Here is a 53703-nt window from a genome sequence, read left to right on the forward strand (position 1 = left end):
CACCGCCGCGCTCGAGGCGGTTCAGCCGATTGGAGCACCCGATGCGTTTCAGCCGTTTCGCCATTTCCACCGCAGCCGTTCTGGCCACTGCATCGCTCGCCGCCGCGGCCGAGCCCGCGTCCTGCAAGACCGTCCGCTTCTCGGACGTCGGCTGGACCGACATCACCGCCACCACGGCGGCCACATCCCTGGTGCTGCAGGGGCTTGGCTACACGACTAAGACAGACGTGCTCGCGGTGCCGGTCACCTACACCTCCATGAAGAACAAGAACATCGACGTGTTCCTGGGCAACTGGATGCCCACCATGGAGGCGGACCGGAAGCCTTATGTGGACGACAAGTCCGTCGAGGTCGTCGGGGTCAACCTGGAAGGCGCCAAGTACACGCTGGCCGTTCCGGCCTACACCTATGACGCCGGGCTGAAGACCTTCGGGGATATCGCCAAGTTCCAGACGCAGCTCGCCGGCAAGGTCTACGGCATCGAGCCCGGCAATGACGGCAACCGGCTGATCCTCGACATGATCAAGGACAACAAGTTCGACGTGAAGGGCTTCGAGCTCGTCGAGTCGAGCGAGCAGGGCATGCTCGCCCAGGTGGAGCGCGCCACCCGCCGCAAGGAGCCGATCCTGTTCCTGGGCTGGGAGCCCCACCCGATGAACACCAAGTACCAGATCAAGTACCTGGCCGGCGGCGACGACATCTTCGGCCCGGACCTCGGCGGCGCGACCATCTACACCAACACGCGCGCCGGCTACTCGGCCGAGTGCCCCAATGTCGGCCAGCTGCTGAAGAACCTGAAGTTCACCCTGCAGATGGAGAACGAGATCATGGGCGCGATCCTGTTCGACAAGCAGGAGGCCGACAAGGCCGCCGGAGACTGGCTGAAGAAGAACCCCGCCGTACTGGACGGCTGGCTCAAGGACGTCACGACCCTGGACGGCAAGCCCGGGCTGGCGGCCGTGAAGACCGCGCTCGGGGTGAAGTGACGGCGGAGCCGTCATCCCCGGCGACCTGCGCAGCAGGTCGGGAAGAGGATCCAGGGCCGGTGTGACGCTGCTCTGGATCCCCTTCCCGCGCCTTGGGCGCGCCGGGGATGACGGCGCGGAGGTAGAAAGAGCGCGCCATGGAGAGCTGGTTCACCGGGGCCGACAAGAAGATCCCGCTCGGCAAGTGGATGGAAGCGGCCGTCGGCGCGCTGAACGACCACGCCCAGGCGATCTTCGACGCCATCTCGTTCGGCCTCGGCGCGGTGATCATGGCCTTCACGGCTGCGCTGCTGTGGTTTCCACCCGTTGTGCTGATCCTGGCGTTCGCCGGCATGGCCTACGCGCTGCACCGCTCCTGGGGATTGAGCCTCTTCATCGCTCTCGCCTTCGCGCTGATCGTCAACCTGGGCTACTGGAAGCCCACCATGGAGACTCTCTCGCTGGTGCTCTTCGCCACGCTCACCTGCGTGCTGATCGGCGTCCCGATCGGCATCGCGGCGGCTCACCGGGCCTGGCTCTACACGGCCATCCGCCCTGTGCTCGACCTGATGCAGACCATCCCGACCTTCGTGTACCTGATCCCCACCCTGATCCTGTTCGGCCTCGGCGTCGTGCCGGGCCTGATCTCCACGGTGATTTTCTCCCTGCCGGCGCCCATCCGGCTCACCTATCTGGGCGTGTCCTCCGTCCCTACCCAGCTCGTCGAGGCCGGCGAGAGCTTCGGCGCCACGCGCCGCCAGCTCTTGTGGAAGGTGGAGCTGCCCTATGCGCTGCCCACCATTATGGCGGGCGTGACGCAATGCATCATGCTCAGCTTGTCCATGGTGGTGATCGCCGCCCTCGTGGGCGCCGACGGCCTCGGCAAGCCCGTGGTGCGGGCGCTGAACTCGGTCAACGTCGCCATGGGCTTCGAGGCCGGCCTCGCCATCGTGATCCTCGCCATCGTGCTGGATCGGCTGTTCAAGCAGCCCGAACGCCGGCGGGGGAGCTGACGCATGGAGGCGAGCGCCACGGCGGTCGAGTTCCGCAACGTCGACATCATCTTCGGCGACCGCCCCAAGGAGGCGCTGCGGCTCCTCGACGAGGGCCGGACCCGCGCCGAGATCCAGGCCGCCTCTGGCCAGGTGCTGGGCGTCGCCGGGGCGTCGCTCGCCGTCCGGCAAGGCGAGATCTGCGTCCTCATGGGCCTGTCCGGCTCCGGCAAGTCGACGCTGCTGCGGGCCGTCAACGGCCTCAACAAGGTCACGCGCGGCGAGGTGCTGGTCCGGCACGGCGGCCGCATGGTGGATGTCGCCTCCATCGACGCCGACACGCTGCGGGCCGTGCGCACCACCAGCGTCGCCATGGTGTTCCAGCAGTTCGCCCTGCTGCCCTGGCGCACCGTGGCCGAGAATGTCGGCTTCGGCCTGGAGCTGCGCGGCGTGCCCTGGGCCGAGCGCGACCGCATCGTCGCCGAGAAGCTCAGGATGGTCGCCCTCGACGCCTGGGCCGACCGCTACGCCAGCGAGCTTTCGGGCGGCATGCAGCAACGCGTCGGCCTGGCGCGCGCTTTCGCGACAGACGCCGACATCCTGCTCATGGACGAGCCTTTCTCGGCGCTCGACCCGCTGATCCGCACCAAGCTGCAGGACGAGCTGCTGGATCTCCAGCGCAACCTGAAGAAGACGATCCTGTTCGTCAGCCACGATCTCGACGAGGCGCTCAAGATCGGCCAGCACATCGCCATCATGGAAAGCGGCCGCATCGTCCAGTTCGGCACGCCCGAGGACATCGTGCTGCGCCCGGCCGACGACTATGTCCGCGAATTCGTGGCCCACGTGAACCCGCTGAACGTGCTCACCGCCTACAACGTCATGCGCGACGCGCGCGACCTGGAGAGCGCCGGGGACGGCTGCGTCTGGCTGGACCGGCGGCGCACGACGCGCTTCCAGGTCGACGCCGGCCGCAAGGTCACGGCCTGCGAGCGCGACGGCGCCCCGGCGCAGTGGCAGGACTGCAACTCCGACCCGGCGAGCTGGCTGAAGCATCCCGCCCTCGCCTTCTGGGCCCGCCAGGACACGCCCCTGCGCGACGTCATGCTGGCCATGCAGCGCAACGCCGCGCCCGTGGCGGTCTTCGACGCCGAGGACCGCTTCGTCGGCGCGATCGGCGTGCGGGACGCCCTGAAGGGCGTTCTGCGCCGAAGCGAAGAAGATTAAGCGCGAAGGCGCCGAGCGTCCCCTCTCCCTGGAACAGGGAGAGAGCGGCATGTCGTAAGACTCGCAGCCGACATCGAGCCTGATCGGACCACCCTCACCCCAGCCCTCTCCCTGTTCCAGGGAGAGGGGGCGCGCCGCCGCCCTACCGCTGCGCCGTCTCCCACTCGGGATGAATGAAGGCCGGCGCGTTGCTGGCCGGGAGCGGCTCGCGGCCGCGGATCAGGTCCGAGGCCTTTTCGCCCAGCATGATGGCGGGCGCGTTGAGGTTGCCGGTTGTGATGATCGGGAACACGGACGTGTCCGCCACGCGCAGGTTCTCGACGCCGATCACCCGCAGGTCCGGGTCCACCACCGCCATGGGGTCGTCCGCCGCGCCCATCCGGCACGTGCCGCAAGGGTGGTAGGCGCTCTCCAGCTTGTCGCGCAGGAAGGCGTCGATCGCCTCTTCCGAGACTACGTCGGCCCCCGGCTGCAACTCCTCCCCGCGATAGGGCTCGAAGGCCGGCTGCGCGAAGATCTCGCGCGTCAGCCGCACGCAGGCGCGCATCTCCTCCCAGTCGTCCGGATGGCTCATGTAGTTGAAGCGGATCACCGGCTTGGCGAAGGGGTCAGGACCGCGCAGCCGCACATGGCCCCGGCTCTTGGACCGCATCGTGCCCACATGCGCCTGGAACCCGTGCGCACTGGCGAGGCTCCTGCCGTCATAGGTGATCGCCAGCGGCAGGAAGTGGTACTGGATGTCCGGCCAGCGCACGCCCGCCCGGCTGCGGATGAAGCCGCAGCTCTCGAAATGGTTCGTGGCCCCGAGCCCGTCCTTGAAGGCCAGCCAGCGCAGCCCGATCAGGGCCTTGGACCAGAGACTCATGGACGAATACAGCGTGATCGGCTGCCGGCTCGCGACCTGGAAGTAGAATTCCATGTGGTCCTGCAGGTTCTCGCCGACCCCCGGCCGGTCGACGAGCACCGGCCCGCCCGCCCCCGCCAGCTCCGCCCCGGGCCCGACGCCCGACAGCTTCAAGAGCGCCGGCGAGTTGATGGCGCCGCCCGCCAGGATCACCTCGCGCCGCGCCCGCACCTGCCGCTCGGGTCCGCCTGGGCCGCCGACCCGATACGAGACCCCGACGGCGCGCCGCCCCTCGAACAGGACACGCGTCGCCATGGCGTGCGGCGTGACCCGGACATTGGGCCGGGTCATCGCCGGGCGCAGGTAAGCGTTGGCGGCGCTCCAGCGCCGGCCCGCGTGGATGGTGCGGTCCATCCGGCCGAAGCCCTCCTGGCGATAGCCGTTGATATCGTCCGTCTGGGCGTAGCCGGCCTGCTTGGCGGCTTCGATGAAGGCCCGGTAAAGCGGGTTCTTCATCGGCCCGTAGCTGGTGTGGAGGGGCCCATCCGCGCCCCGATAGGCGTCGCCGCCTTCCTCCCGCGTTTCGGCGCGCCGGAAATAGGGCAGCACCCGGGCGTAGTCCCAGCCGGTCGCCCCCTGTTCGGCCCAGCCGTCGAAGTCCTGCGCGTTGCCGCGCACATAGACCATGCCGTTGATCGAGGAGGACCCGCCCAGCACCCGCCCACGCGGGACGTGCAGCACGCGCCCGCCCAGATGCGGCTCGGGCTCGCTCTCGTAGCGCCAGTCGTAGCGCGGCGAATTCATCGGGATGGAGAGCGCGCTCGGCATCTGGATGACGGGGGAGCGGTCGCCGCCGCCCGCCTCCAGCACGGCCACGGTGGCGCGGCCGTCCTCGCTGAGCCGGTTGGCGAGCACGCAGCCGGCCGATCCCGCGCCGACGATCACATAGTCGAACGCCTCGTCCTGCGTCGGTCCTGGCATCCGCTACGACAGCCCTTCGATCTCTCCGGCGGAGTCGAGCCGGATGTGCTCCGCCGATGGCGTCCGGGGCAGGCCCGGCATGGTCATGATCTCTCCGCAGATCACCACCAGGAAGCCCGCCCCCGCCCGCAGCCGGACCTCCCGGATCGGCACCACATGGCCGGTCGGGGCGCCGCGCAGGTTCGGGTCGGTGGAGAAAGAATACTGCGTTTTCGCCACGCAGATCGGCAGGCGTCCGAAGCCGGCCCCCTGCAGATCGCGGAACTGGTTGCGCACCGACTGGTCGGCGATGATCTCGGAGGCGCCGTAGATCTCCGTCGCGATCAGCCGCATCTTGTCCCAGAGCGGCAACTCGTCGGCGTAGAGCGGCTGGAAGCCGCGCCCGTCCAGCGGACGGCTCGCCTCCGCCAGCTCCACCACGCGCTGGGCCAGTTCCTGCGCGCCCCTCGAGCCCTCGGCCCAGTGGCTGCACACCACGGCCTCGACGCCGAACTGGTTGCGGCAGGCGTCCTGGATCAGCCGGAGCTCCGCCTCGGTGTCGGTCCCGAACCGGTTGATGGCCACCACCGCCGGCACGCCGAAGCGCCGGACATTGTGCAGGTGACGGCCCAGATTGGAGAGGCCCTTGTGGACCGCTTCGAGATTCTCCGGGCCGAGATGGTCCTTGGCCACGCCGCCATGCATCTTGAGCGCCCGCACGGTCGCCACCACCACGGCCGCGCAGGGGTTCAGGCCGGCCTTGCGGCACTTGATGTCGAAGAACTTTTCGGCCCCGAGATCCGCCCCGAAGCCGGCTTCCGTCACCACATAGTCGGCCAGTTTGAGGGCGGTGCGGGTCGCCACCACCGAATTGCAGCCATGGGCGATGTTGGCGAAAGGCCCGCCATGCACGAAGGCGGGCGTGCCCTCCAGGCTCTGCACCAGGTTGGGCTGCAGCGCGTCCTTGAGCAGCGCCGTCATCGCGCCGGCCGCCTTCAGGGCCGCCGCCGTGATCGGCGCCTTGTCGCGGGTGTAGCCGACGATGATGGCGCCCAGCCGCTCCTCGAGGTCGGCGAGGTCCCGGGCCAGGCAGAACACCGCCATCACTTCGGACGCCACCGTGATGTCGAACCCGTCCTCGCGGGGATAGCCGTTGGCGACCCCACCCAGCGAGCTGACGATCTCCCGCAGCGCCCGGTCGTTCATGTCCAGCACGCGGCGCCACGCGATGCGGCGCGGGTCGATGCCGAGTTCGTTGCCCCAATAGACGTGGTTGTCGATGAGGGCCGCCAGCAGGTTGTTGGCGGAGGTGATGGCGTGGAAGTCGCCCGTGAAATGCAGGTTGATCTGCTCCATCGGGACGACCTGGGCGTAGCCGCCGCCGGCCGCCCCGCCCTTCATGCCGAAACACGGCCCGAGCGAGGGCTCGCGCAGGCAGATCATGGCCTTGCGGCCGATCCGACCGAGCGCGTCGCCCAGGCCCACCGTGGTGGTGGTCTTGCCCTCGCCGGCCGGCGTCGGGCTGATGGCGGTGACCAGGATCAGCTTGCCGTCCGGCCGGTCGCGCAGGCTCTCGATGAAGGGAAATCCCAGCTTGGCGATGTGCCGGCCATAGGGGTGGATGGCGTCCTCGGGCACGCCCAGCCCCGCCGCGATCTCGCCGATCGGCTTCAGCCTCGCCGCCCGGGCGATCTCCAGATCTGTGGCCATTCCGGCTCCCCCGCCCCGGCCGCATCGCCCGGTCTCGGCCGGCATTCTGGACGCGGCCCGCGATCCGCCCGCGAGCCGATCCGTCCTGTTCTGGCCAGAATGCGTCAGCGCCGACCGCGCGACGGCTCAGTCGAGACCCTCGGGCGAGGCGCCGCCGTAGCAGGGCTTGCCGTCCGTGATCTCGTCATAATCCGACCGGTCGTCGCAATAGATGTGGCGGATCACCTTCAGGCCGGTCGGAGGGTCGAGCGCGCCCGCCATGATGCTGGTCGCCTCGGCGCCGGTGCGCCGCCAGAACAGGTTGCCGCCGCAGCGGCTGCAGAACCCGCGAGCCGCCTCGGCCGAGGAGGTGTGCCAGGTCAGCGTCGCATCTGAGGTGAAGCGGATGTGCTCCGTCCGCGCCTTGGTGGCCTCGACCCGGCTGCCGGTCGTCTTGCGGCACTGGCCGCAATGGCACACGACGACGCCCCTGAGCGGCCCTTCGATGGTGAAGCTCACGCCCCCGCACAGGCACGAGCCCGTCGCCCGCGCCGGCGTCACTGCAAGCCCCGCCGTTCATGCGAGGGAGTGCGGCCGAAATGCTCGCTGTAGCACTTGGAGAAATGCGACGCGGAGACGAACCCGCAGGCGAGCCCGATGGTCAGGATCGGCATCGAGGTCTGGCGCAGCAGGAAGCGGGCCCGGTTGAGCCGCAGGCTGAGATAATATTTCGTCGGCGCCTCTCCGATGTATTTGCGGAACAGCCGCTCCAACTGGCGGGTGGACAGCCCGACCTCGTCGGCCAGCTCGGAGCAGGAGAGCGGCGTCTCCAGGCTCTTCTCCATCTCCGACACCACGGCCAGCAGCTTGGGATGGGCGACGCCCAGGCGGGCCCTCAGCTCCATGCGCTGGCGCTCATGCGCGTCGCGCTGCCGGTGGTGAATGAGCTGGTCGGTGACCTGCGCGGCGATGTCCGCGCCCTTCTGCTTGGCGATCATCGACAGCATCATGTCGATGGCGGCGGTGCCGCCCGCGCAGGTGAAGCGGTTGCGGTCGATCTCGAACAGCTCCTGGGTGACCTCCAGGTCCGAGAACTCCTCCCGGAAGCTGTCGTTGTTCTCCCAGTGGATGGTGCATTTGCGGCCGCCCAGGAGTCCCGCCTTGGCGAGCACATGCGTGCCGGTGCAGACCGCTCCGATCTGGACGCCGTAGAAGGCCAGCGTCCGGAGCTTGGCGATCAGCTCGCGGTGTTCGAACCGGTGGACGTCGATCCCGGAACAGACGACGACGGCCGGCATGGGGCCCACATCCGCATAGCTGCCGTCGACCGCGACGCTGATCCCGTTGGAGGCCGTCACCGGCTTGCCGTCCGGCGAGAAGATGCGCCAGCCATACAACATGCGCCCGGAGCAGCGGTTCGCCAGCCGCAGGGGCTCGATGGCGGACGTGAAGGCGATCATCGAGAAGTCGGGCACCATCAGGAACCCGAAGGTGTGCACGCTCTCCTGCGTCCCGCCGGGCGCCACGCCGGACGGAGCTGGTGCGGGCGTCTCGCCGCCAGGCGACAAAGATGGAGTCCGGAACATCGTGACGTTTCCCCTCAGCGACATCACGTATTCAGCTTCGGCCCGATTGGATCACGAAGCCGTTCGCTTGGCGACATCATATGTCGCCTGGGGAACAGGACGAGGGTCTGCGGAGGCTCGGTTAACCCGACGCCGCCGGCTTGGCTGGCTCGGATCCGACAGTCGTGAGGCGCGCGCGCCGGCGCTCGGGCCGGGACGGGTCCGGCGCGGAGAGCCGCGGCTCCTCCTCGGCCGCCGTCCCGGAAGACGGCTCGACCTTCCGCAACGCCTCCAGCTCGCGCTGCAGGGCGCGGCGCTCGTTCCGGGTCCGCTCCAGCGCGCCGTCGGCCGCGGCCTTCTCGGCCCGCAGCCGCTCCACGGCGTTGGAGAGGTCCTCGGCCTTGGCCCTCTGCCGCTCGTCCTCGGCCCGCCTCTCGGCCTCGACCCGGTCGGTCGCGCTCACCAGCGCCTCGCGGGCGGCCGCGTGCTCCGTCCGCAGCGCCGCCAGGTCCTCGGCCGTGCGGGCGTGCTGCGCCTGCAGCGCCTCCAGGCGCGCGTCCGCCTCGGCCTTCTCCTGGGCGAGCGCGGCCAGCTGCGCCTCCAGACCGGCCCGGGCCTGATCGAGCTGGTCGAGCCGGTCGTCCTTGGCCACGATGGCGCTTTGGGCGTGGGAGAGGGTGCGCTCCAGTTCGGAGATGCGGGCCCGCAGGCTCTCGATCGAGGTCTCGAGCGTCGAGATGACCAGCCGGCGCTCCTCGGCGGTCTCCTGAAGGCGGCCGTGTTCGCCCTGCAGGGTCGCGAGGTCGGCGCGGCGCACGAGCAGCTCCTCGCTCGCCAGCGTCAGGTCCGCGCCGGTGCGCTCCAGCGTGCCCGACATCGCCTCGATGGCCTGCCGGGCGGCGCCGAGGTCCCGCTCGAGGCCCGCGATGGCGTTGGAGCGGCTCACCACGTCGGCCTGCAGGTCGGCGATCAGCACTGCGCGCCGTCCGAGCTCGGCCATGTCGTCGGCCCTCGCCCGGGCGGCGGCCTCGCTTTTGAGTTCGATCCGGCGCGCCTCGACGGCGATCTCGGCGCGCAGATGATCGCGCTCGGCGGCGATCTCCGCCATGGACAGCGGTAGGCGCGCCTCGACGCGTCGCCGCGCCAGACGTTCAGCCCTCCGCGACAGCGCGGGAAGGACAAGCAATGCAAGCAGGGCCGCCGACAGGAAGCCCAGGGCGAACACCATGATCGTTTCGATCACCGCCGAGGGCCCCCTCACTCAAACTCGGTGCAGGAGCATCGCATGACGGCGCGCTCCCTTCCAAGCCGGATTCCATCATCATTCCGCAACCGAACACCCGGTCCGCAACCGTCCCGGTGGGGAACGGCAGGGTTCAGAAGGGGTTCCACGTCGAGGCGGGCGTGAACTTCAGATAGCCCACATTGACGCCGAGCCGGGCGCCCACGCCCGAACTGATCGGGACGACCACCATCTGGTCGGCCACCAGCGCCGTCATGCCGAAGCCCCCGACCACATAGGCGGAGCCGTCGAGCCCGCCGAAGCGCTGGAAGATCGCGTCGGTGGCCGGCATGTTGTAGACGAGCATCATCGTCCGGGCGCCCTGGCCGCCGAAGTCGAAGCCGAAGGACGGCCCCTGCCAGAACACCCGGCGGTCGCCCGCGTTGCGGGTGTAGAGCACGCCTTCTCCGTAGCGCAGGCCGCCCACGAAGGCGGCGCCGCCCTCCTGGCCGAGGATGTAGCCGTTCGGCTGGCCCCAGCGGCGCGTCGCCTCCTCGATGGTCAGCGCCAGACCGCGGGTGATGTTGCCGAAGAAGCGGTGCCCGGAATTGACCAGCTCGTCCGGCGAATAGGCCTCGGGCTGGACGGCCGTGCGGCGGGCCTGGGCGGCCGCGGTCCCGGCGGCGGTCCCGGCCAGGGCCAGGGCGGCCAGCGCGAAGGCGAGGGCGCGCGCCATGCGGCGCATGCTGATGATCATGAAAACCTCCCGCCGCGCGCGGCTAGGCGCCGCAGCCTGAACGCCGTCAACGCAACCGCAAGCGTCGTCATGCTATGCGGCCGGGCGGCCGCAGAGTGACCGAATCAAAACAATGATACAGTCCGGGCGAAGTATGACGCAGACAAGGCCCTTTCGCGCCGCCATCTTGGCCTTGGCGCTGGCCGCCGGCTGGGCCGCTCCGGCGCGCGCCTTCGAATACGGCCTGACCACGCAGCGCGTGCTCGCGGACCAGATGTCGGGCATCGCGCTCTATGGCTACGACCCGGTGGCCTATTTCGTCGACAGGGCGGCCCGGCCAGGCGTGCAAGCCTTCGAACTGGACTGGGGCGGCGCAACCTGGCGCTTCGCCACGCAGGCCAACCGCGAGGAGTTCCGGCGCTCCCCCGAGGTCTTCGCGCCCGCCTATGGGGGCTACGACGCCGACAGCGTCGTCAGGGGCTTCGCGGTCGCGTCCGATCCCACGGTCTACAGCGTCGAGGGGGACAGGCTGTTCCTGTTCCGCTCCGAGGAGGCCCGCGCGCGCTTCTTCCAGGAGGGCGGCCCCGCGGCGGCGGACAGGGCCTGGCCCCAGGTGCTGAAGGAGATCGGCCCCTGAAGGCCCGGCTCCGCGTCGGGGCTCCGGCTTTCGTCCGCCTTCCGTGATCGGCGTTCCCGGTGTATTCGCCTAGTCTGCGGCTTCCGCCGATTCGGCTGGGGACGGCGGAGACTTGTCATGACGGCCATCACTCTCGATGCACTCGACCTTGCGGCGCTGCTGTGCAGCCGGGTCTGCCACGACGTCATCAGCCCTGTCGGCGCCATCGTGAACGGGCTCGAAGTGCTCGAGGACGAGAAAGACGAGTCGATGCGCGGCTTCGCGCAGGACCTCATCAAGAAGAGCGCGCGCCAGGCCTCCGCCAGGCTGCAATTCGCCCGCCTCGCCTTCGGGGCTGCCGGCTCGGCCGGCGCGGCGATCGACACCGGCGACGCCGAGCAGGTGGCGCGCGGCTTCATCCAGGACGACCGCACGACCCTGACCTGGAACGCGCCCCGCGTCCTGCTCCCCAAGAACCAGGTGAAGCTGCTCCTCAACCTCCTGGTCATCGCCACCACGGCGGTGCCGCGCGGCGGCGTCATCGACGTCACCATGACGGTGGAGAACGACAAGGGAACCTTCGTGGTCGCCGCCAAGGGCATCAACGCCCGCATCCCGCACTCCGTGCCGGGGCTGCTGGCCGGAGCGCCCGAGAGCGGCACCGTCGACGCCCACGGCATCCAGCCCTTCTACACCGGCCTGATCGCCCGGGCGGCCGGCATGGACGTGGCGCTGACCATCGACGGCGACCTGGTGACGATCTCGGCCACCCAGAAGCCCGCCTGACGTTTCTTTTCACGCATTCCAGCTGAAGACGGCTGCGCCTCAACCGATCATCAACGGTTGACGGGCATCAATGACCGGTGGCGCACTACGCGGCGCACAGTCGGGATGCCTCATGGACGACGTTCTGCGCGAGTTTCTGACCGAGACCCTGGAAACGGTCGAGAACGTCGACCGCCAACTCGTGCAGTTCGAGCGTGAGCCGAACAACGCGACCATGCTGGCGCACATCTTCCGCCTGGTGCACACCATCAAGGGCACCTGCGGCTTTCTCGGCCTGCCGCGCCTGGAGGCGCTGTCGCACGCCGCCGAATCCCTCATCAGCCGCTTCCGCGACGGCGCGCCCGTCACCACAGAGGCGGTCACGCTCATCCTGGGCACGATCGACCGGATCAAGATGATCCTGCGCGTGCTGGAGGAGAGCCAGGCGGAGCCCGAAGGGGCCGACACGGACCTGATCGAACGCCTGAACGCCCGGGCCGAGGAGCCGGCCTCGCCGATGGCGATCGCTCCGGCTCCGGCCCCGGCCCCGGCCCCAGCCCCCGTTCCGCTCGTCATGGACGAGCCGGACGACGCCGGCGAACTCCCCCCCGTCCCGGCCGCGCCGCAGCGCCGGGACGAGGCGGAGACGCCGATCCAGCGCCAGAGGCCGCCAGGCGCCGCCAAGCAGCCCGGTTCCCGCGTCGTCCAGGGCGGCGCCGCGACGGCCCAGTCCATCCGCGTCGGCCTCGACACGCTCGAAGGGCTGATGACGATGGTCTCGGAGCTGGTGCTGACCCGCAACCAGTTGGTGGAGCTGGCCCGCCACGACGAGAACAGCGACTACAAGGCCCCCCTGCAGCGCCTCTCGAGCGTCACCGCGGAGCTGCAGGAGCGGGTCATGAAGACCCGCATGCAGCCGATCAGCACGGCCTGGCAGAAGCTGCCGCGCCTCGTCCGCGACCTGTGCGCGGAGCTCGGCAAGGACATCGAGCTGGTCCTCACCGGCGCCGAGACGGAACTCGACCGCCAGGTGCTCGAGCTCATCAAGGACCCGTTCACGCATCTCATCCGCAACGCCGCCGACCACGGGCTGGAGACGCCCGAGGAGCGCCGACTGGTGGGCAAGCCGCCCCGGGGCACGATCCGGATCTCGGCCATCCACGAGAGCGGAACCATCACGATCGAGGTGGCGGACGACGGCCGCGGCCTCGATGTCGGGCGCATCGCCGCCAAGGCGCTCGAACGCGGGCTCGTGACCCCAGCCGAACTGGAGCGGCTCAGCGACGAGCGCATCGCGCGCTTCATCTTCGAGCCGGGCTTCACCACGGTGCACAATGTCTCCCACGTGTCCGGGCGGGGCGTCGGCATGGACGTGGTGCGCTCCAACATCGAGCTGATCGGCGGCTCGGTGGACGTGCGCTGGGTGCCGGGCGAGGGCTCCACCCTCACGATGAAGATCCCGCTGACGCTGGCCATCGTGGCGGCGCTCATCATTGAGACCGCGGGCCAGCGCTTCGCCATCCCGCAGGTGGCCGTGGTGGAGCTGGTGCAGCCGCGCTCCACCTCCGAGCACCGGCTGGAATCCATCAACGGCACTTGGCTCTTGCGCCTGCGCGACACGCTGCTGCCCGTCGTGCGCCTGGGCGCCATCCTGGGCATCGACCCGCCGAACCGGAAGCTCGACCCGGAGGCCGGTTTCATCGTCGTCCTGAAGCTCGGCAAGCGCTCCTTCGGCCTCGTCGTCGACAAGGTGTTCCACACCGAGGAGATCGTCGTGAAGTCGATCTCCAACCTGCTGAAGCCGATCAACGTCTTCTCCGGCAACACCATCCTGGGCGACGGCCGCGTGATCCTGATCCTCGATCCCAACGGGATCGTGCAGCGGATGGGCCACACCCCGGCGCCGACCCGCTCGGAGCGCGACGAATCCGCGCCGCGCCGCAGAGTGCAGGAGGACAAGAGCTCCTTCCTGATCTTCCGCGCCGGCGAGGGCGAGCTGAAGGCCGTGCCGCTGGCCGCCGTCACCCGCCTGGAGGAGTTCGAGGTTTCGCAGATCGAGACCGTCGGAGGACGCTCCGTCGCCCAGTATCGGGGCGACCTGATCCCCATCGTGCAGGCCGTCCCCGGCGCGCCCATGCACGCCAGCGGCATCCAGCCGGTGCTGGTGTTCTCCGAAGGCGACCGCACGGCCGGCATCGCCGTGGACGAGATCGTCGACATCGTCGAGGACCACCTCGACATCAAGTCGACCGGCCAGGCGCCCGGCATCGTCGGCTCGGCGGTGATTCGCGGCCGCGCCACCGAGATCATCGACGTCGCCCATTTCCTGCCGCTGGCCTATCCGGACTGGTTCGACAGCTCCGCCCCGGCCCCCAGCACGCGGTCCAACCGCGTGCTGCTGGTCGACGGCGCGCCGTTCTTCCGCGGCATGCTCGCCCCAGTGCTGAAGGCGGCCGGCTACGACGTGGTGGCGCTGGCGGAGGTCGACGCCGCCCTGACGCTGGCGCAGCGCAGCGCCGAGAGCTTCGCAGTGGTCGTGGTCGACATCGAATCGCGCGGCCGCAACGGCTTCGACCTCGCCGAGGGCTTCCAGGCCGACCGGCGCACCGCGGAGCTGCCGGTCATCGGCATCGCCTCGCGACTGCACCCGGCCGCCGTCGAGCGGGCCCGGGCGCTGGGCCTCTTCGACGTGGTCGCCAAGTTCGACCGCGCGGGGCTGCTCGAAGCCATCGCCGAGGCGATCGAGGCCAAGGAGCCCGCAGCCGCATGACCCTGATGCCCCGCACCGGTTTCGAGGACGTCGAGACCAACCCCGAGATGCGCGAATACGTGACCGTGCTGGTCGACGGCCAGCTGTTCGGCCTGCCGATCGAGTGCGTGCACGACGTCTTCATCGCGACCGAGATGACCCCGGTCCCGCTCGCCCCGCCCGAGGTGGCCGGGCTCTTGAACCTGCGCGGGCGCGTCGTGACCGCGATCTCGCTTCGCCGCGTGCTGAAGCTGGAGGACGGCGGCCAGAGCGCCGGCCGCATGGTGGTGGGCGTCGAATATAGCGGGGATTCGTTCGGCCTGGCGGTCGACGGCGTCGGCGAGGTGCTGAGCCTGGCGCTGGCCGAGATGCAGCCTCCCCCGATGAATCTCGACCCGCGCTGGTCCACCATCGCCAAGGGCGTTCACTGGCTCGACAACGGCCTCCTCGTGGTCATCGACATCCACGCCGCCCTCGGCCCCGCGATGATGTCCGAAAGCCCTCGCACGGCCGCGTTTCCCATGCAGAAAGGTTTTCACCCATGATGAATTGCCTGGTGGTCGACGACTCGCCCGTGATCCGCAAGGTGGCCCGCCGGATCCTCGAGGGCATGGATTTCCACGTCGAGGAGGCCGAGGACGGCCAGCAGGCGCTGGCTCTGTGCCAGCGCAACATGCCCGACGCCGTGCTGGTGGACGCCGTGATGCCGGTGATGGACGGCTACGAGTTCCTCAAGACCCTGCGCCGCACGGCCGGCGGAAGCGCCCCGAAGGCGCTGATGTGGAACACCGAATACGACGTCGCCCTGGTGGCGCGCGCCATCCATTCCGGCGCCGACGACGTGCTCATGAAGCCGTTCGACCGCGCGCTCGTGGCCGAGAAGCTCGCCCAGGTCGGCCTCGCCTGAACGGGCGAGGCGACGAGAAACCCCGCCGGGGTGCGGCGGGGCTTTCAGGATACCGAAAGGCTGGAGGGAGCGCCCGGTCAGGCCGGGATGCGCTCCTCGGCGTCGTTGGGCTCGCGCAGCACGTAGCCGCGGCCCCAGACCGTCTCGATGTAGTTCTTGCCCTGCGACGCGTTGGCGAGCTTCTTGCGGAGCTTGCAGATGAACACGTCGATGATCTTCAGCTCCGGCTCGTCCATGCCGCCATAGAGATGGTTGAGGAACATCTCCTTGGTCAGCGTGGTGCCCTTGCGCAGGCTCAGGAGCTCCAGCATCTGGTACTCCTTGCCGGTCAGGTGCACGCGGGCGCTGGCCACCTCGACCGTCTTCTGGTCCAGGTTGACGATGAGGTCGCCGGTGGTGATGACCGACTGGGCGTGCCCCTTGGAGCGCCGCACGATCGCGTGGATGCGCGCCACGAGCTCGTCCTTGTGGAACGGCTTGGTCAGGTAGTCGTCGGCGCCGAAGCCGAGGCCGCGCACCTTGTCCTCGATGCCGGCGAGGCCGGAGAGAATCAGGATCGGGGTCTTGACCTTGGCCACGCGCAGGCTGCGCAGCACCTCGTAGCCGGACATGTCCGGGAGGTTCAGGTCCAGCAGAATGATGTCGTAGTCGTACAGCTTGCCGAGGTCGATGCCTTCCTCGCCGAGATCCGTCGTGTAGACGTTGAAATTCTCGGACTTGAGCATCAACTCGATGCTCTGGGCGGTAGCGCTGTCGTCTTCGATGAGAAGTATGCGCATTTCAGGTCTCCAAGCTCGTCCCTTGGTCCGCAACCGCAGCATCGACCGGCGGGACCCGGCTGAAGCTCTCAGGCGCCCCGAAGCGCGCCCTGATGATCTCGTTTTCCAACGTTACGCCGCAATGGTTAACAAAACCTGATTCTGATCCGCAAGCACCATTGCGCCCGAACTTCGCGAATCGGGATAAAATGTTGCCTGTGCAGCAGAAAAGGCGAATGTTGGATCTCATGTAGCGGATTAAGCTTCTGTCCTAACCGACTCACCTGACTCACCCTTCGGAGCCCAGCTTCCGAAACTGTGGGACACACGAGTTCAGCCTGTGCATTCTTAATGGGACCGGTAAACGAATCGTTACGGACACGGCATGAGCCTTCATGATCACGATCGGCTGCATGCGCTGCGCGCAGACCTCGCCAACCTGGACGAGCTGACCGTCTATGGCCGCGTCGCCAGCGTTCGCGGCCTCATGATCGAGGTGGCGGGGCCGCTCTCGGCCATGCATGTCGGCGGGCTGCTCGACGTCGAGGTTGCGCCCGGGCGCAGCGTGCCGTGCGAGGTCGTCGGCTTTTCGGGCGACCGGGCGCTGGTGATGCCCTTCGGCGGCGTCGACGGGCTGCGGCGCGGATGCCGGGCCGTGGTGCGCTCCGCGCCCGGGGGCGTGCGCCCCTCGCGCGGCTGGCTCGGGCGCGTGATCAACGCCATGGGCGAACCCGTGGACGGCAAGGGGCCTCTGCCCGCCGGCCCCGATCTCGTCCGGCTGCGGGAGGAGCCTCCGCCGGCCCACGCGCGGCGGCGCGTCGGCGAGCCGCTCGACCTCGGGGTGCGGGTGCTGAACACCTTCACGACCTGCTGCCGCGGCCAGCGCATCGGCATCTTCGCAGGCTCGGGCGTCGGCAAGTCCGTGCTGCTCTCGATGCTGGCCCGCAACGCGGGCTCGGACGTCGCCGTCATCGGGCTGGTCGGCGAGCGCGGACGCGAGGTGCAGGAGTTCCTGCAGGAGGACCTCGGCGAGGCCGGGCTCGCCCGCTCCATCGTGGTGGTGGCGACCTCCGACGAGCCGGCGCTGATGCGCCGCCAAGCCGCCTACCTGACCCTGGCGATCTGCGAGTACTTCCGCGACGAGGGCGCGGACGTGCTGTGCATGATCGACAGCGTCACCCGCTTCGCCATGGCGCAGCGCGAGATCGGCCTGGCCGCCGGCGAGCCGCCGACCACCAAGGGCTACACACCGACCGTCTTCACCGAACTGCCGAAGCTGCTGGAGCGCGCCGGCCCGGGCGTCGGCGAGGGGGCCATCACGGGCCTGTTCACCGTGCTGGTGGACGGCGACGACCACAACGAGCCGGTGGCGGACGCCGTGCGCGGCATCCTCGACGGCCACATCGTGATGGAGCGCGGCATCGCCGAGCGCGGCCGCTACCCGGCCGTCAACGTGCTGAAATCGGTGTCGCGGACCATGCCGCGGTCCTGCGACCCCGAATTCTGGCCCGTCGTGCTGGCGGCGCGCCAGAACATGGCGACCTACGCCGACATGGAGGAGCTCATCCGGCTCGGCGCCTACCGGGCGGGATCGTCCGAGGAGGTGGACCGCGCCATCGCGCTGAATCCCGCCCTCGAAGATTTCCTCCGCCAAGGTAAGGAAGAAGCAACCTCGTTGCGCGAAGGTTATCTCCGTCTCGCGGGGATCATGGCTGGTGCATGACGCCAGGATCGCCAGTGCAACTCGCAGCCGCCCCGAACGGCTGCGCAGCGTGAGTAGAGTGGATGAAATCGCGGGATACCGTCATGCGCCTGAAGCGCTTCCAGGTCGACGAGAAGCGTCGACGGGTGGCGCAGATCGAGATGATGATCGCCGACTTCGAGCGGATGGTCCATGAGCTCGAACGCGAGGTCGCCAGCGAGGAGCAGAAGTCGGGCATCTCCGACAAGGCTCACTTCGCCTACCCGACCTATGCGCGCGCCGCCATGACCCGCAAGGAGAACCTGCAGCGTTCCGCCGACGAGCTGAAGACGCAGCTGGAGGACGCGCGCGCCGAGCTGGAGGCGGCCTTCCAGGAGCTCAAGAAGTTCGAGATCCTCGACGACCGCGAGCAGGCCCGCGAACGCGCCGCCGAGTCGGCGCGCGAGCAGTCCGACCTCGACCGCATCGGTCTCGCCATGCGGGCGGGCTTCGCCCGCGCCTGAGCCGGGGGGTCCGGCCCGCCGCCCGGTCACGCCCCGCGGGTGACCGGGATGTCGGGAAAGCTGTCGGGATCGAGAAGGCCGGCGATCCTCGGATCGTCGGCGACCTCCACGGCCAGCCTGTAGGGCGCGAAGCCCGAGCGCCTGTAGAAGGCGATCGCGCCCGGATGGTCCAGCGTGCAGGTGTGCAGCCAGACCCGGCGGACCGCCTGGCCCCAGGCGAGCTCCAGCGTGCGGTCCATCAGCCGCCGGCCCAGCCCCTGCCCCGTCGCCTCGTCCACCAGTCCGAAATAGACGATCTCCGCCTCGCCCTCCTGGCGCAGGTCGATCTCGACGAGCCCGATGTCGCGGCCGCCCTGCGTCGCCGCGAAAGCCATCACGCCCGGATCGCCCAGCACGGCCGAGACCTCTTCGTCCGACGCGCCCAGCCGCGAGAACCAGAACCACCGCTCCCCGATCGCCCGGTAAATCCGCTTGTAGCGCGCCGCCTCGCCCGGCCCGAAACGCTCCAGCGCCAGGTCCGCCGTCTCCGGCCGCGGCGCCCGGGGGGCGGGCGGAGCGCGCATCTCCAGATAGGTCACCACGGCCGCGATCTTGCCGGCGGGAACGTCGGAATAGCCGTCTTGGAGGGGGGCGCCGTTTGACATGGATCCGCGCAATTCCAGATAGAAGGCCCCTACCCTAGGGCGTCACGCCCCGTCCGTCAGGAGATCCCGATGAAGATTCTGTCCGCCGCCGTCATTCTCGTCCTGGCCGCCGGCGCGCCGGCGCTGGCCCAGCAGGGCCACGCCGGCCATGGCGCGCCCGCCCAGAAGGCGCAGGCGCGGTCGCCCTCCGACGCCGGCTACAAGGCCGCCATGGACCGGATGCACAAGGACATGGCCACGCCGCTGACCGGCGACGCGGACGTGGACTTCGTACGGGGCATGATCCCCCACCACCAGGGCGCGATCGACATGGCGAAGGTGGAGCTGGAACACGGGAAAGACCCGGCGCTGCGCAAGATGGCGGAGGAGATCGTCAAGGCCCAGGAAGCCGAGATCGCCGTCATGAAGGCCTGGCTCGCCAAGCGCGGCAAATAGCGCCCGCAGGAATTGACGAGAGACAAACGCATCCTGACCAATTGTTGGTGACAGTTCCGGCGATCTGTCCCACTGTCTCCCGAACAGGGGGCGAGGCGGGATGGGGGTCGCGGGCGAGTTGCGCTTCGAGCGCATCGTCAAGGCGTTCGGCGGCGCGCAGGCGCTGAAGGGCGTCAGCCAGTCCGCGAGACGTGGCGAGGCGCTCGCCCTCTTGGGCGAGAACGGCGCCGGGAAGTCCACCCTCATCAAGATCCTGGGCGGCGTGCCGCCGCCCTGTGGGCCTTCGCCGACGCCGGCGGCAAGCCCGGCGTGGTCATCTTCACGGATTCGACCTACGCGATCGCGATCGCCAAGGCCAACAAGATCCGCGACGTCGTCACGCAGGCGGGCGGCGCGGTGCTCGAATATGTCGACACCCCGATCGCCGACACCTCGACCCGCATGCCGCAGCTGACGACCTCGCTGCTGCAGCGCCATGGCGCCAAGTGGACGCATGCGCTCGCCATCAACGACATCTATTTCGACTTCATGGGGCCCTCGCTGGCGGCGGCGGGCGTCAAGGGCGACGGGGCGCCGAAGGCTGTCGCGGCGGGCGACGGCTCGGAAAGCGCCTATCAGCGCACCCGCTCCGGCCAGTACCAGGCCGTGACGGTGGCCGAGCCGCTGAACCTGCAGGGCTGGCAGCTCGTCGACGAGCTCAACCGCGCCTTCGCGAACGAACCGTGGTCCGGCTACACCCCGCCGCTGCACGTCGTCACCAAGGCCAATGTGGAGTTCGACGGCGGCCCGAAGAACGCGTTCGATCCCGAAAACGGCTACCGCGACGCTTATCTGAAAATCTGGGGCAAGTAGGCGTCTCCCTCCCGAGCCGACCCGGCGGCCCTCATCGGGCCGCGCGGGCGGCGCGTTTCGGCGACCTTCGCGGGCGCGCGCCTCGCCGCGCCTGCGATCATGCTTGCGGGCGTCGGCCGCTTCGTGCAGGAGATGGCCGCCAACGAGGCCTGCAGGGGGGCGACCAGGTCGTCAGGCATGAAACGCATCATGGATTTCATCTGGCCCCTCGTCGGGCTGGTCGCCGTCGTCTGGTCGGTCGAACTTCTCTACAAGAAGCTGAAAGCCGAAGCTGCGGTCGATCCCGCGGTCCGGGCCCTGCTGGAGCAGGGCGGCGTCTGGGACAACATCCGCACCATCGCGGGCGTCATCGCGGCCAAAATCGTCGCCATTCCGCCCCACGCCTATCTGCTGTGCGGCCTGTCCACCCTTGTCGCCTATGCGGCGCTGGCCTGGTACGACCGGATCGCCCTGATCCACCTGAAGCGGCAGAAGGGCATCTCCTGGTTCTACATCGCGACCTGCTCCTTCGTGACCTACGCGCTGTCGCACAATATCGGGGCGTCGGTCTTCTCGGGCGGCATGGTCCGCTACAGGGCCTATACGGCCAAGGGCCTTTCTGCCGCCGAAGTCGCCGTGCTGGTGGCGCTGTGCTCCTTCACCTTCGCGTTCGGCACCATCCTGCTGCTGGGCCTCGTGCTGGTCGGCGAGCCGCACATTCTGCGGCCGCTGGCGAGCCTGTCGCCCTGGTTCGCTGTCAATGAGACCGCCGCCCGCCTCGTCGGCTTGGCGATGCTGGCATTCTGCCTGCTCTACACCGTCGGCTCGTGGCTGCACTTCAAGCCGATCGCGTTCGGCAAGCTGGAGATCGTCTATCCGCGTCTGCCTATCGTGGCGCGGCAGTACGCCGCCGCGCCGCTGGAGCTGATCGGCGCCGCCGGCATCATCTATTTCGCCCTGCCGGATGGAAGCCCGAGCTTCTTCATCGTGCTCGGCGCCTTCCTGATGTCGTTCTCGGCCGGCCTGCTGTCTCAGGTGCCGGGCGGCGTGGGCGTCATGGAGGCCGTGTTCCTGGCCATCATGCCCACCGTGCCGGCCCCGGCGGTTTTCGCCGCGCTGCTCGTCTGGCGGCTCTTCTACCTCATCCTGCCGCTCGTCTTCGCGCTTCCGGTGGTGCTGCTGTTCGAGCGCTCCCAGCTGGCCCGGGCGGCCGCGCCGCTGGAGCCCAGGCCTCCCGTCTGAGAGCCGTGGGCGGGCCGCCGCCTCAGATGCTCCCGACCGTCTTCAGCCGCGCCCGGGGGTGGATCTCGGACTGCGAGATCACCGGCGTCTCGCGCCGGAAGCGCTCGATGATCGAGCGCACGAAGGGGCGCGCATAGGCGGACGTAACCAGCACCGGGATCTCCCCCTGGCGGGCCGCGTCCTCGAAGCGGTCGCGCACCAGGATGACGAAATCCTGCAGGCGCGAGGGCTGCATCGCGAGGTGCCGGTCGTCGCCCTGGCCGACGATCGATTCCGCGAAGGTCGTCTCCCAGGCGGGCGACAGCGTGATGATCGGCAGCTGGCCCTGCGGGTTGGAGTACTGGGCGCAGATCTGACGGGCGATGCGCTGGCGCACCACCTCGGCGATGTCGCGCGGGTTCTTGGTGATGTTCACCGCCTCCGCGACGCCTTCCAGGATGGTCCCGAGATCGCGGATGGAGACGCGCTCCCCAAGCAGGATCTGCAGCACGCGCTGGATGGTGGTCATCGGGATCTGGCTCGGCGCCAGCTCCTTGACGAGGTCGCCATGCTCCTTTGGCAGCTCCTTCAGGAGCTTCTGCAGCTCCACATAGGACAGGAGCTCCCCGACATTGGCCTTGAGGATCTCGGTGAGGTGCGTGGAGATCACCGTGGCGGCGTCCACCACCGTGTAGCCCCGGATCTGCGCGTCGTCGCGCAGCGACGCGTCGATCCAGGTCGCCGGAAGCCCGAAGGTGGGCTCGATCGTGTGCTGCCCGGGCAGCTGGATCGAGCCGCCCATGGGGTCGATCGCCATGAACTGGCCCGGATAGACCACGCCCTGGCCGGCGTCGACCTCCTTGAGCTTGACCACGTAGTTGTTGGACTCGAGCTGAACGTTGTCGAGGATGCGCACCGACGGCATCACGAAGCCCATCTCCATCGCGAGCGTGCGCCGCAGCGCCTTGATCTGCTCGGTCAGCCGGTCGCCGCCATTCGGGTCGTTGACGAGGGGCAGCAGCGCGTAGCCGATCTCGATCTTCAGGTCGTCGATTTTGAGGACCTCGGCCATGGTCTCTTCGCGCTGGGCCTGCGCCTCGCCGGCCTTGGCGGTCGCTGCGTCGGCCGTGGCGGTCGCCGCGTTCTCCAGACGCGACAGCCGGCGGGCGAAGAAGGCGGCGCCCGCCGCGAGCCCCAGAAAGGGGATCATCGGAATGCCCGGCAAGAGGCCGATGATCCCCATCACGGCGGCGGACATGCCGAGCGCCTTCGGCATGGTGGCGAGCTGCTTGGACAGCGCCTTGGCGGCCGAGCCGCTGACGCCCGCCTTCGACACCAGCAGGCCCGCCGCGGTGGAGACGATCAGGGCGGGGATCTGCGACACCAGGCCGTCGCCGACCGTCAGGAGCGTGTAGCTCTGGCTGGCCTGCGCGAAGGTCAGGTTGTGCTGCACCACGCCGATGATGATGCCCCCGATGACGTTGATGAACGTGATCAGCAGGCCCGCGATGGCGTCGCCGCGCACGAATTTCGACGCGCCGTCCATGGCGCCGAAGAAGGACGATTCGTCCTCCAGGTCCTTGCGGCGCTTCTTGGCGGTGGCCTCGTCGATCAGCCCGGCCGACAGGTCGGCGTCGATCGCCATCTGCTTGCCCGGCATGGCGTCCAGCGTGAACCGCGCGGCCACCTCGGCGATGCGGCCGGAGCCTTTCGTGATGACCACGAAATTGACCACCAGCAGGATCGCGAAGACGACGATCCCGATGACGAAATTGCCCGCCATCACGAAGCTGCCGAAAGCCTCGATGACATGCCCGGCGCCGCTCGTTCCGGTATGGCCGTTGGACAGGATGAGCCGCGTGGACGCCAGGTTGAGCGCCAGCCGAAGCATGGTCGCCATCAGCAGCACGGTCGGGAAGGCGGAGAATTCGAGCGGCGCCTCGATGAACAGCGCCGTCATCAGGATCAGCACCGACAGGATGATCGAGACGGCGAGGAACAGGTCGAGCAGGAACGCCGGCAGCGGCAGGATGAGCACCACCAGGATGCCCATGACGGCGATCGCAAGCGCGATGTCGGGCCGGATGAGCGTCGCGCCCATCTTGCCGAAGTTCAGCCCGGCCCCGGCCGGCCGCGGCCTGGCCTGCGGCGCTGCGCCGTCGATCACCGAAACGTCGGTCATGCCCGCCCGAACCCCACGCGACTGCGGCCGGCGGAAAACCGGGCGCACCCCTGGGCAATTTCTGCCGGGTTGATGGTTAGCGCGGGGTTAACGGCGGCGGCCTGGCGCAGGGCTAGCCGCGCATCCGCGCGCCGTCGAGATCGAACAGCGGGACACGCTGCGGCGCGGCCCGCCGCTTCTCGCCGATGATCTCGATGGTGAAGCCGTCGTCCACGTCCGCGAGCGCCCTGGGCACGTAGCCCATGGCCACCGAGGCGCCCGCCGCATGCGCAAAGCCGCCCGACGTGACCCAGCCGACGGCCTCGCCGCCGTGCCAGATGGGCTCGTCCCCGATCGCGTCGGCGTCCGCGGCGTCCACCGTGAAGGTGAGGAGCCGCAAGGAGCCGCCGCCGGCCTTCTCCTCCAGCGCAGCCTCGCGTCCGATGAACTCGCCCTTCTGCGGGTGCACGAACCGCCCCAGCCCGGCCTCGAGCGGGCCGTAGATGGGCCGGTACTCGCGCGCCCAGGTCCCAAAGCTCTTCTCCAGCCGGAGCGCGTTCAGCGCCCGCAGGCCGAAATGGCCGATCCCGAGGTCCTCCCCGGCGCTCCAGAGCGCGTCGAACAGCGCGCGCTGGCAGTCGGGCTCCACCCAGATCTCGTAGCCGAGGTCGCCCGTGAACGAGATGCGGCCCACGATGGCCGGCACGGGGCCGACATCCATGGCGGCGATCGACAGGAAGGGAAACGCGGCGGTCGAGAGGTCCTGCCGGACGAGCCTTTGCAGCAGGTCGCGCGCCCGCGGCCCGGCGATGCTGAGTCCCTGCATCCGCTGGCCAAGCGGGTCGATGCGCACGCCCTCGGCCGGCGCGTGCTGGAGGAACCAGCGCATGTGATATTGCTCGGCCGGGCCCGAGCCGATCACCAGGAAGCGCTCCGGCCCGAGCCGCCCGACCGTGAAGTCGCCGATGAGCTTGCCGCGCTCGTTCAGCATGGGGGTGAGCGAGATGCGCCCCTGGGCCGGCATGCGGCCGGCCAGCACGCGGGCCAGGAAAGCTTCGGCGCCCGGTCCCGTCACCTCGTATTTAGCGTAGCCGGAGGTTTCCAGCACCCCGACGCGCTCGCGCACGGTGCGGCATTCCTCGCCGATCGGCCCGAAGGCGTTGGAGCGCCGGAACGAGAACACGTCCTTCGGCTCCGTCCCGACTGGCGCGAACCAGAGCGGGTATTCCAGTCCGTAGCTCTCGCCCATGACGGCGTTGTCGGCCCTGAGCCGGTCATAGAGCGGCGTGGTGCGCAGGGGCCGCCCGGCCTCGAGTTCCTCGTTGGGGAAGCGGATGCGGAAACGCCGCGAGTAGTTCTCCTTCACGCGCGCGTTGGTGGTCGCCAGCGTCGCCCAGTCGCCGTAGCGGGCGACGTCCATGGCCCACACGTCGAAGCCCGGATCGCCCTGCGTCATCCAGTTGGCGAGAGCCAGCCCGACGCCGCCGCCCTGGCTGAAGCCCGCCATGACGCCGCACGCAACCCAGTAGTTGCGCAGGCCCCGCACGGGCCCGACCAGCGGGTTGCCGTCCGGCGCGAAGGTGAAGGGGCCGTTGATGATCTTCTTGATGCCGGCCCGGGCGAAAGCCGGGAAATGCTCGAAGCCGACCTCCAGCGACGGCGCGATGCGGTCGAGGTCCGGCTCCAGCAGATCCTGTCCGAAATCCCAGGGCGTGACCTGCTCGGACCAGGGCTTGCCGGCGCGCTCATAGGTGCCCATCAGCATGCCGCCGCGCTCCTGGCGGGTGTAGATCTCGCCCTCGAAGTCGAGCGCCGTGATCACCTCTTTGCCGGTGGCGGCGTTGACCTCCGCCACCTCGGGCATGTCCTCGGTGAGCAGGTACATGTGCTCCATGGCGAGCACCGGCAGCTCCAGCCCGGCCATGCGGCCGCATTCGCGCGCCCACAGCCCGCCGGCGTTGACCACGTGCTGGACGTGGATGGTCCCCTTCTCGGTGACGACGTCCCAGGTTCCGTCCGGGCGCTGGATCGTGTCCACCACCCGGTTGCGCAGCACGATCTCGGCGCCCTTCAGCTGAGCCGACTTGGCGTAGGCGTGGGTGGTTCCGTAGGGGTCGAGATGGCCCTCCAGCGGGTCGTACATGGCGCCGAGGAAGCGGCTCTCGTCGATCAGCGGCATCAGCCGCTTGGCCTCGGCGGCCGAGATGATCTCGGTGTGCATGCCGAGATAGCGCCCCTTGGCGTGCGCCATCCTGAGCCAGTCCATGCGCTCGGGCGTGCCCGCCAGCATGACGCCGCCGGTGAGGTGGAGGCCGCAGGAGACGCCCGAGAGCGCCTCGATCTCGCGGTAGAGCTCCACCGTGTATTGCTGCAGCTTGGCGACGTTCGGGTCGCCGTTGAGCGTGTGGAAGCCGCCCGCCGCGTGCCAGGTGGAGCCGGAGGTGAGCTCCGCCCGCTCGACGAGCACGATGTCCGTCCAGCCCGCCTTGGCGAGATGGTAGAGCACCGAGCACCCGACGACGCCGCCGCCGATGATCACGGCCTGGGCTTGGGTTTTCATGGCTTGATCCTGATGCCGCAAACTTGACAATCGGCGCAACTATGCGCATTTATTTGCGCATTGTTTGAGCCATTGCCGTGCCAAAGTTCGAGTTGGACGGGCGCCGCATTCGCGCGCGGCTGGAGGCCGGAGGCTGGTTCATTTATCGCCAGGACGGGCCTCACGACGTTTATTGACACGCCTCCAAGCCCGGCCGTGTCGTTGTCCCGCGCCATTGCGGCGACCTGCTTTTCGGGCTGGCCCGATCCATCGCCAAGGCGGCGGGGTGGGCGTGATGCGTGGCGCAACGGAAAGGTGACATGACGCGGTTTGTTGCGATCGTCGAGAGCGGACAGCCGCGCCAATACGGGGCCTGGTTCCCGGATGCGCCCGGCTGTGTGTCGGTGGGCGCGACCTTCGACGAGGCGATCGCGAACGCCACGCAGGCGCTCAGGCTTTGGGCCGAAGACGCCATGGCGTCTGGCGAGGACCTCCCCGCGGCACGGGATCCGAAGACCCTGCTCGGTGAAGCGGACGTCAAGGAATCCATCACGCGGGGCGCGGCGTTCGCATTCGTTCCGTTGCTGGTCGACTCCGGCCGGCCCGCCCGCGCCAATATCTCCCTCGACGCGAACCTGCTGCAAATGATCGACGCCGCCGCGAAAGCGCGCGGGCTGACCCGCTCCGCGTTCCTGGCGTCGGCGGCGCGCGAGAAGATCCTCGCCGAGGCGTGAGCCTGCCCGTTGGAACGGACCCATGATCATGGCCCTCAATAATCCGTCGGCGCGCCGCCCTCGGCCTTGCGGCGGGCGACGAAGGCTTCGAGCTCTTCCCTGACGGCGGGATCAAAGGCCGGCTCATGGTAGTTCGCCAGGCGCTGCTTGTAGAGCCGGTTGGCGGTGTCGTAGGCGGTCGGCGAGCCGGCCTCCCGCCAGCTCTCATAATTGCGCCAGTCGGAGATCATCGGGGCGAAGAAGGCGGTGCGATAACGCGCCTGGGTGTGGGCGCAGCCGAAGAAGTGGCCGCCCGGCCCGACCTCTCGCATCGCCGAAAGCGCGAGTTCGTCCTCGTTCACCCGCACGGGACGCAGGAACTCCGACACCATGTCGAGCAGGTCGGCGTCCAGCACCATCTTCTCGAAGCAGGCCTGCAGGCCCCCCTCCATCCAGCCCGCGCCGTGCATGAGCAGGTTGGTTCCGCCCATGATCGCGCCCCACAGCGAGAACACGCTCTCATAGGCCGCCTGGGCGTCGAGCGTGTTGGCCGCATTGGCGTTGGAAGAGCGGTAAGGCAGCCCGTAGCGCCGCGCCAGCTGTCCGCCGAGCAGCGCCGCTTTCATGTATTCGGGCGTGCCGAAGGCGGGCGCGCCGGACTTCATGTCCACATTGGAGGTGAACCCGCCATACACGAAGGGCGCGCCGGGCCGGACGATCTGGCACAGCGTGAGGCCGGCCAGCGCCTCGGCGTTCTGCTGCGCCACCGCCCCCGCCAGGGTGACCGGCGCCATGGCGCCGGCCAGGGTGAACGGCGTCAGCACCACCACCTGGTTGCGCTTCGCCATCTGGATCACGCCCTCCAGCATCGGCCCGTCGAGCCGCAGCGGCGAGGACGAGTTGATGATGGTGAAGACGGAGGGCTCGCGCTCCAGCGTCGCGTCGTCGATCCCGCGCGCGATGCGGATCATCTCGATCGCGTCGAGATTGCGCTCGCGTCCCAGCGAGTAGGCATGGATCGGTTTGTCCGACAGGGTCAGCATGTCGTAGAGCGCGTCGAGGTGGCGCACCGACGCGTGGATGTCCGCGGGCTCCACCGGATAGCCGCCCCACAGGTGGACGGCGTCGAGCCCCTGCCCGAGCTTCAGAAAATTCTGGAAATCGGCGCGGCAGCCGGGCCGGCGCCCGCCGTCGCGGTCGGCCGCGTTCGGCGCGCTCGCGACCGAGCAGAAGGCCAGGGCGTCGCCGCCCAGCGTCACGCTGCGGGCCGGGTTGCGGGCATGCAGGGTGAACACGCGGGGCGCGAGCCCGATCTGGGCCTCCACCAGCGCGCGCGGGAAACGCACCCGCTGCGACGACGGATCGACCTCCGCGCCCGCCTCGCGCAGGATGCGCCGGGCGCCTTCGTGCAGGAAGTCCATCCCGATCTCTTCCAGGATGGTCAGGGAGGCCTCGTGGATGGCCTCCAGTTCGTCGGCCGAGACGGCCGGCGTGGGCGCGAAGGGGAGCCGGGGTTGCGGGCGAACGCCTGCGGCCGCGGCGGGGTCCCCGTCGCCGCCGCCCTCCCCGCGCCCCCTGCGCCGCCGTCCCCTGGTCTCGCTTGCGGCGTCCGACACTGGCGTCTCCTGGCGGGGCGGTCTGGCGGGGGCGGTCGGCGGAACCGGCGCGGCGGGGTTGACGAAAGTCAGTCTCGACCAAGGCTGGGCGGCCGCTTGCCCTGAAGCCGACATGCACTGGCCCAGCCTCGACGCCGAGCCCGCACGCCCCCGCGGCGCGGCCGCGCGAGCGCCCGCTTCAGGCGGACGAATTCACGACCATGTCGCCGCCATGTCATCGGATGTCTTGCGGGCGACAATGCGTTATAGGGAACGCCGACAAGCTGACACCATCGCCCGCCGCCCTTGCGGGCGCCTGTCCGGAGATGAGCCTGATGGCCGGAGACGATCTCGACCTCAATTCCCTGTCGGACGACGAACTCGTCGAGCAGATGCACGACGATCTCTACGACGGCCTTAAGGAAGAGATCGAGGAAGGCGTCCGGATCCTCCTGTCGCGCGGCTGGACGCCTTACGACCTGCTCACGCAGGCGCTGGTGGAGGGCATGCGGATCGTCGGCAACGATTTCCGCGACGGCATCCTGTTCGTGCCGGAAGTGCTGATGTCCGCCAACGCCATGAAGGCCGGCATGTTCATCCTGCGGCCTCTGCTGGTGGAGACCGGCGCGCCCAAGATCGGCAAGATGGTGATCGGCACCGTCAAGGGCGACATCCACGACATCGGCAAAAACCTCGTCTGCATGATGATGGAGGGCGCCGGCTTCGAGGTCATCGACCTGGGCATCAACAACCCTGTCGAGAACTATCTGGAGGCGATCGCGACCCACCAGCCCGACATCCTGGGCATGTCGGCGCTGCTCACCACCACCATGCCCTACATGAAGGTCGTCATCGACACGCTGAGCGAGAAGGGCATGCGCAACGACTATGTGGTGCTGGTCGGAGGCGCCCCGCTGAACGAGACCTTCGCCAACGCCATCGGAGCCGACGCCTATTGCCGCGACGCCGCCGTGGCGGTGGAGACCGCCAAGAGCTTCATGGCCAAGCGCCAGGGCTCGGTGCAGTCGAAGACGGCTTGAGGCGTCACTCTCCCCGCTGTCATCCCCGGCGCGCCGCAGGCGCGGGAACGGGATCCAGCGGGACGGCGCCGACAGGGTCTGGATCCCCTTTCCCTCCGCGGCTGCGCCGCTCCGGCCGGGGATGACGGCGAGAGGCAGCATCTTGAACGATCGCCTGGAAACCATGGGAGCTGATCAGGAAGGAGGCGTCGCGACGCCCGCTCCGCCCCGCACCCTGGTGATCGCCTGCGGGGCGCTGGCGCGCGAGCTTCTGGCCGTGGTCGAGGCGAACCGGCTGACCCATCTCGACGTGACCTGCCTGCCCGCCATCCTGCACAACCGGCCGGAGAAGATCCCCGCCGAGGTGCGCCGCAAGATCCGGGCGGCGCGCGGGCGCTACGACGAGATCCTCTGCCTCTACGGCGATTGCGGCACCGGCGGCCTGCTGGACGAGGTGCTGGCCGAGGAGGGCGTCGCCCGCATCGAGGGCGCGCATTGCTACGAGTTCTTCATGGGCGCGCCGGATTTCGCGGCGCTGACGGACGCCGATCCGGCGACGTTCTTTCTCACCGACTACCTCGTCCGCCACTTCGACCGGCTCATCGTCAAGGGGCTCGGCCTCGATCGCTTCCCGCAATTGCTGCCGACTTACTTCGGCAACTACACGCGCGTGGTGTACCTGGCGCAGGTCGAGGACCCGGCGCTCGACGCCAAGGCGCGAGCGGCGGCGCAGCGGCTGGGCCTGGCGTATGAGACGCGGCTGACGGGTTTGGGCGGGATCGCCGCGTTCGTGACGCCCGAAAACGCTGACGTCATACGACCAGCCCCCTCATCCTGAGGAGCCCGGCGCAGCTGTGCGTCTCGGAGGACGAGGGGTTTTGTGGCGCTGTTTTGGTCATTGAACGAGGATATTCATGCCCCAGCTCACCATCCTCTACTGGCGCGACATCCCCACGCAGGTGATCGCCAAGGCGGGCCGCACGGCGGCCAAGCGCGAGTTGTCGAAGCGCTTCATCGAGGCCGTCGACATGGCGGCGATGCGCTCCGGAGCCGCCGCCACGGACGACTACCTGGCCGACTGGCGCAAGGGCGACCCGGTCGAATGCGGCGCCGATCTGGAGGCCGAGGCGGCCGCGGCCGCCGAGCGGCTGGAAGCCGAATACGACAAGGCCGCTCTCAAGATGCTGATCGACAACCAAGGTCGCGCCTAGAGCATTTTCCAGCGCATGGAGCGTCGGCTCCGGCGGCCGGATCGGCTCAACTGCGCGAGCGATCCCGGCCCGTGAGAGACGCGATGCTGACCCCCGCCGCCTTCGAACCGCCCGGCAAGGCGCCCCCTCGGGGCGAGCGCCGCCTGCGCTTCTTCTCCATCCGCCACGCCCGGCTGATGGAGACGCTCTACGGAGCCTTCGAGCCGCTCCTGACGCGGCTGCATCCGGCTTTCGCGTGGATCGGCTACGACCGCCTGGAGCGCCCGGCCGCCGCGGTGGAGCGCGCCGTCAAGGGGGCGCTCTTCGACTGCCGCATGTGCGGCCAGTGCGTCCTGTCCTCGACCGGCATGTCCTGCCCGATGAACTGCCCCAAGAACCTGCGCAATGGCCCCTGCGGCGGCGTGCGCCAGGACGGGGGATGCGAGGTCTATCCAGACATGCCCTGCGTGTGGGTGAAGGCCTGGGAGGGCAGCCGCCTCATGCGCGGGGGCGACGCCATCGCCGCGCCCCAGCCCCCCATTGACCACCGCCGCAAGGGTGAATCCTCCTGGCTGCGGGTCGCGCGCGAGACGAACGGCGCGGCGCCGGCCGCGCCCTCGGCGCATTGAGCCGGCCATGACCCTGGACGGAGACGCCCGGATGGCGCCGCACCCCGACGACATCGGCCCGGAGCCGCACGCCCCGCTCCCGCCCCTCCCGGGCCACTCCTCCCGCGGGCGGCTCGAGCGGGTGCTGCGCCGCGGCGAGTTCGCCGTCACGGCGGAGCTGAACCCGCCCGACTCCGCCGATCCGGAGGAGGTCTATCACCGCGCCCACATCTTCGAGGGCTGGGTCGACGGCATCAACGCCACCGACGGCTCCGGCGCCCATTGCCACATGTCGAGCGTGGCGATCTGCGCGCTCCTGACCCGCATCGGCTACTCGCCGATCATGCAGATCTCCTGCCGCGACTACAACCGCATCGCCATTCAGGGCAACGTGCTCGGCGCGGCGGCGCTGGGCGTCTGCAACGTGCTCTGCCTGACCGGCGACGGCGTGCAGTGCGGCGACCATCCCGAGGCCAAGCCCGTTTTCGACCTCGACTCCACCTCGCTTCTGTCGGTGATCCGCACCATGCGGGAGGAGAAGCGCTTCCTGTCCGGGCGCAAGCTCACGAGCGCCCCGGACCTGTTCCTCGGCGCGGCCGAGAACCCCTTCGCGCCGCCCTATGACTTTCGGCCGATCCGCCTCGCCAAGAAGATCGCCGCGGGCGCGCAGTTCTGCCAGACCCAGTACTGCTTCGACCTACCCCTGCTGGAGCGCTTCATGCAAAGCGTCCGCGACATGGGGCTGGACCGGCGGTGCTTCATCCTGGTCGGCGTCGGGCCGCTCGCGTCCGCCCGCACGGCGCGGTGGATGCGGGCCAATGTGGCGGGGGTGCACATCCCCGATCATGTGATCGAGCGCCTCGAGGGCGCGCAGAACCAGAAGGCCGAGGGCAAGCGGATCTGCATCGAGATGATCCAGCGGATCCGCGAGATCCCCGGCGTCTCCGGGGTGCACGTCATGGCCTACCGGCAGGAGGAGTATGTCTCGGAGATCGTGCACGAGTCCGGGGTGCTGCGCGGCCGCACCCCGTGGCGTCGCGATTTCCAGCCGAGCCTGCAGGCGGTCGAGAGCCTCGGCGCCTGAGGCCTGCGGAGTGACAAAACAAACGCTATGTTTTTCATAGCGAACGAGCTGTGCTATCTACGCGCCGCCCGAGAGGCGGCTGACGCCCCTGATGGAGGACCGACATGACGGAGACTGTGATCACCTCGGACCGGAAGAAGGTGGTGATCGGGTTCGAGCATCGTTTCGTCATGATCGGAGAGCGCATCAACCCCACGGGCCGCAAGCTCCTGGCGGCCGAGATGGCGGCCGGCGACTACAGCCGCGTCGTGGCCGACGCGATCGCGCAGGTCGAGGCGGGCGCCCAGATGCTGGACGTGAACGCCGGCATCCCGCTGGTCGACGAACCCAAGATCCTCGCCGAATGCATCCAGCTGGTGCAGAGCACCGTGGACGTGCCGCTCTCCATCGACTCTTCGATCGTCGCGGCGCTCGAGGCCGGCCTCGCGGTCTACAAGGGCAAGCCGCTGGTGAACTCGGTCACCGGCGAGGAGGAGCGCCTCGAGCAGGTGCTGCCGCTGGTGAAGAAGTACAACGCCGCCGTGGTGGCCATCTCCAACGACGAGACCGGCATCTCCGAGGACCCGGATGTGCGGTTCGCCGTCGCCAAGCGCATCGTCGAGCGCGCCGCCGACCACGGCATCCCCCGCGAGGACATCGTCGTCGACCCCCTCGTCATGCCCGTGGGAGCGATCAACGACGCCGGCCGCAAGCTCATTCACCTTCTGCGCCGCCTGCGCGAGGAGCTGAAGGTCAACACCACCTGCGGCGCCTCCAACTTCTCCTTCGGCCTGCCCAACCGGCGCGGCCTCAACGCCTCCTTCCTGCCGATGATGATCGGCGCCGGCATGACGTCGGCGATCATGAACCCGCTGCATCTGGAGGACATCCAGGCCATCCTGGGCGCGGACGTCGTAATGGGGGCCGACCCCAATTGCGGCGCCTGGATCCGCAAGTTCCGCGAACCGGCTCCGGAGGGCGCCGCCGGCGAGGGCGGCCGTCGCCGCGAAGGCCGGCGGAGAGCGCGCGAGCAGGCCTAACCCCGCCTCTCCGTCATCCCCGGAGGCGCGCAGCGCCGGGAAGAGGATCCAGTCTGGCGTCTGGCGTTGTTCTGGATCCCCTTCCCGACCTGCTGCGCAGGTCGCCGGGGATGACGGCGGCGAGGTTCAGCCGCCACGATTCTCCTTCAGGGGAGCAGGTGGCCATGAAGAGGACACACGTGACCGACGCCCCCGACCATCTCGTCGTCTTCACCCCCTCCGGCAAGCGCGGGCGCTTCGCCGAGGGCGCGAGCGTGCTGGAGGCCGCGCGCAAGTTGGGCGTGGACCTGGACTCGGTCTGCGGCGGGCGCGGCATATGCGGGCGCTGTCAGGTCCAGGTGGCCGAGGGCTCCTTCGCCAAGCATGGGGTCGAGTCCCGCCAGGATCACGTCACGGCCTGGAACGCGGTCGAGGAGCGTTACGTCTCCAAGCGCGGGGCGCTGGCGCATGGCCGCCGGCTCGGCTGCCAAGCGCGGCTTTGCGGCGACCTGGTGATCGACGTGCCGCCGGACTCCCAGGTGCATCGCCAGGTGGTGCGCAAGCGGGCCGAGGCCCACCCCATCGAGATCGACCCGGTCGTGCGCCTCTATTACGTCGAGGTCGCCGAGCCCGACATGCACGATCCGGCCAGCGACTTCCGGCGCCTGCAGGCGGCGCTGGCCGAACAATGGAGCGTAGAGGGCGTCACCGCCGGGCTGCCGGTGCTGGCCGGCCTGCAGAAGACGCTGCGCGCCGGCGCCTGGAAGGTCACGGCCGCGATCCGGCGCGGCGGCGAACTCGTCGCGCTTTGGCCAGGCCTGCGGGAGGCCGCCCATGGTCTCGCCGTCGATGTCGGCTCCACCACCATCGCGGCCCACCTGACAGACCTGATCACTGGGGAAGTCGTGGCCTCGGCCGGGCTCATGAACCCGCAGATCCGCTTCGGCGAGGACCTGATGAGCCGGGTCTCCTACATCATGATGAACCCGGGCGGCGACCGGGAGCTGACGCAGTCCGTCCGCGAGGCGCTCGACAGCCTCGTCGGCGAGGTCGCCCGCGAGGCCGGCATCGAGCGCGGCGACGTGCTGGAGATGACGCTGGTGGGCAACCCCATCATGCATCACCTCGTGCTGGGCCTTGACCCGGTCGAACTCGGCGGCGCGCCCTTCGCGCTCACCATCGACGGCGCCTACGAGACCCCCGCGGTCAATCTCGGCGTCAGGATCGCGCCCGGCGGCCATGTCCACGCGCTGCCCTGCATCGCCGGGCATGTCGGCGCCGATACGGCCGGCGTGGTGCTGTCCGAAGGCCCGTACCTGAAGGACGAGCTCACGCTGCTGGTCGACGTCGGCACCAACGCAGAGATCGTGCTGGGCAACCGCGAGCGCCTGCTCGCCTGCTCGTCCCCCACCGGCCCGGCCTTCGAGGGCGCGCAGATCTCCTGCGGCCAGCGCGCCGCGCCGGGCGCCATCGAGCGCGTGCGCATCGACCGCGAGACGCTGGAGCCGCGCTACAAGGTGATCGGCTGCGACCTGTGGTCCGACGAGCCGGGCTTTGACGAGGCGACGAGCCAGACCGGCGTCACGGGCGTCTGCGGCTCGGGCATCATCGAGATCATCGCCGAAATGTGGCTGGCCGGGATCATCACCCAGGACGGCGTAGTGGACGGGGCCATGGCGGCCCGCTCGCCCCGCATCGAGGCCCATGGCCGCACCTTCTCCTACCTGCTGCGCGAGGGCGAGCCGCGCCTCGCCATCACGCAGAACGACGTGCGGGCCATCCAGCTCGCCAAGGCGGCGCTCTACGCCGGCATCAAGCTGCTGATGGACCGCTACGGCGTGACCGCCGTGGAGCGCGTCACGCTCGCCGGCGCCTTCGGCAGCCATATCGACGTCACCTACGCGATGGTGCTGGGCCTGATCCCGGACTGCGACCTCGCCAAGGTGGCCTCCGCCGGCAACGCCGCCGGGACCGGCGCCCGCATCGCGCTGCTGAACGCCCGGTCGCGCGCGGAGATCGAGGGCGTCGTCCAGCGCATCGAGAAGATCGAGACGGCGCTGGAGCCGGCCTTCCAGGCGCATTTCGTCGACGCGATGGCGATCCCCAACAAGGTCGACCCCTTCACGCAGCTGAGCCGCGTCGTCCGGTTCCCGGAGCCGAAGGCCGCCGGCGCGGGCGAGGACGGCGGCCGGCGTAGACGCCGCCGCGACGGCTGAGCGGAGCTTCGCTCGCCTATTCGGCGAGTTCGAAGCGGTCCACGTCGACGAGGCCCTTGTCGCTGATCTTGAGATGCGGGATCACCGGCAAAGGCAGGAAGGCGACCTGCAGGAAGGGCTCGGCCAGCACGACGCCGAGCGACTTCGCCGCCGCCCGCAGCGGGATCAGGGCGTCGCGCACCTCCTCGAAGGAGAGCAGGCTCATCAGCCCCGCCACCGGCAGGGCGAGTTCGGCGGTGACGCGTCCTCCCTCGGCCACCACGAAGCCGCCTTCGATGGCGCCGAGGCGGTTGACCGCCACCGCCATGTCGGCCTCGTCCGCGCCCACGACGCAGATATTGTGGCTGTCGTGCCCGACCGAGGACGCGATCGCCCCCCGCGTCATGCCGAACCCCTTCACGAAGCCGCGCCCGATGCCCGAGCCGGCCATGCTCAGCCCGTGCCGCTCCACCACGGCGACCTTCACGGCGTCCTGGTCGAGGTCGATCCGGCGCTCGCCATTGCGATAGGGCAGCGTCAGCGTGAGGCGCTCGGTGATGATCTTGCCCGGGATGACGCCGATCACAAGCGTCGTGGGGCCGGGCCCCGGACAGGCGAAATCGGCCGACTCGACCCGGCGCGCCTTGACGCTGTGGCGCCCCACCGGCGCGACGCTGCGGCGCGCGGCGAACAGGTCGTCCCCGACGAGCCGGCCCGCGCTGATCACCCCGGAGACGACGCATCGCTCCAGGTCGTCCAGCAGCGCCATGTCGGCGCGCCATCCGGGCGCGACCAGGCCGCGGTCGCGCAGGCCGAAGGCGCGGGCGGCGGAGATCGAGGCCATCCGGTAGGCGTCGAGCGGGCGCGCCCCGAGCCCGATGGCGGTCCGGATCAGGTAGTCGAGATGCCCCTCCTCGGCGATGTCGAGCGGATTGCGGTCGTCCGTGCAGAACGCCATGAAGGGGGCGAGATCGGCCGTGATCAGCGGCGCCAGCGCATGCAGGTCCTTCGACACCGAGCCCTCGCGCACCAGCACGGTCATGCCCTTGGACAGCTTTTCGCGGGCCTCTGCGGCGGTGGTCGCCTCGTGGTCGGTCTGGATGCCGGCGGCGCAATAGGCGTCGAGGTCGCGCCCCGTCACCAGCGGCGCATGCCCGTCGATGTGGCGGTCCTGGAAGTCCGCCAGCTTGGCGAGGCAGGCCGGGTCGCCATGGATGACGCCCGGGAAGTTCATGAACTCGGCGAGGCCGATGACCTTGGGATGGTTCTTGAAGGGCAGCAGGTCCGCCGCCTCCAGCCGCGCCCCGGAGGTCTCCAGATGGGTGGCCGGAACGCAGCTGGAGAGATTCACCCGCAGGTCCATGATCGTTTCGGCGGACCAGTCGAGGAAATAGCGCAGCCCCTCGGCGCCCAGCACATTGGCGATCTCGTGCGGGTCGCAGATGGCGGTCGTGACGCCGTGGCGCAGCACGCAGCGGTCGAACTCGCCCGGCGTCACCAGCGACGATTCCACGTGCAGGTGGGTGTCGATGAAGCCCGGAACGACGATGCGCCCCCGCGCATCCACCTGCCGGGCGCCCACATAGTCTCCACCCACGCCGACGATCCGGTCGCCGCAGACGGCGACGTCGCCCGCCGCAAGGTCGCCCGTCACCAGATCGAGGACGCGGCCGCCCTTGACGACGAGGTCGGCCTGCGCCTCGCCCCTGCCCTGCCGGATCATGCGATGAAGCAGCGCCGCGCGATCGGTCATGTGCGTCTCCGGACCTGCCCAGGTCTCTGACGATGGAGGAGGCTGGGCCGCAGGTCCAGAGCAGGCCCGGAGCGCCGCCTTCGCGACCGGAGGCCAGCGGCGGCGCGTCCGGCCGGCGGCGGGGCCCGCTCGACCCATGGTTGCGAGATGATTTCCGCACTCTTCAGGTGCGCGCAAAGAAAAAGCCCGGCTTTCGCCAGGCTTTTTGAAGTTGAAGCAATCGCCACTTTCGTGACCGCCTGGACGGTACCATACGGCTTAGGCCGACCAAGTTACCCTTTCGTAACCTGTTGCGCCCGGTGCTCGGCGCTGCGCCGACGCGGACTAGCGCGGCGCAGCCGGCGCCGCCGGCGATGTTTCCGACCCCGGCGCGCTGGCCGAGCCCGGAGCGTTGGACGGCTTGGGGATATCGGCGTTGGGGTTCTGGCCCACCGGGTAGCGGGTGGCGTTCGGCGGCGCCTTCGGGGCGTGGCCGAACATCTGCGGGGTGACCGCCGCAATGGCGATCGCGGCCACCAGCACGGCGAGGCCGACGGCCCACTTCATTCCCGAATGCATGCTGCGACGTGGATCGCTGTCTCGAAGGCCCATGATCGTCTCCTGTCGGCGGAAAACGTCGTCCGCCAAGGAGTGTTCCCGGTCTCCGCTGAACCGTACTCGATCGGCGCAGGGCGATGCGGAATGTCCATCGCCGCGAGGACTGGCCGCCGATCAGTCGCCACGCCATCCACGGCTCAAAAGAACTTGGAACGGACCTGATTATGCTCGCGTTATGCAGCCATCGCCATGAAGGAGGACACCATCATGAAGATCTTTGCTCTCGCCATCGCGGCCACCCTGGCCGCCTCGACCGCCTACGCCCAGGACACCACCGTGATCCACAAGGAAGGCATGCTGGGCAGCAAAAAGACCGTGATCAAGCGCGACACGGACTCCGACGTCGCCGTTCGCCGCAAGGTGGAGGTTCACACCGGCTCCCTCAGCGACTGCAAGACCAAGACGGTGAAGAAGACCAACGAGATGGGCGACACCGTCAAGAAAACCAAGTCGACCTGCTGAGGTCGGAGTCGCAACCCGTTTTGAGACAGGCCCGGCCGCTCATCCGGCCGGGCCGTGACGCCAATGGCGCCCGGCTCGTGCGGGCCGGCGTTTGGGGGCCTGCATGACGATCCCCGTTCCGTCGCACCACGCTCCAGCTTTCGCGGCGATCTCCGCCGGGGCCCTGGTGGCGCTGTCCTGCGTCGGCCTCGCCTTTTCAGGACCCGACATTTCGGTGGGCCACAAGGTGGCGCCCGCAATGGGCGGCCGCGCCGTACCGGACGACGCCGGCGCGCTGGTTGAGACCGCCCCCGCCGGCCGAGACGTGCGGGTCGTGCTCGCCTCTCCTTTCGGCCCGGCGCCGCCTGGCGCGGCGAAGCCGGGCTTCAGGCCGGCCGTGGAGGCGAAGGCGTCCCCTGAGCTCGCGAGCTTGCCTGCCGCAGCGGCGGCGCAGACCGAGCTTGGTCCGGCGACTCCGGAGGACGCGGCCGGGCCGCCGCCGTCCATCCTGGCTCCCACTCCGGCCCCCGCCGCCGCGGCGGCCGTCGCGGCCGTTTCGGGCGGCGTCCGCAAGGTTGGGAAATCCAGGACCGTCGAGCGGCGCACCAGGCGCGCCAGGGTCGCCCAGGTCAGGAGGCCGGGCTTCAGGCCGCCCCCGTTCCTGGCCTTCCTGTTCCGGTGATCGGACGTTCCGTCGACATGCGATGGTTCCACGACGGGCCGGATCCATCAATCGTATCGAAGGGGTCGATCAAGAATCACGCCACATGGGGGAACGTTATATTTCCTGTGTACGTATCGGAACGTCGGACAGTACCGGACGTTAATCGACGCAGCGACAGAGAAGGAAACACGGTCGGCCACTGTGGCGACCGAGAAAGGCCCCTTCCGGACGCCCCGGGAGGGGCCTCGATATTTGTACTATCCTTTGAACCTTGCATGGAGCGACATCGATGCCGCCCCTTGTCCTGATTGTCGCCTATGACGCCTCGGAAGCTGTTTGGAACGTGCGGATCAAGGGCTATCCGCATTACATGGTCTTCCAGTTCGAGCGCATCGACACCCTGCTTGCGCTGATGGAGGCCGCGAACCACGCGTCGCCCCATTCGGCCGGCGCAGTTCGCTACGAACTGTCCGGCTTGACCGTAGCGCCTCACCCCAAGGCGTGGCAGGAACTGGTGGAGAGCGGATTGACCCGCGCCATGGGGCCTGCCCAATGACCGAACGGCCAACCGACTTCCTCCCGAGCCCCCTCGATCTGGGCGTGCTCAAGATCATTCTGGCCACCATGGAGCAGGGCGCGATCGATCCCGACCTGCGCTACATGCTGGTCGAGTTGCAGATCATGATCGAGGAAGCGGAGCGCTCGTCGCGCGGCGAGATCTGGGAGCAGAAGATTCGCGAGCGCTGGCGCGCCGTCGAGGAAAACGTCAGGGCCGGCCGCGCGAACGCGGCCGACATGCGATAGGCGGTCCCGAACGGACGCCCCGGCGGCGCCGGCTCAGCTCGGCAGCCGCGGGTCCTTGTTGTCCTGCACGGCCTTGGTGGCGGCCTTGGGATCCTTGTCGACGCCGGCCTGAAGAACTCGCGTGGCGGTTTCGGCCTTGCGCTCGTTGCTGTCGGGCAGCGGCGCGGTGTCTGGGCGGGCCTCCAGGCCCTGGTCGGCCGGCTTCTCGCCGCCGGAGCGGCCCGCCGCCTCGAAGGTGCGCAGGGATTCAGGCTGTCGGTCGGTCTTCTTGTCGGTGGCCATGGTGTCCTCCCGTCCTGGCGATGGGAGTCAATGGCGCCGCGGCGCTTCAGTTCCCGCCAGCCCTATCCGGCCCACAGGCGCCAAACGACGAAAGGCGCGCCTTGGACCGGCGCGCCTTCCTGAAACTTCTTCTGGTCGGGTTCAGTCGTCCGTGCGGACCGACGCGGCCTCGGGACCCTTCTGGCCCTGGCGAACGTCGAGCTGCAGACGCTGGCCGACGTCGATCTCGCGCATGCCCGCCCGCTCCAGCGCGGTGGCGTGCACGAAAATCTCGGGTCCGCCGTCATCGGGGGTCACGAAACCGAAGCCGCGCTCCCGCGAGTACCACTTGACGACGCCGCTCTTGGGCTCGGTCGGCCCGGAATCGCGGTTGAAGCGTCCGCCGCCTCCGGCCGGACGAGGGCCGGCGCCGAAGCCGCCCGGACGGGGGCCGCGGGGCGCCTGGGGCGTCGCGGTGCTCGCGTCCACCGACAGAACCTCGGTGACCTGCGGACCCTTCTGGCCCTGACCGACCCGCACCTGCAGGGTCGTGCCGGGCTGCAACTCGGTATGTCCGGCGGCCTCGACGGCGCGGATGTGAAGGAAAGCTTCACCCGAACCATCCGTCAGCTCGACGAAGCCGAAACCCTTTTCGCCATTGAACCACTTCACGCGTGCCTCGGACTCAGGGCCCGTAGACACCGCCCTCGCCGGAGCCGGACGTGCCGAGGGGGCGGGACGCGCGGGCGTCCATTCTTCCTGCCCCCAACCACCACCCTTCGGTCCGCGATCCCAACCTTTGCCCATAGTGCGCCACCTGCCGCCTTCAGTACCGACGGTGAATGCCGTGTCCGGAGCTTGTGGTCAACTGGAATCGCGTAGCAGACGTGCGAAATCTGCGACGGTTCTGGTCCGGGCTGGAACAGAACGCATCGGACTTGGCAGCCAACGATCAGCGACACGGATCATGGCGTGTGCTGACGACCTGTTTCTCAGAGATGCGGGTGGGACAGCTCGGAGAGGCGAGCCGCCCACGCCAGTGCTGTCACCGAGGGCGATTCGCTCGCGGTGATGGATATCGTTTATCAGAAAATTCGCCTTTTCCTACCCGGAAAGCGCATGGCGCGCCGATCGGATTCCTCCAGCGGCGGCGGCCGCGCTTGCCGTTCCGGGCCGGCCCGACTACTGCGGAGGGCCAACAGAGGGAACCCCATGCGCACCGACCCCATGCGCGCCCCGGACAAGAGCGGCCCATCCCGCCGCACCGTCCTGGCGCTGATCGCCGTTCCCATGCTTCCCGCCGCCGCGTCGGCGCAGACGGAGACCAAGATGAACAAGACAGCCTCGGGCCTGAGCTACACGGACGTTACGGTCGGAACGGGCGCGACGCCCAAGCCCGGCCAGACCTGCACGGTCCACTACACGGGCACGCTGGAGGACGGGAAGAAGTTCGACAGCTCGCGTGATCGCAACGAGCCCTTTTCCTTCACCATCGGGCGCGGCCAGGTCATCAAGGGCTGGGACGAAGGCGTCTCCACCATGCAGGTGGGCGGCCGCCGCAAGCTGGTGATCCCGCCCGAGCTCGGCTACGGCGCCCGCGGCGCCGGCGGCGTGATCCCGCCCAACGCCACGCTGCTGTTCGACGTCGAGCTTCTCGCCGTCAAGTGACCGCAACGTTCCGCGCGAGGCGCCCCGCCTCGCGCCTGATCTCCCGGACGGGCGCATCCGCCAGGATGCGTCCGTTTCTCGTTCGACCCGCCTGACGGCGCCTTCCCGACGGTCCCCATGACGCGCGCTTCGCCCTCCTCTCCCGGCCCGGTCTCGATCGGCATCGATTTCGGCACCAGCAACACGGTGGTGGCGCTGTCGCGCCCGGGCCATCCGGCCAGCGTCGTGCGCTTCCGCCATGAAGGCCGCCACGCCAGCGACGGCACGGCCTTCATCTCGGCCCTGTGCTTCTGGGAGGACGGCGGCCGGGCCGGCAAGCGGACCCGCATCGAGGGCGGCCCCTGGGCCGTGGAGGAGTTCCTGGAGGGGCTCTCCAACCACCGGTTCATCCAGTCCTTCAAGACCTTCGCGGCGAGTTCGTCGTTCCAGGACACGCGCATCTTCGGCGCGCGCTACCGGTTCGAGGATCTGCTGCACGCCTTCCTGTCCAACGTGCTGGGCCATGCGGGCGTGGCGCCCGACGGAGGCTCCGTCGTGGTCGGCCGGCCGGTGCGCTTCGCCGGCGGCGCGCCGGACGAGGCGCTGGCGATGCGGCGCTACCAGTCGGCTTTCGACCGGCTGGGCGTCGCGGCGCCCCGCTTCGTCTATGAGCCCGTGGGAGCGGCGTTCTTCTACGCCCAGCAGCTGGAGAAGGACGCCACCGTGCTGGTCGCCGATTTCGGCGGCGGCACCAGCGACTTCTCGGTGATCCGCTTCGAGGGGACCGACGGGGCGCGCCGCGCCCGGCCGCTGGGCCACGCCGGCGTCGGCGTCGCGGGCGACACCTTCGACTATCGCATCATCGACAAGGTGGTTTCGCCGCGCCTGGGCAAGGGCGGGAACTACCGCTCCTTCGACAAGCTCCTGTCGCTGCCGACGCACTACTACGCCAATTTCGCCCGCTGGAATCAGCTGGCGATGATGAAGGCCAATGGCGACCTGAAGGAGCTGCGCCAGCTCGCCCGCGCGGCCGTGGACCCCGAGCCCCTCGAGCGCTTCATCGAAATCGTGGAGAACGACCTCGGCTTCGCCCTCTATCGCGCGGTGTCGGCGGCGAAGATCGGCCTGTCCTCGCAGGACGCGGTCGACTTCCGGTTTCAGGACGGCGGCGTCGACATCGCCGCCCGCGTCGCCCGGGCCGACTTCGAGGGCTGGATCGCGCCCGACATCGAGCGGATCGCCGGCGCGCTCGACGAAGCGCTCGCGCGCGCCGGAACCCGGGCCGAGCAGGTCGAGCGCGTCTTCCTGACCGGCGGGTCCTCCTTCATCCCGGCCATCCGGCGCGTATTCCTGGAGCGCTTCGGCGAGCGCCGCCTGACCTCGTCGGACCAGTTCGAATCCATCGCGTCCGGCCTGGCCCTGATCGGCGGGGAGCCCGACCTCGACAGATGGGTTGCAGCCTGACGCCGACGCACGGATCGGGCGAAATGTCGCAGGGCCTGGCAGCCGCGAGCGCCTCATTCGCCGGCTTTCCGCGCCCTGCGCGTAGCACTTCTTCAAACCTTGCGACGCATGGTGGGCTGTCAACGCGAGCCCCTCATGAGAACGTTTCTTCTGACCGCCGCCTTTTTGTGCGCGCCGCTCATCCCCGCCGTCCTGGCCCGCTCAGCCCCGGAGCCCCGGGGGGCCGTCGCCGTCGTGGTGAACCCGTTCCGGGCCGAGGGCGCGTTCCGCGCGGTCGCCGCGGCCGAGGGCCGGGTCGTGCGGCTCGGCCGCTGGCCGTTCATCGCCGTCGCCGAGACGGACGGGCCCGACGCCGAGGACGGCCCCTTCCGCGACCGCCTGAGGGCCGCCGGCGCCTGGCTCCTGCTCGATCCCCTGGGCCTCGGCGCCTGTGTCGAGCCGCGCGGAGCGGCCTCGTGACGACCCTTTCTGAATTTCGCCGCTGGGTCGGCGCCCGCTTCATCGCCTTCCTGTGGCTGAACGCGGTCGGGCTCCTCGTCCTGCAGACGCTGGCGCCGTCGCGCTACGGGCAGGCGATCCTGATCACGGGCCTCGCCGGCACGTTCGCCTGCACCCTGCTGTGGCGCCACGACCGCACGGGACTGAACACGCGCCTGTGCACCGGCCTGATGGCCGCCGGCTTCGCGGCGCTGTTCCTGGCCAGCGCCGAATCCAGCGGGGTCGTGGTCGACGCCCACATGTACTTCTTCGCCGTGCTGGCCATCACGGCGAGCTGGTGCTGCTGGCGCTCGCTGGCGGCGGCGGCCGGGTTCATCCTGCTCCACCACCTCGCGCTGAACGCGATCTACCCGGCCGCGGTCTTCCCCGAGGCCTCCCATGTGGGCCGGGTGGCCCTGCACGGGTTCATCGTGGCCGTCGAGGTCTCGGCGCTGGCTCTGATCGCCAGCCGGCTCGTCCAGAGCTTCAAGGCCACCGAGGCCGCCATGGAGGAGGCGGCCGCCGCCAGCCGCACCGCCACGCGCCTAGCCGACGAGGCCGCGGCCCGGGCCGAGCTGGACGGGGCGGCCTTGCGCTCCCTGCGCGAGACGATCGCGGACGCGCGCAGCAGCGTGACCGCGCTGCTGGACGGCATCCACGCCTCGGCCACGGAGCTGAAATCCACCAGCCAGCATCTGGCGACCTCGGCCACCGATTCGGCCGCGACCGCCGCGCGCGCCGAGCAGGCGGCGCTGGCCTCCAACGACGGCATCTCGCTCATCAACGTTTCGACCCAGGAGCTCACCAAGGCGGTCGCCGAGATCGGTGAGCGCATGAGCGACACCGCCTTCCTGATCGAGGGCGGCACCACCAAGGCCTTCCAGACCCGCCAGAAGGCGGCGGACCTGTCGGAGGCCATGAGCCGGATCGCCACCTTCGTGGACGTCATCCGCAACTTCGCCGCGCAGACGAACCTCCTGGCGCTGAACGCGACCATCGAGGCCTCGCGCGCCGGCGAGGCCGGGCGCGGCTTCAGCGTGGTCGCCAGCGAAGTGAAGCATCTCGCCGGGGAGACCGCCAAGGCCACCCTGGCCATCGAGAGCCAGGTGCAGGAGATCCGCGCCGTCACCGATGTGACGGTCGACGCGGTCACGGCCGTGGTCACCGTCATGCAGTCGGTGGACGGCCAGGCCTCGGAGATCGCGGCCGCGGTGGAGCAGCAGCACGCCGCCACGCACGAGATCGCGTCCGTGATCCAGAACCTGGCCCGCGACACGATGATCCTCGGCGCGCATGTGACGGACGCCACGCGGGCGGCCCAGAGCACGCTCGAAGCGGCCGACGTGGTGGGGGCGGCCTCCGACGCCATGCAGCGGACCGCCGATCGCCTGCGCAACGAATTCGAGCGCGTCATCGCGCGCCTGCAGGCCGCCTGATCGGCTTGCCGAGGCGCCTGAGCGCCGGCCCGCCCGGCGCGCTTTTTCCGATCCGACCCCCGCATTTGCGCTTGAAGCGCCCGGCGGGGGTCGTTATAGGAGGGCTCCCGCGGCGGCCCAGCCCGCCAGCGAGCCGCTCCCATCGTCTAGCGGTCTAGGACGTCGCCCTCTCACGGCGAAAACAGGGGTTCGAGTCCCCTTGGGAGCGCCAGTTATTTCAATGACTTCGGCGTTGCGGACCCTAATTCGTCAAATATGAGCGGAATAAGCTCCCATGTACGGGCGCGGACGTTGCTGGACGGTTAGGCCGTTCGGGCTATTGCCCGTGCATCAGGCAGCCGATCCCATGCTCTCTCGTGATGAGGGAGCGGATCATGGTGGCAGGCTGGGCGGTGCGCGTAAGCTTCATCTTCGGCGGGCAGGTGGTCAGGGACGGGCAGCCTTTGTACCACGCCGCCTACTCCGACCCCAGCGAAGCGGTTGGCGCTATCCGGCGGGTCTCACGGTTAGAATCCCACCAGGCCCAGATCGAAGCCGTTGCGGCGCTCCCGGCCGAGGCTCTGGGCGTGCTGAAGACCGGCCAAGTGATCCGACGCTACTGAACCACCGACATGCGGACGAGCGTCTAGCCTGCTGGCGGACGTTTGGCGCGTCGCCGCAACAGTACGCGCCCGCGCTCGAGGAAACCACACCCGCCTTCGGGCACACCTCTTCTGGAAGACCGTTACCCGTCCTGACGCGCTTCTGAGCCACGCTGTGGCCCTCTGCCCCGCTCTGGCGCTTGGTGCGCCGACGCTCTGCAGCCGTCCACCGCTGTATCCAGTCCTGCATTTGCAGCGGGATGTGGCCTAGCCATCTTCCGATCAGGCCCGACGTTCTGGCGAGATGATCCGCCACAAGATCATCTTCTGACCCGCCACCTTCCCGAAGTGCTCGGTCATCGGCACCGGAGTGCATTTATCTAACGCGGCCAAAGCCGCCGCGATGAACTTCCTCTGGGTGTCCTGATCGCCTGTCAGCTTCGAATAGGCGACTAACGGCTTTCCTCGCAAAACTCCGATGTGATTGAGGCTGAACCGCAACGTGATTTCTGAGCCCTCGCTACCGGCGGGCAGAGAGACGCATTGGCCGAGGAACGCGAACAATTCTTGAATCGTGTTTGGCGCTTGAGATACCGGCCGCTGCTGAGCGCTTACCGGGGCACTCATGCCGGCGATCATCCCCGCGATGGCCAGGAAGTACCTCATGCCGGCCTCCAAGCAATCAAGCGCCGGGAGTCGCCCGTCGGAACTGGATTCCGCAGCGCTTTTGAACGCTGACCTGCTCGATAGCCTCCATTTCGCCCTTGAGGCGGGCCAGTTCGCCAGCCGTCGCACCTTCGCCCTTGATGAAGAACAGCGCGGGCCAGAAGAGCACCACGCCAACGCCAGTCGCGACCGCGTCGCCCGTCGCCTTGGAGTCCTGCACGCCGGCCAGCTGCGCCGCCCTGGACGACACACGGGCCGCCTCTTCCGAGATCTGGGAGCAGGACCAGCTCTGATAGGAAACCGGCGACACGTAGGCCGCGGCGATGTTCTCAGACCGGGAAGCGCACGCAGCAACAGACACGCAGCCGAGAACGGCCACGGCACGAGAGATTTTTGACATCAAAGCCCCACAGGTTCAGCCCGTCCGAACTGTGGCACAATTGTGTTTGGGACGACAATGCCCGACATACCGAATGAGCCAATTATGCTCATCATTAGCTGAGTTCAGGTGATTCGAACTCGTGCGCGCTGCAGCTTGGCGATGTCCCTGTTTGCCTTCGTGAGCGCCGTCTCCAGCTCGCGGACCCGAGCGCGAAGGTGGGCCTGGTCGCCAAATTTTTCGTCTGAAAGTCTGCCACCGACTGCCCCGCCAGGTCGCTGAATTCGAGCCCGGCAGTGCAAAGCGTCCGGCTGATGGCGCCCACGGCGGACAGGATCTCGCCCTCCTGGTCGCTCCCCAGCATGGGGATCAGCTTGCGCAGACGTTCAGCCGTCGGGCTGTCTAGCAGGCTGGCCGTTCAGCCTTACGCCTTTGCAGCGTGGTAGACGCAGGCTTTGCCGTCGGCATAGGGGGTCGCACCCCGTGACTGTGGCTGCGACCCCCGTCTCAGGCACCGCGCGTCCGGCGAATTGAGAAAGCCGGCAGATCCCCGCCGCGATCCGCCGCGCCTCGTCGCGGGTGAGGTCGCCGGCGTCGGGCTCGTCGTAATAAACGGCCGCAGGCTGGTGGAGGCGGGACCCGTCGTTAAACGAGCAGCCAACCGCTGTCGGTGGTGAGCCCAAAGGGACTCAGCCAAGAGGTTCGGGGGCTCCAGCCCATGCTCTGGCAACGGCAAAGAGAACCCCGCAGTCGGCGGGGCGAGGTGGGGAGGGAACTGGCCCGGCTGGAGGGGTCAGGCCGAGCAAAACCTGGGGTCACGAGCCTGTGTTCACGCTTCGCCTTGCGGAACATCGCTAGGACCCCGATCTCGATCGCAGGAGGAACTCATGTCGACCCTGCTCTTCCGCTTCGGCGCCGCCGCCGCCATGCTGGTGGCGAGCCCCACGCTGGCCTTCGCCTGGAAGCTCATCGGCAACGGCTGACCCCCTCATGGTCCTTGGCGCACGGCGAGCTGGGGAAGCCGACTGATCCCCGCCGCGATGCGCCGCGCCTCCTCGCGGGTGAGGTCGCCGTGGGCTGGCGGTCGAGGTTCACGCACCTTCGACGATGCAGGTATCACGTTCGGCATGCATTGTTGCCCCCATGCAACCCCCTAAAGGCGAGACGGGGTAAGCGAACCCCCGCCGATCCGAAGACCGGCGGGGGCTGCGATTACGCGGCCAGAAGGTCGGCTGCGTGGATGGAGATGTGGTTCTGCGCAACGACCTTGACGCCGTCGAGCGCGGTCAGGACCACGTCGTAATCGCCAGCCGCCACGTTCGGCGTCCCCAGCCAGAAGCCGAAAGCGGCGTTCTCCGAGTTGCCGAAGGCGTCGGGGGTGCCGGCGTCGTCGCCGATCACTGGTGCGCCCGCGGCGTTCGCCCAGAAGGTCGAGCCGGCCGCCTTCGTCAGCGTCACATAGGAGACGCCCACGCCGGGATCGGTGTCGAGCTGCAGGGTGAGGGTGAGACCGGCTCCGCCCTTGACGGCGTAGTCGATGCTCATATCGGCGCGGTGGCGGGGAACGAGCTCGGACCCGCGGTGCCGGCATAGTGAACCGTGCCGTCAGCATCGACGCTGGTGACGGTGTCCGGGCCTATACCGCGATGGGCGCCGCGCAGATCGAGCTCCACGCCCTTGGCGACGTTCTGGATCACGTTGAAGCCAGTCGCGCTGATGCCGTTGCCGTTGATGAACGTGCCGTCAGCCTTCTGCAGCGCCGGATCGACGGTGCCATTGGGATCCTGGACGATCGTATTATGGGCAGGAACCGTCACGGTGACGGACGGACCAGGAGTATCGTCGAAGGTATGGACGACAGTGGCGCCCTTGAGTTTGGCGCCGAGGCCGGTGGTGAAGGCGAGCTTGTTCGCCATTTCGTTTGCCATGTGGTGTGCTTATCCGTGTGTTAGGGCAAATGCGTCCCGTGAGCCGGCAAGTGGCGTGCTCGCCGGCCTGCGGGCAGCGGTCGCCAGCCCCGTACAGGAGGAGGGAGCAAAACTCCTGTGACCCGAGGCTTGGGTCAGCATGGTTAACGAAAACTTACCCGCGAGAGCCCTTCCGGCACAAAGGCTTGCGCGAGCAACAGCCCCGGCGCGACTGTGGCGAGGAGGCATCGGCCAGTGCTGTCGCGGTCTGTTCCCGTTGACCGTGGCGGCCCCCCAGACGATCCTCGGGGCGTCCACCAACCCCTAACCGCCCCGCCAGCATTTCGGCCGGCTGCGGTCCGCATTCAGGCCTGTCGAGGAGTCGCCCGTCATCCATGGTAGCCACGGGAGGATCACGCATGAGCGCTCTTCACGACTTCGCCGCCAAGGCTCTGGAGAGCAACCGCATCAGCTTTGGCGACCTTCGCCGGCTGCAGCGCGACGTGCTCCCGCAGCGGATTGCGACGACGGATGAGGCCGAGTTGCTGCTGACCGTTGATGGAGCCCTGGCGCGCGCCGACCGCGACTGGAACGACTATCTGGTGGAGGTCGTTGGCGAGTTCACCTTGTGGGGAATGGGTCCATCTGGGCGCATCACCCAGGCGAAGGCGGACTGGCTCCTGGCCGCCCTGGCTGCGGCTCGAGCGAAGACCGCGTCGGCCGTCCTACGCCAGCTCGCGACCCAAGCTCCGCAGATTGATCCTGACGCGCGCATCGCGGGTCGCGCGGCAGCACGGAGTCGGGCTGTTGCGGCCCCCCCGGGCGGGGCGGCGGCAGCGGGGAGGGGAGTCTGCAACTTCCGTGGGACAGGCCCCTGTGCGGGTCGCGCCGTGGGCTCCGTGGAGCACGGCTGGCTACCAGGTAGCCTACCGTTGTGGCTGACGCGGAGACATAAGGTCAGTTTTACAGCATTGCCTGCAAGCAAATGCTGCACTGCAACGCTTGCCATGCTGCGCTGCACACACTAGCTTCCGGGTGTGGCCAGCGATGGCCATAGCCCTCCTTGGGCGTTTCCTCCCTAGACTTGGGGCCGCTCTTCGGGGCGGCCCTCTTTATGCCGCGCACTAGGCTGGGGAACATAAGCGCAAGAAGGGAATTGACGAAAATCCGCCGCCCCTCCGCAGGAGGTCAGTGTGCCGCTGTTTTTCTTTCACGTCCGAGACGGAGAAAGCTTACTGCGCGACGAGTGCGGGGCGGAGTTCCGCAACTTGCGCGAGGCAGTGGATGAGGCCATCAGAGCGGCCCGGGAGTCAGTGGCCGAGAAGGCGCGAATGGGAGTCGACACCTCAAGTCTTCGGTATGAGGTCTGTGGTGAGGGAAGCATGTTCGCCTTCCCGTTTCCCGCTCCAGCTCGCGATTCCGGCTCTCGGGAGCCGCCAAAGCCCACTCATGCCAACGTATTCTTGCAAGTCGGCCGATGGCTCTTGCGCCACAGCCTGGGGACGGCGGTCTGTCGGTAGCACGCGACCTGCGCAGGTCATCCGGGTTAGGCCTAGTCTCGCTCGCCCAAGCTTGACCGTTGCCGATCGGCCAGAATCAGGCGCACCGTCAATTTATCGACGGAGGTCGCCCATGCGCACCATCCACGCTTCCAAGCAGTTGCCGACCTCTATCCGCCTTCGCGGCCAGCCATCCCTAGGCTGGGGCGAAGCGCACATGCGGGTCCTGCTCGCCGGCTTGTTGCTGATCTGGGATTGGCGTTGGGTAGGCTGAACTGACCCGCAAACGCTTATGTGGGCTTGGACGATGAGCTGCTCCGCTCGGCGCTTGCGCCCTCGCGGGCGGCCCGTAGCGCGCGCAGGCGTTCCGTCTTTTCGCGCATTTGGGCTCCCTCTTTGGCCAGTTGCTCGAGCACGGCCTGATCGGCGGCGCGGCGCTTCTCCGCCTTGCTCTCAAGGCGTTCAAGGATGGCTTGACCGTGTTTGCCCTTCCAACTGCTCATCCCACGCTCCGTCTTGTGAAAACGCGAACTTGGCATGAGAGTTGCGGCTCTGACGCGAGCGAGCGGCACCACGGACACAATGGAGGCCACGCTGCACAAATCACGAACACTGCGATCTATCAAAATTGACGTGGATCAATTCACCGAGACAAAGGGAGAATCATTACATAACCCCAAGGTAAGGCGTCCCGTGCTCGCGAGGTGTGGCTCCGGATCAGCGCGACGCCACTCCGTCCAGTTCGCGCCCAATCATCTGAGCCAAGTCGCGTCCCTCGACAGGTTTCAGCATCACCGGCCCGTGCGCCTGGGCAAATTCAATAAACTCCTCGAATGCAGTGATGAAGAGGACGGGCAACCCAGTCCGTCTTGCCCGGGCCATCAAAGCCAGCGAAACCCCGTGGGGGCTGTCTTTCCCCAGCACCACATCCGTCACCAAGACATCAAAGGGCAGTGGGCCGTCCAGCAGCTCAATAGCCTCAAACGGGCTTCCAGTAGCCGTAACGTTGTAGCCCTTGCTGCCAAGGAACTTCTCGAAGGCGTAGCGGAGATGGGGGTCATCCTCGACGAGGAGGATAGAACGCGATGCTACCATTAGGCAGCTAGGCACACGTGGTCGTTAAAGGTCAAGCTGTCGGCTATTGCACCCTCTCCCGGCCGCGCGATTCCGGCTATTTACGTCAGCTCCTTGCTGCAGGGGTGGATCCGCCCGGATCATCGTCAGGCAACGCAAGGTGGCCGCCTTTGTCGTTCCACATAGAACGATGGGGAGGCTGCGACATTCTGTCAGCACGGGGCGGCGATGGCTGACAAGGCGGAGCGGAGCGGATGGAACCGGACGACGAGGTGATGGCTGGCGAGCACCACACCGTCTTGCTCGAGCAGGCTCTCTGGGAGTTCTGGCACGACGTCGTTGACGAGCCGCTGCCGCCGAAGATCCTAATGCTGCTGTGTGAGCTGGCCCGCCAGGAGGGGGAGCAATCTCACCGACGACTTCACTGAAAGTTACCGGGATTACGGATGACCAGACTTCACCGGCGGTTGCTCATCCTGGCCGAAAAGGGACGCCTCAGATACGAAGTCGGATCGCATGCCGCCAAGTTCATGGGCCCTTTCGCGGAGGCGCTGGAGCGCAACGGCTGGGTCAAACAGGTCGCGTCTGGCGGTTTCATGGCTTTTCAGATCACCGATGAAGGCGCCCGGCATTTTCGCCGGTTGCTCGAGCTTTAGGAATTGGAGCGCATCGGGGTGCCTGCCCCGTAGGGCCCTGAGTTTCTTGAACCGGAGACGCCCGCGTGCACGCACGCGGGTCTATCCGTGCCGCACGTAGTCTGGGCACTTCGACTTCAGCCAGCGCCGCGACCGGCCCGACCGATACGGGCTGTCCCAACGCTTCGAGATGATGCCTTCCAAGCCAAGGGCGCAGGCATGACGGAACAGGGCCTCGCCGTCGTCGGCGGTCTCGTCGACATAGGCGACCCCGTCAACAGGCTCGTCCTCCACCAGGTGGCGCAGCACAGTCCGGCGCGATGCCAGGGGCCAGGGGCGCAGATCTTTCCCGTCCAGTTCGAGGATATCGAATGCCATCAGGATGGCGTGCTGGGCGCCGGCCTTCGACCTCAGGGCGTGGAAGTCGTCGCGCCCATCGGGGAGCTGAACGACCGCCTCGCCATCGAGCACACAGGAGGTACAGGGAAGCTCCAGGAGGCCGCCAACGATCCTCGGCAGGCGCTGGGTCCAGTTGAGGGCGTTGCGGCTCCACAGGCGCGCCTGCGCGCCCTCACGACGGCAGATCATCCGGAAGCCATCGTGCTTCGGCTGGTGGATCCAGAGCGGACCCGTTGGGACACGGTCGGCGGGACAGGCGAGACAGGGCGCAATGAAGCCTGGCGGGGTGCGTCGCTTGTGGGCTGGGACAGGCGGGCGCATGGGCGTCCAAAAGAAAAGGCCCCGCGGTTTTTCCGGGGCCGCGGGGCCATTGTGCAACTCGGAGGGGGGCGTTTCGTCGTTGCAGCGGGAGAACGTCGGGCTGCGGCACTAGGTTCCGAGTCTTGCCTCAGAGCGCCCCGAAGCCCCCGTTGGCCTACCTCGACAGCAATCACCTCGCGTTGGTGCGAGACAAGGCCCTTTGTAGCTCGTCAACCATCGCCTTCAGCTTCTGGACTTCCGGTTCGGACTTGCCCAACGCGCAGACAATGTCTCTGCGAGCCACCGCTGCGTCGCCCTGAATGCTGCGGCCGCGGTCAGTGAGGGTGACCAACACCTGCCGCTCATCGGCCGGATTGCGCTTGCGCACCACGAAGCCGGAGGCTTCCATGCGCTTGAGCAGCGGGGTCAGGGTGCCTGAGTCGAGATCAAGGCGATCGCCGATCTCGGATATCGGCACGCCGTCCGACTCCCACAGCGCCATCAACACCAGGTACTGCGTGTAGGTAAGGCCCACCCTGTCCAGAAACGGCTTGTAGGCCGCCGTGAAGGCCTGGGCGGTGGAATAGATGGAGAAGCAGAGCTGCTGGTCCAGCTTCAGGCTGTCGAATGCGTCGGTCATGGCAGCCACCATAGCGAGTAGCTCGCGCAAAATCAATTTGACTCCATCTCGATAGCGCACCATTAGATAGCGCGCAAATCAAGGAGGGGCGACAATGGCGCTGCGGTTTATTCTCGGACCTGTGCTGATGGGAGTGGTGCTGGTGGTCGGGGTCAAGGCGATGGACGCCAGCCCAGCAGCCTCGGCGCCCAAAGCCAAGCCCGCCCAGACCGCCAGCGTCGCGGCGGCGCCCTTGGCCGGCGGTCTGCGCAATGTGATGCTGCAACCTGGAATCCAGCCCGGAACGACGGTGCAAGCCCCGCCCGCGACGCCGAGCATCGGACCACAGGCGTCATACGCTTCGCTCCGTTCAGAACCGGCGGCGATCGCCTCTGCGCCTCAGGCCGCAACCAACAACGTCGTCCCGGCCTCTGCGGTCAAGAAGGTGGCGAAAGCTGAGACGCGTGGCGCAGCCGGCTGCGCCACCTACAAGAGCTTCAATCCTGTGACCCAGACCTATCGCAGCTTCGATGGGGCGGTGCGGCCGTGTCGGTCCGCCATCACCACGGCCGCCAATTGAGCCACCATCCCGAAGGGACGTCGATGACGGGTCTCTGGCGTCTCAGCGTGCTGGTCGTGGACGATTTTGCGCCCATGCTGACCATCG

At 68.6% G+C, this 53703-nt stretch carries 59 protein-coding genes, 1 tRNA gene and 2 pseudogenes (1 of these 62 only partly in view); 39 read left to right on the top strand and 23 right to left on the bottom strand.

The features are described from left to right. Positions 1–41: 41 nt before the first annotated feature. The 3 genes from ACYVO7_RS06655 to choV all read left to right on the top strand — a co-directional run bounded on the left by ACYVO7_RS06655 (position 42) and on the right by choV (position 3184). A complete protein-coding gene (locus tag ACYVO7_RS06655) occupies positions 42–986 on the top strand; it encodes a choline ABC transporter substrate-binding protein (protein ID WP_460449035.1) in 945 nt (314 codons plus the stop codon). Positions 987–1123: 137 nt separating this feature from the next. After that, entirely contained in the window at positions 1124–1978 is an 855-nt protein-coding gene (choW, locus tag ACYVO7_RS06660; RefSeq protein ID WP_460449036.1) for a choline ABC transporter permease subunit, read from the top strand. A gap of 3 nt (positions 1979–1981) precedes the next feature. Beyond that, positions 1982–3184, top strand: coding sequence for a choline ABC transporter ATP-binding protein (gene choV / locus ACYVO7_RS06665; RefSeq protein ID WP_460449037.1), 1203 nt, complete (start codon positions 1982–1984; stop codon positions 3182–3184). A 142-nt stretch (positions 3185–3326) separates the two neighbouring features. On the opposite strand, the gene betA is transcribed toward choV, so the two are convergent. The 6 genes from betA to ACYVO7_RS06695 all read right to left on the bottom strand — a co-directional run bounded on the left by betA (position 3327) and on the right by ACYVO7_RS06695 (position 10221). Continuing rightward, a complete protein-coding gene (gene betA / locus ACYVO7_RS06670) occupies positions 3327–5009 on the bottom strand; it encodes a choline dehydrogenase (protein ID WP_460449038.1) in 1683 nt (560 codons plus the stop codon). Positions 5010–5012: 3 nt separating this feature from the next. Then, a complete protein-coding gene (locus ACYVO7_RS06675; protein ID WP_460449039.1) occupies positions 5013–6698 on the bottom strand; it encodes a formate--tetrahydrofolate ligase in 1686 nt (561 codons plus the stop codon). 126 nt (positions 6699–6824) lie between these two features. Then, positions 6825–7238 (bottom strand): GFA family protein, encoded by a 414-nt coding sequence (locus tag ACYVO7_RS06680; protein WP_460449040.1) that lies wholly within the window; start codon positions 7236–7238, stop codon positions 6825–6827. Continuing rightward, on the bottom strand, positions 7235–8155 hold the full coding sequence (locus tag ACYVO7_RS06685) for a GlxA family transcriptional regulator (protein ID WP_460449137.1): 921 nt from the start codon (positions 8153–8155) through the stop codon (positions 7235–7237). The genes ACYVO7_RS06680 and ACYVO7_RS06685 overlap by 4 nt, the downstream gene beginning before the upstream one ends. Before the next feature lie 229 nt (positions 8156–8384). Continuing rightward, a complete protein-coding gene (locus ACYVO7_RS06690; RefSeq protein WP_460449041.1) occupies positions 8385–9485 on the bottom strand; it encodes a hypothetical protein in 1101 nt (366 codons plus the stop codon). Between the two features lie 133 nt (positions 9486–9618). After that, positions 9619–10221, bottom strand: a complete 603-nt coding sequence (locus ACYVO7_RS06695) for a DUF1134 domain-containing protein (protein WP_460449042.1) — start codon at positions 10219–10221, stop codon at positions 9619–9621. Between the two features lie 133 nt (positions 10222–10354). Between ACYVO7_RS06695 and ACYVO7_RS06700 the strand changes: the two genes are divergently transcribed. The 5 genes from ACYVO7_RS06700 to ACYVO7_RS06720 all read left to right on the top strand — a co-directional run bounded on the left by ACYVO7_RS06700 (position 10355) and on the right by ACYVO7_RS06720 (position 15237). Then, the gene (locus tag ACYVO7_RS06700) at positions 10355–10837 is read left to right on the top strand and encodes a YHS domain-containing (seleno)protein (protein WP_460449043.1); all 483 of its coding nucleotides are present in this window, start codon (positions 10355–10357) and stop codon (positions 10835–10837) included. A gap of 117 nt (positions 10838–10954) precedes the next feature. Further along, positions 10955–11602 carry a histidine phosphotransferase ChpT gene (chpT, locus tag ACYVO7_RS06705; protein ID WP_460449044.1) on the top strand — a complete coding sequence of 216 codons (648 nt, stop codon included), beginning with the start codon at positions 10955–10957 and terminating at the stop codon, positions 11600–11602. Positions 11603–11714: 112 nt separating this feature from the next. Next, the gene (locus ACYVO7_RS06710) at positions 11715–14351 is read left to right on the top strand and encodes a chemotaxis protein CheW (RefSeq protein WP_460449045.1); all 2637 of its coding nucleotides are present in this window, start codon (positions 11715–11717) and stop codon (positions 14349–14351) included. Next, the gene (locus tag ACYVO7_RS06715) at positions 14348–14875 is read left to right on the top strand and encodes a chemotaxis protein CheW (protein WP_460449046.1); all 528 of its coding nucleotides are present in this window, start codon (positions 14348–14350) and stop codon (positions 14873–14875) included. Before ACYVO7_RS06710 ends, ACYVO7_RS06715 begins: the two co-directional genes overlap by 4 nt. Then, on the top strand, positions 14872–15237 hold the full coding sequence (locus tag ACYVO7_RS06720) for a response regulator (RefSeq protein WP_460449047.1): 366 nt from the start codon (positions 14872–14874) through the stop codon (positions 15235–15237). The genes ACYVO7_RS06715 and ACYVO7_RS06720 overlap by 4 nt, the downstream gene beginning before the upstream one ends. Before the next feature lie 77 nt (positions 15238–15314). Here the strand turns inward: ACYVO7_RS06720 and ctrA are convergent, their stop codons facing one another. Next, positions 15315–16016, bottom strand: coding sequence for a response regulator transcription factor CtrA (gene ctrA / locus ACYVO7_RS06725; RefSeq protein ID WP_460449048.1), 702 nt, complete (start codon positions 16014–16016; stop codon positions 15315–15317). Between the two features lie 364 nt (positions 16017–16380). Here ctrA and fliI point away from each other — a divergent pair, with 364 nt between their 5' ends. Together fliI and fliJ are read left to right on the top strand one after the other, a co-directional pair. After that, a complete protein-coding gene (gene fliI / locus ACYVO7_RS06730; protein ID WP_460449049.1) occupies positions 16381–17718 on the top strand; it encodes a flagellar protein export ATPase FliI in 1338 nt (445 codons plus the stop codon). A 62-nt stretch (positions 17719–17780) separates the two neighbouring features. Then, complete coding sequence (gene fliJ / locus ACYVO7_RS06735) at positions 17781–18200, top strand: flagellar export protein FliJ (RefSeq protein WP_406854603.1); 420 nt, start codon at positions 17781–17783, stop codon at positions 18198–18200. A 26-nt stretch (positions 18201–18226) separates the two neighbouring features. Here fliJ and ACYVO7_RS06740 read toward each other — a convergent pair whose 3' ends face one another. Continuing rightward, the gene (locus tag ACYVO7_RS06740; RefSeq protein WP_460449050.1) at positions 18227–18844 is read right to left on the bottom strand and encodes a GNAT family N-acetyltransferase; all 618 of its coding nucleotides are present in this window, start codon (positions 18842–18844) and stop codon (positions 18227–18229) included. Positions 18845–18907: 63 nt separating this feature from the next. On the opposite strand from ACYVO7_RS06740, the gene copM reads away from it, so the two are divergent. From copM to ACYVO7_RS06760, 4 genes and pseudogenes are all read left to right on the top strand, one after another. Beyond that, positions 18908–19279 carry a CopM family metallochaperone gene (gene copM, locus ACYVO7_RS06745; RefSeq protein ID WP_460449138.1) on the top strand — a complete coding sequence of 124 codons (372 nt, stop codon included), beginning with the start codon at positions 18908–18910 and terminating at the stop codon, positions 19277–19279. Positions 19280–19379: 100 nt separating this feature from the next. Beyond that, positions 19380–19553, top strand: a pseudogene (locus ACYVO7_RS06750) (ATP-binding cassette domain-containing protein); the annotation flags it as partial. Next, positions 19541–20131, top strand: a pseudogene (locus ACYVO7_RS06755) (type 1 periplasmic-binding domain-containing protein); the annotation flags it as partial. The pseudogenes ACYVO7_RS06750 and ACYVO7_RS06755, both read left to right, overlap by 13 nt. A 189-nt stretch (positions 20132–20320) precedes the next feature. Then, on the top strand, positions 20321–21352 hold the full coding sequence (locus ACYVO7_RS06760; RefSeq protein ID WP_460449051.1) for a lysylphosphatidylglycerol synthase transmembrane domain-containing protein: 1032 nt from the start codon (positions 20321–20323) through the stop codon (positions 21350–21352). Positions 21353–21374: 22 nt separating this feature from the next. On the opposite strand, the gene flhA is transcribed toward ACYVO7_RS06760, so the two are convergent. Together flhA and ACYVO7_RS06770 are read right to left on the bottom strand one after the other, a co-directional pair. Further along, the gene (gene flhA / locus ACYVO7_RS06765) at positions 21375–23513 is read right to left on the bottom strand and encodes a flagellar biosynthesis protein FlhA (RefSeq protein WP_460449052.1); all 2139 of its coding nucleotides are present in this window, start codon (positions 23511–23513) and stop codon (positions 21375–21377) included. Between the two features lie 112 nt (positions 23514–23625). Then, positions 23626–26052, bottom strand: coding sequence for a GcvT family protein (locus ACYVO7_RS06770; protein WP_460449053.1), 2427 nt, complete (start codon positions 26050–26052; stop codon positions 23626–23628). Between the two features lie 278 nt (positions 26053–26330). Between ACYVO7_RS06770 and ACYVO7_RS06775 the strand changes: the two genes are divergently transcribed. Further along, positions 26331–26765, top strand: coding sequence for a type II toxin-antitoxin system HicB family antitoxin (locus ACYVO7_RS06775; RefSeq protein ID WP_460449054.1), 435 nt, complete (start codon positions 26331–26333; stop codon positions 26763–26765). A 35-nt stretch (positions 26766–26800) separates the two neighbouring features. Here the strand turns inward: ACYVO7_RS06775 and ACYVO7_RS06780 are convergent, their stop codons facing one another. After that, a complete protein-coding gene (locus ACYVO7_RS06780; protein WP_460449055.1) occupies positions 26801–28360 on the bottom strand; it encodes a trimethylamine methyltransferase family protein in 1560 nt (519 codons plus the stop codon). 314 nt (positions 28361–28674) lie between these two features. Here ACYVO7_RS06780 and ACYVO7_RS06785 point away from each other — a divergent pair, with 314 nt between their 5' ends. The 7 genes from ACYVO7_RS06785 to ACYVO7_RS06815 all read left to right on the top strand — a co-directional run bounded on the left by ACYVO7_RS06785 (position 28675) and on the right by ACYVO7_RS06815 (position 35454). After that, on the top strand, positions 28675–29379 hold the full coding sequence (locus tag ACYVO7_RS06785) for a corrinoid protein (RefSeq protein WP_460449056.1): 705 nt from the start codon (positions 28675–28677) through the stop codon (positions 29377–29379). A 163-nt stretch (positions 29380–29542) separates the two neighbouring features. Next, positions 29543–30196, top strand: coding sequence for a DUF1638 domain-containing protein (locus tag ACYVO7_RS06790; protein ID WP_460449057.1), 654 nt, complete (start codon positions 29543–29545; stop codon positions 30194–30196). Between the two features lie 76 nt (positions 30197–30272). Continuing rightward, positions 30273–30569, top strand: coding sequence for a virulence factor (locus tag ACYVO7_RS06795; protein ID WP_460449058.1), 297 nt, complete (start codon positions 30273–30275; stop codon positions 30567–30569). 83 nt (positions 30570–30652) lie between these two features. Beyond that, positions 30653–31177 carry a methylenetetrahydrofolate reductase C-terminal domain-containing protein gene (locus ACYVO7_RS06800; RefSeq protein ID WP_460449059.1) on the top strand — a complete coding sequence of 175 codons (525 nt, stop codon included), beginning with the start codon at positions 30653–30655 and terminating at the stop codon, positions 31175–31177. A gap of 31 nt (positions 31178–31208) precedes the next feature. Next, positions 31209–32240, top strand: a complete 1032-nt coding sequence (locus tag ACYVO7_RS06805) for a methylenetetrahydrofolate reductase (RefSeq protein WP_460449139.1) — start codon at positions 31209–31211, stop codon at positions 32238–32240. A gap of 104 nt (positions 32241–32344) precedes the next feature. Next, entirely contained in the window at positions 32345–33259 is a 915-nt protein-coding gene (locus ACYVO7_RS06810; RefSeq protein ID WP_460449060.1) for a dihydropteroate synthase, read from the top strand. Between the two features lie 164 nt (positions 33260–33423). Next, complete coding sequence (locus ACYVO7_RS06815; RefSeq protein ID WP_460449061.1) at positions 33424–35454, top strand: ASKHA domain-containing protein; 2031 nt, start codon at positions 33424–33426, stop codon at positions 35452–35454. Between the two features lie 16 nt (positions 35455–35470). On the opposite strand, the gene ade is transcribed toward ACYVO7_RS06815, so the two are convergent. Both ade and ACYVO7_RS06825 read right to left on the bottom strand, forming a co-directional pair. Beyond that, positions 35471–37186, bottom strand: coding sequence for an adenine deaminase (gene ade / locus ACYVO7_RS06820; RefSeq protein ID WP_460449062.1), 1716 nt, complete (start codon positions 37184–37186; stop codon positions 35471–35473). 324 nt (positions 37187–37510) lie between these two features. After that, the gene (locus ACYVO7_RS06825) at positions 37511–37777 is read right to left on the bottom strand and encodes a hypothetical protein (protein WP_460449063.1); all 267 of its coding nucleotides are present in this window, start codon (positions 37775–37777) and stop codon (positions 37511–37513) included. A gap of 213 nt (positions 37778–37990) precedes the next feature. Between ACYVO7_RS06825 and ACYVO7_RS06830 the strand changes: the two genes are divergently transcribed. The 4 genes from ACYVO7_RS06830 (at position 37991) to ACYVO7_RS06845 (ending at position 39692) form a co-directional block, all read left to right on the top strand. Beyond that, the gene (locus ACYVO7_RS06830) at positions 37991–38245 is read left to right on the top strand and encodes a hypothetical protein (protein WP_460449064.1); all 255 of its coding nucleotides are present in this window, start codon (positions 37991–37993) and stop codon (positions 38243–38245) included. Between the two features lie 103 nt (positions 38246–38348). Next, positions 38349–38906 carry a hypothetical protein gene (locus tag ACYVO7_RS06835; protein ID WP_460449065.1) on the top strand — a complete coding sequence of 186 codons (558 nt, stop codon included), beginning with the start codon at positions 38349–38351 and terminating at the stop codon, positions 38904–38906. Positions 38907–39177: 271 nt separating this feature from the next. Further along, the gene (locus ACYVO7_RS06840; protein WP_460449066.1) at positions 39178–39444 is read left to right on the top strand and encodes a hypothetical protein; all 267 of its coding nucleotides are present in this window, start codon (positions 39178–39180) and stop codon (positions 39442–39444) included. Continuing rightward, a complete protein-coding gene (locus ACYVO7_RS06845; RefSeq protein ID WP_460449067.1) occupies positions 39441–39692 on the top strand; it encodes a hypothetical protein in 252 nt (83 codons plus the stop codon). The genes ACYVO7_RS06840 and ACYVO7_RS06845 overlap by 4 nt, the downstream gene beginning before the upstream one ends. Positions 39693–39725: 33 nt before the next feature. On the opposite strand, the gene ACYVO7_RS06850 is transcribed toward ACYVO7_RS06845, so the two are convergent. Both ACYVO7_RS06850 and ACYVO7_RS06855 read right to left on the bottom strand, forming a co-directional pair. Further along, positions 39726–39974: a hypothetical protein gene (locus tag ACYVO7_RS06850; protein WP_460449068.1), complete on the bottom strand. Its 249-nt coding sequence runs from the start codon at positions 39972–39974 to the stop codon at positions 39726–39728. A 141-nt stretch (positions 39975–40115) separates the two neighbouring features. After that, complete coding sequence (locus ACYVO7_RS06855; RefSeq protein WP_460449069.1) at positions 40116–40625, bottom strand: cold-shock protein; 510 nt, start codon at positions 40623–40625, stop codon at positions 40116–40118. Between the two features lie 540 nt (positions 40626–41165). On the opposite strand from ACYVO7_RS06855, the gene ACYVO7_RS06860 reads away from it, so the two are divergent. From ACYVO7_RS06860 to ACYVO7_RS06885, 6 genes are all read left to right on the top strand, one after another. Next, positions 41166–41621, top strand: a complete 456-nt coding sequence (locus ACYVO7_RS06860) for an FKBP-type peptidyl-prolyl cis-trans isomerase (protein ID WP_460449070.1) — start codon at positions 41166–41168, stop codon at positions 41619–41621. Between the two features lie 117 nt (positions 41622–41738). Beyond that, positions 41739–43064 (top strand): Hsp70 family protein, encoded by a 1326-nt coding sequence (locus ACYVO7_RS06865; protein ID WP_460449071.1) that lies wholly within the window; start codon positions 41739–41741, stop codon positions 43062–43064. Positions 43065–43199: 135 nt separating this feature from the next. Beyond that, positions 43200–43523, top strand: a complete 324-nt coding sequence (locus tag ACYVO7_RS06870; protein WP_460449072.1) for a hypothetical protein — start codon at positions 43200–43202, stop codon at positions 43521–43523. Beyond that, complete coding sequence (locus tag ACYVO7_RS06875) at positions 43520–44977, top strand: methyl-accepting chemotaxis protein (RefSeq protein ID WP_460449073.1); 1458 nt, start codon at positions 43520–43522, stop codon at positions 44975–44977. The genes ACYVO7_RS06870 and ACYVO7_RS06875 overlap by 4 nt, the downstream gene beginning before the upstream one ends. Positions 44978–45112: 135 nt before the next feature. Continuing rightward, positions 45113–45188: transfer RNA gene (locus tag ACYVO7_RS06880), tRNA-Glu, on the top strand. 163 nt (positions 45189–45351) lie between these two features. Further along, positions 45352–45579, top strand: coding sequence for a hypothetical protein (locus tag ACYVO7_RS06885; RefSeq protein WP_460449074.1), 228 nt, complete (start codon positions 45352–45354; stop codon positions 45577–45579). A 261-nt stretch (positions 45580–45840) separates the two neighbouring features. Here ACYVO7_RS06885 and ACYVO7_RS06890 read toward each other — a convergent pair whose 3' ends face one another. The 4 genes from ACYVO7_RS06890 to ACYVO7_RS06905 all read right to left on the bottom strand — a co-directional run bounded on the left by ACYVO7_RS06890 (position 45841) and on the right by ACYVO7_RS06905 (position 48531). Then, positions 45841–46224 carry a hypothetical protein gene (locus ACYVO7_RS06890; RefSeq protein WP_460449075.1) on the bottom strand — a complete coding sequence of 128 codons (384 nt, stop codon included), beginning with the start codon at positions 46222–46224 and terminating at the stop codon, positions 45841–45843. Positions 46225–46240: 16 nt separating this feature from the next. Further along, on the bottom strand, positions 46241–46624 hold the full coding sequence (locus ACYVO7_RS06895) for a hypothetical protein (RefSeq protein WP_460449076.1): 384 nt from the start codon (positions 46622–46624) through the stop codon (positions 46241–46243). A 1191-nt stretch (positions 46625–47815) separates the two neighbouring features. Next, the gene (locus ACYVO7_RS06900) at positions 47816–48148 is read right to left on the bottom strand and encodes a hypothetical protein (protein ID WP_460449077.1); all 333 of its coding nucleotides are present in this window, start codon (positions 48146–48148) and stop codon (positions 47816–47818) included. Continuing rightward, on the bottom strand, positions 48145–48531 hold the full coding sequence (locus ACYVO7_RS06905) for a hypothetical protein (RefSeq protein ID WP_460449078.1): 387 nt from the start codon (positions 48529–48531) through the stop codon (positions 48145–48147). Before ACYVO7_RS06905 ends, ACYVO7_RS06900 begins: the two co-directional genes overlap by 4 nt. Before the next feature lie 398 nt (positions 48532–48929). Between ACYVO7_RS06905 and ACYVO7_RS06910 the strand changes: the two genes are divergently transcribed. The 3 genes from ACYVO7_RS06910 (at position 48930) to ACYVO7_RS06920 (ending at position 50283) form a co-directional block, all read left to right on the top strand. Next, complete coding sequence (locus ACYVO7_RS06910; protein WP_460449079.1) at positions 48930–49538, top strand: hypothetical protein; 609 nt, start codon at positions 48930–48932, stop codon at positions 49536–49538. A gap of 165 nt (positions 49539–49703) precedes the next feature. Next, positions 49704–50030: a DUF6894 family protein gene (locus ACYVO7_RS06915; RefSeq protein WP_460449080.1), complete on the top strand. Its 327-nt coding sequence runs from the start codon at positions 49704–49706 to the stop codon at positions 50028–50030. Positions 50031–50142: 112 nt separating this feature from the next. Beyond that, positions 50143–50283 carry a hypothetical protein gene (locus ACYVO7_RS06920; RefSeq protein WP_460449081.1) on the top strand — a complete coding sequence of 47 codons (141 nt, stop codon included), beginning with the start codon at positions 50143–50145 and terminating at the stop codon, positions 50281–50283. Positions 50284–50299: 16 nt separating this feature from the next. On the opposite strand, the gene ACYVO7_RS06925 is transcribed toward ACYVO7_RS06920, so the two are convergent. After that, on the bottom strand, positions 50300–50512 hold the full coding sequence (locus tag ACYVO7_RS06925) for a hypothetical protein (protein ID WP_460449082.1): 213 nt from the start codon (positions 50510–50512) through the stop codon (positions 50300–50302). A gap of 214 nt (positions 50513–50726) precedes the next feature. Beyond that, a complete protein-coding gene (locus ACYVO7_RS06930; protein ID WP_460449083.1) occupies positions 50727–51104 on the bottom strand; it encodes a response regulator in 378 nt (125 codons plus the stop codon). A 233-nt stretch (positions 51105–51337) separates the two neighbouring features. Here ACYVO7_RS06930 and ACYVO7_RS06935 point away from each other — a divergent pair, with 233 nt between their 5' ends. Together ACYVO7_RS06935 and ACYVO7_RS06940 are read left to right on the top strand one after the other, a co-directional pair. Beyond that, entirely contained in the window at positions 51338–51511 is a 174-nt protein-coding gene (locus ACYVO7_RS06935) for a hypothetical protein (RefSeq protein WP_460449084.1), read from the top strand. Between the two features lie 18 nt (positions 51512–51529). Next, positions 51530–51739 (top strand): hypothetical protein, encoded by a 210-nt coding sequence (locus ACYVO7_RS06940; protein ID WP_460449085.1) that lies wholly within the window; start codon positions 51530–51532, stop codon positions 51737–51739. An 81-nt stretch (positions 51740–51820) separates the two neighbouring features. On the opposite strand, the gene ACYVO7_RS06945 is transcribed toward ACYVO7_RS06940, so the two are convergent. After that, positions 51821–52438, bottom strand: coding sequence for an ATP-dependent DNA ligase (locus ACYVO7_RS06945; protein WP_460449086.1), 618 nt, complete (start codon positions 52436–52438; stop codon positions 51821–51823). Between the two features lie 169 nt (positions 52439–52607). Beyond that, the gene (locus ACYVO7_RS06950) at positions 52608–53057 is read right to left on the bottom strand and encodes a MarR family winged helix-turn-helix transcriptional regulator (RefSeq protein ID WP_460449087.1); all 450 of its coding nucleotides are present in this window, start codon (positions 53055–53057) and stop codon (positions 52608–52610) included. A gap of 94 nt (positions 53058–53151) precedes the next feature. Here ACYVO7_RS06950 and ACYVO7_RS06955 point away from each other — a divergent pair, with 94 nt between their 5' ends. Both ACYVO7_RS06955 and ACYVO7_RS06960 read left to right on the top strand, forming a co-directional pair. Next, positions 53152–53616, top strand: coding sequence for a BA14K family protein (locus ACYVO7_RS06955; RefSeq protein ID WP_460449088.1), 465 nt, complete (start codon positions 53152–53154; stop codon positions 53614–53616). A 23-nt stretch (positions 53617–53639) separates the two neighbouring features. Then, positions 53640–53703 carry the 5' portion of a response regulator gene (locus ACYVO7_RS06960; RefSeq protein WP_460449089.1) on the top strand. Its footprint extends 302 nt past the window's final position, so only the first 64 of its 366 coding nucleotides appear in the window; the start codon lies at positions 53640–53642; the stop codon falls past the right edge of the window.

The organism is Alsobacter sp. SYSU BS001988, assembly GCF_054796215.1.

Excerpts from the sequence above, each read along its gene's own strand:
- ACYVO7_RS06655 (WP_460449035.1), top strand. The coding sequence starts at position 42 with ATGCGTTTCAGCCGTTTCGCCATTTCCACCGCAGCCGTTCTGGCCACT.
- choW (WP_460449036.1), top strand. The coding sequence starts at position 1,124 with ATGGAGAGCTGGTTCACCGGGGCCGACAAGAAGATCCCGCTCGGCAAG.
- choV (WP_460449037.1), top strand. The coding sequence starts at position 1,982 with ATGGAGGCGAGCGCCACGGCGGTCGAGTTCCGCAACGTCGACATCATC.
- betA (WP_460449038.1), bottom strand. The coding sequence starts at position 5,009 with ATGCCAGGACCGACGCAGGACGAGGCGTTCGACTATGTGATCGTCGGC.
- ACYVO7_RS06675 (WP_460449039.1), bottom strand. The coding sequence starts at position 6,698 with ATGGCCACAGATCTGGAGATCGCCCGGGCGGCGAGGCTGAAGCCGATC.
- ACYVO7_RS06685 (WP_460449137.1), bottom strand. The coding sequence starts at position 8,155 with ATGGTGCCCGACTTCTCGATGATCGCCTTCACGTCCGCCATCGAGCCC.
- ACYVO7_RS06695 (WP_460449042.1), bottom strand. The coding sequence starts at position 10,221 with ATGATCATCAGCATGCGCCGCATGGCGCGCGCCCTCGCCTTCGCGCTG.
- ACYVO7_RS06700 (WP_460449043.1), top strand. The coding sequence starts at position 10,355 with ATGACGCAGACAAGGCCCTTTCGCGCCGCCATCTTGGCCTTGGCGCTG.
- chpT (WP_460449044.1), top strand. The coding sequence starts at position 10,955 with ATGACGGCCATCACTCTCGATGCACTCGACCTTGCGGCGCTGCTGTGC.
- ACYVO7_RS06710 (WP_460449045.1), top strand. The coding sequence starts at position 11,715 with ATGGACGACGTTCTGCGCGAGTTTCTGACCGAGACCCTGGAAACGGTC.
- ACYVO7_RS06715 (WP_460449046.1), top strand. The coding sequence starts at position 14,348 with ATGACCCTGATGCCCCGCACCGGTTTCGAGGACGTCGAGACCAACCCC.
- ACYVO7_RS06720 (WP_460449047.1), top strand. The coding sequence starts at position 14,872 with ATGATGAATTGCCTGGTGGTCGACGACTCGCCCGTGATCCGCAAGGTG.
- ctrA (WP_460449048.1), bottom strand. The coding sequence starts at position 16,016 with ATGCGCATACTTCTCATCGAAGACGACAGCGCTACCGCCCAGAGCATC.
- fliI (WP_460449049.1), top strand. The coding sequence starts at position 16,381 with ATGAGCCTTCATGATCACGATCGGCTGCATGCGCTGCGCGCAGACCTC.
- fliJ (WP_406854603.1), top strand. The coding sequence starts at position 17,781 with ATGAAATCGCGGGATACCGTCATGCGCCTGAAGCGCTTCCAGGTCGAC.
- ACYVO7_RS06740 (WP_460449050.1), bottom strand. The coding sequence starts at position 18,844 with ATGTCAAACGGCGCCCCCCTCCAAGACGGCTATTCCGACGTTCCCGCC.
- ACYVO7_RS06760 (WP_460449051.1), top strand. The coding sequence starts at position 20,321 with ATGGATTTCATCTGGCCCCTCGTCGGGCTGGTCGCCGTCGTCTGGTCG.
- flhA (WP_460449052.1), bottom strand. The coding sequence starts at position 23,513 with ATGACCGACGTTTCGGTGATCGACGGCGCAGCGCCGCAGGCCAGGCCG.
- ACYVO7_RS06770 (WP_460449053.1), bottom strand. The coding sequence starts at position 26,052 with ATGAAAACCCAAGCCCAGGCCGTGATCATCGGCGGCGGCGTCGTCGGG.
- ACYVO7_RS06785 (WP_460449056.1), top strand. The coding sequence starts at position 28,675 with ATGGCCGGAGACGATCTCGACCTCAATTCCCTGTCGGACGACGAACTC.
- ACYVO7_RS06790 (WP_460449057.1), top strand. The coding sequence starts at position 29,543 with ATGGGAGCTGATCAGGAAGGAGGCGTCGCGACGCCCGCTCCGCCCCGC.
- ACYVO7_RS06795 (WP_460449058.1), top strand. The coding sequence starts at position 30,273 with ATGCCCCAGCTCACCATCCTCTACTGGCGCGACATCCCCACGCAGGTG.
- ACYVO7_RS06800 (WP_460449059.1), top strand. The coding sequence starts at position 30,653 with ATGCTGACCCCCGCCGCCTTCGAACCGCCCGGCAAGGCGCCCCCTCGG.
- ACYVO7_RS06805 (WP_460449139.1), top strand. The coding sequence starts at position 31,209 with ATGGCGCCGCACCCCGACGACATCGGCCCGGAGCCGCACGCCCCGCTC.
- ACYVO7_RS06810 (WP_460449060.1), top strand. The coding sequence starts at position 32,345 with ATGACGGAGACTGTGATCACCTCGGACCGGAAGAAGGTGGTGATCGGG.
- ACYVO7_RS06815 (WP_460449061.1), top strand. The coding sequence starts at position 33,424 with ATGAAGAGGACACACGTGACCGACGCCCCCGACCATCTCGTCGTCTTC.
- ade (WP_460449062.1), bottom strand. The coding sequence starts at position 37,186 with ATGACCGATCGCGCGGCGCTGCTTCATCGCATGATCCGGCAGGGCAGG.
- ACYVO7_RS06825 (WP_460449063.1), bottom strand. The coding sequence starts at position 37,777 with ATGGGCCTTCGAGACAGCGATCCACGTCGCAGCATGCATTCGGGAATG.
- ACYVO7_RS06830 (WP_460449064.1), top strand. The coding sequence starts at position 37,991 with ATGAAGATCTTTGCTCTCGCCATCGCGGCCACCCTGGCCGCCTCGACC.
- ACYVO7_RS06835 (WP_460449065.1), top strand. The coding sequence starts at position 38,349 with ATGACGATCCCCGTTCCGTCGCACCACGCTCCAGCTTTCGCGGCGATC.
- ACYVO7_RS06840 (WP_460449066.1), top strand. The coding sequence starts at position 39,178 with ATGCCGCCCCTTGTCCTGATTGTCGCCTATGACGCCTCGGAAGCTGTT.
- ACYVO7_RS06845 (WP_460449067.1), top strand. The coding sequence starts at position 39,441 with ATGACCGAACGGCCAACCGACTTCCTCCCGAGCCCCCTCGATCTGGGC.
- ACYVO7_RS06850 (WP_460449068.1), bottom strand. The coding sequence starts at position 39,974 with ATGGCCACCGACAAGAAGACCGACCGACAGCCTGAATCCCTGCGCACC.
- ACYVO7_RS06860 (WP_460449070.1), top strand. The coding sequence starts at position 41,166 with ATGCGCACCGACCCCATGCGCGCCCCGGACAAGAGCGGCCCATCCCGC.
- ACYVO7_RS06865 (WP_460449071.1), top strand. The coding sequence starts at position 41,739 with ATGACGCGCGCTTCGCCCTCCTCTCCCGGCCCGGTCTCGATCGGCATC.
- ACYVO7_RS06870 (WP_460449072.1), top strand. The coding sequence starts at position 43,200 with ATGAGAACGTTTCTTCTGACCGCCGCCTTTTTGTGCGCGCCGCTCATC.
- ACYVO7_RS06885 (WP_460449074.1), top strand. The coding sequence starts at position 45,352 with ATGGTGGCAGGCTGGGCGGTGCGCGTAAGCTTCATCTTCGGCGGGCAG.
- ACYVO7_RS06890 (WP_460449075.1), bottom strand. The coding sequence starts at position 46,224 with ATGAGGTACTTCCTGGCCATCGCGGGGATGATCGCCGGCATGAGTGCC.
- ACYVO7_RS06895 (WP_460449076.1), bottom strand. The coding sequence starts at position 46,624 with ATGTCAAAAATCTCTCGTGCCGTGGCCGTTCTCGGCTGCGTGTCTGTT.
- ACYVO7_RS06900 (WP_460449077.1), bottom strand. The coding sequence starts at position 48,148 with ATGAGCATCGACTACGCCGTCAAGGGCGGAGCCGGTCTCACCCTCACC.
- ACYVO7_RS06905 (WP_460449078.1), bottom strand. The coding sequence starts at position 48,531 with ATGGCAAACGAAATGGCGAACAAGCTCGCCTTCACCACCGGCCTCGGC.
- ACYVO7_RS06910 (WP_460449079.1), top strand. The coding sequence starts at position 48,930 with ATGAGCGCTCTTCACGACTTCGCCGCCAAGGCTCTGGAGAGCAACCGC.
- ACYVO7_RS06920 (WP_460449081.1), top strand. The coding sequence starts at position 50,143 with ATGCGCACCATCCACGCTTCCAAGCAGTTGCCGACCTCTATCCGCCTT.
- ACYVO7_RS06925 (WP_460449082.1), bottom strand. The coding sequence starts at position 50,512 with ATGAGCAGTTGGAAGGGCAAACACGGTCAAGCCATCCTTGAACGCCTT.
- ACYVO7_RS06930 (WP_460449083.1), bottom strand. The coding sequence starts at position 51,104 with ATGGTAGCATCGCGTTCTATCCTCCTCGTCGAGGATGACCCCCATCTC.
- ACYVO7_RS06935 (WP_460449084.1), top strand. The coding sequence starts at position 51,338 with ATGGAACCGGACGACGAGGTGATGGCTGGCGAGCACCACACCGTCTTG.
- ACYVO7_RS06940 (WP_460449085.1), top strand. The coding sequence starts at position 51,530 with ATGACCAGACTTCACCGGCGGTTGCTCATCCTGGCCGAAAAGGGACGC.
- ACYVO7_RS06945 (WP_460449086.1), bottom strand. The coding sequence starts at position 52,438 with ATGCGCCCGCCTGTCCCAGCCCACAAGCGACGCACCCCGCCAGGCTTC.
- ACYVO7_RS06950 (WP_460449087.1), bottom strand. The coding sequence starts at position 53,057 with ATGACCGACGCATTCGACAGCCTGAAGCTGGACCAGCAGCTCTGCTTC.
- ACYVO7_RS06955 (WP_460449088.1), top strand. The coding sequence starts at position 53,152 with ATGGCGCTGCGGTTTATTCTCGGACCTGTGCTGATGGGAGTGGTGCTG.